Consider the following 57,671-nt stretch of genomic DNA (forward strand, 5'->3'; position numbering starts at 1 on the left):
CTTGTAGGATTTCTAGCACATCATATCCATAATTTTTGGCATCCAGTGGGATAGCATGGATGCTTTGAGGGCAATCGCTAATGATTTGCAAAATCTCTCCTTTTTGCAGTTTTTGCAGGGCTTCCATGGTTTTTATAGCAGGGTAGGGGCAGGGCTCTCCTAATAGATTAATGTGATAGGTGATGGCAGATTCTTTCATGAGGAGATCCTTTTTTTGAGATTTTTGATCATGTTTTTTTCAAGAAATAAAATAAGAAACAAAAACAAAAGCAAGAAGACATAGTTCATGAGCAATCCACCATAATTGCCAAAGCTCTCTAACAGATTGATTCTTGGGAAGCTTTTGGCAAGAGCTTGACTGTAAAGGGGCCAAGTATAGGCGAGCAACACCGATCCAATGAGATTGCCAATGCCCACGATTACATAATGGAGCTGCCCTTCCATCGCGCGATACATCCAGCCACATTCACAACCTCCAGCAATCACAATGCCAAACCCAAATAAGAACCCTCCGATGATGACATTAGGACCTGCCCAGAGGATTTTAGGAGGGACTCCCAGCATGATGAAGCCAAATACTCCAATGGTAGAGAGAAACATTGCTAACACAATCGCCTTGGCGACATATCCCCTACCTGTGAGAAAGAGATCGCGAAATGCAGAGGTGAAGCAGATTTGTGCCCTGGCGATCACAAAGCCAAAAATAAGTCCAAAAAGCGCGGCCATGCCAAGAATCTTTTGGGCGTGATTGCATCCCATCAGCAAGGCAATGCAAACAAGACTTGCAAAAAATAGCAAAATCCCAAAGAAGAAAAAGATTTTGGAATGATCTTTTTTGGCCGTGGTTTTGTATGCTCCTTTTTGTAGCATTGCTTGAGAGCGAAGAAATGAGAAATTTAGGGTTTTTGTGCCGATAAAAACACCCAGGATGCTCATTATCGTAAAAAACCAAGCATGTAGGCTGAATTGGGGGATGCCTGTAAAAAAACTAGCAAGATTGCATCCCATACCCAGTCTTGCCCCAAAACCTGCAATAATCCCTCCAATAAGGGCTTGGAAGATTCGTATTTTATTTTGAGGGAAGCGGAATTTGAAGTTATTGGAGAGGAGTGAGGCAATGAGCGCACCCAAAAACATGCCAAGGATCATCACCCCATCTTTGCGCAAAAATATATTATCTTTAAGGCCGATGATTTGGAAATATTCCCATTTTTTTACTTCTATGCCAAAAAGCCCAAGGATTTCTCCGCCCCATCGTGTAAATTCTCCTGTGAGAGCCCATGCAGAGCCAATGATTCCAAAATAATAGGCAGACAACACTCCAAGAAATAGGATCGAATAGAAGGGATTCCAAAAACGCATGAGGGAATGTTGTTTGAATGTTTGCCACATGGAAAAATTCCTGATAGAGATTTGGAAGCGCTCAAGGCCAAGGCGCTGGAATGCGTAGCTGATCTCGCTAAATCGCTGGATGTCGTAAAATCTAGTTCATCTTGACTGAATCTGACTGACTCGTTGATTCTGCACTGTGAATGTGTCGCTGCATCAAAAGCTCTTATTATACATTTTTTGCTTGAAATTTTTGCTTCAAGATTGCTGCTGGGATGGGCTTTTGCTTAAGCGGATTTAGGCAGAGGGATTTGAAAACGCTTTAGTTGATTTTGTTTAAACGGATTGAAGTGGCTTGGAAATCGCTTAGACTAAGCAAGTGAATTCTTTGGGTTAAAATTCTGATGGAAGCCATAGGGCTTAGGGTCTCACAAAGGAAGCCCCAGCCCAATTTTGGGGTTTATATTCTTTGGATCCACGAGGCCACATTCTCTTGTTCAGAAAATAATTCTGTATCTGCGCCATGCCCTGGATGGATGATTTTGTTTACACTCTTTGGCAATTCACGAAATCTCTGAAGGGATTCTTTCATGTCTTTGGGGCTAGAATAGGGAAAGTCAAAGCGTCCAATGCTGCGTCGAAATACAAAATCCCCACTAAAAATATGATCTTTGTACTCAATAATGGAGCAGCCTGGCGTGTGTCCTGGGAGGTGATGAAAGATAAAATCTAAACCCTGGATGTTGATGGTGATGCTAGATTTGTAATTGAGGATGGGTTTATCGGCCTTGCATGGCGTGATGCCCACATCAAAAAAATCCTCCTCTAGCATAAAGCAATCTTTTTCTGGGCAATAAATAGGGATTTCTGGCAGTGCTTGCTTGATTTTTGCGACATCAAAAATATGATCAAAATGCCCATGGGTGAGGAGAATGGCCTGGGGATTTTTGCATTCTTGCATCACCCACTCAAAAGCTCCCATTCCTGGGTCGATAATCCACTGGGCATCTTTGCCATCGATGTTCTCACATAGGATGTAGCAGTTGGTTCCATAATCTCCAAAGGGATGTTTGAGTATTTTCATTTTTTTGCCCTATATGCGAAATTCAGGAAGTTTGTCAAAATTCAAATAGGTATAAACATTGTCTTTTTTATTTTCTAGTTTTTGTACAACATTATCAAAATATTCCTGCGGGGTTGGGATCTTGCCAAGTAATGCACATACCGCACCAAGCTCTGCGCTTCCAAGATAGACTTGCGCGCCTTTGCCCATGCGATTATCAAAATTTCTCGTAGAGGTGGAAAACACCACAGCATTATCATGCACTCTGGCTTGGTTGCCCATGCACAGGCTGCAGCCAGGGATCTCCATCCTCGCACCCGCTGCCCCAAACAAGGAGAGATAGCCCTCTTGTGTGAGTTTCTTTTCATCCATTTTTGTGGGAGGAGCGATCCATACTTGCGTTGGGCTGGCTCCAGCGCCCTTGACAATCTCACCAAATGCCCTAAAATGTCCAATATTTGTCATACAGCTTCCGATGAAAACCTCATCGATTTTGTGTGGACGCTTGGGATTTGCAAGCACTTCAGAGAGGGTGGCAACATCATCGGGATCATTGGGGCAGGCGAGTATGGGCTCTTTGATATCTGCGAGGTCAATCTCGATAATGGCAGCATATTCTGCATCCTTGTCCGCTTCAAGAAGCGTTGGATTTTTAATCCATTCTTGCATGGCTTTGGAGCGTTTTTGTAGTGTTTCTTTGTTGCCATAGCCCTCTTGGAGCATTTTTTCAATCAATGCGATATTGCTTTGGAGGTATTCGATGATTGGCTCTTTGTCAAGCTTGATGGCACAGGCTGCTGCACTGCGCTCTGCGCTTGCATCACTGAGCTCAAAGGCTTGTTCCACTTTGATATTTTCTAATCCCTCGATCTCTAGAATTTTTCCGTTGAAAATGTTTTTCTTTCCCTTCTTTTCCACGGTGAGCAGTCCTTTTTTGATTGCATAATAGGGGATGGCATTGACAAGATCGCGCAGTGTAATTCCTTTGTTCATCTTGCCCTTGAAGCGCACGAGCACGGATTCTGGCATATTGAGTGGCATCTGCCCTGTTACTGCTGCAAATGCAACAAGTCCACTTCCTGCAGGGAAGCTAATGCCAATGGGGAATCTTGTGTGGCTATCTCCGCCTGTGCCAAGCGTGTCAGGCAAACAGAAGCGATTGAGCCAAGAGTGAATGACTCCATCTTTTGGGCGTAGTGCCACCCCACCGCGAGAAGTGATGAAATCTGGTAGGGTTGCTTGCAGGCTGATATCAGAGGGTTTGGGATAGGCAGCAGTATGACAGAAGCTCTGCATTACAAAATCTGAGCTAAAAGCAAGGCTTGCAAGCTCTTTGATCTCATCCCTGGTCATCGCACCTGTAGTGTCTTGGCTGCCTACAGTGGTGGCCTTGGGTTCACAATATGTGCCTGGTAGTATGCCAGGGACTCCACAAGCCCTTCCTACGATTTTTTGCGCGAGGCTGTATCCCTTGGCTTTTTTCTCTGGGTTTTGGGGTTTGGCAAAGACATCAGATTCTCCAAGTCCTAAAAATGCTCTTGCCCTATTTGTAAGTCCACGCCCGATGATAAGAGGGATTCTCCCTCCTGCACGTACTTCATCAAAGATGGTATTGGGAGTGAGGGTAAAGTGACTAATGACTTGAGAGTCTTTTTTGATTACACCCTCATAAGGATAGACATCAATCACATCTCCTTCCAAGATCTTGGAAACATCTGCGACAATGGGTAGGGATCCGCTATCTTCGCAGGTATTGAAAAAGATAGGAGCGATGACGCTTCCAATGACGATGCCACCAGTTTTTTTGTTGGGGATGTAGGGGATTTCCTCGCCAAAATGCCACATGATGGAATTACAAGCAGACTTTCTAGAGCTTCCTGTGCCTACCACATCGCCTACATAGGCCACAGGGATATTTTTTTGTTTGATGGCATTGAGGCGATTTTCATAATCAGGGATGCGATTTTTTAGCATGGCTTTGGCATGCAGGGGGATGTCGCTTCTAGTAAATGCATCACTTGCAGGAGAGAGATCATCGGTGTTGGTTTCTCCATCGATTTTGAGTGCGCAAAGGGTGATTTTTTCTGGCAAGGGTTTTTTGTTGAGGAACCATTCTGCATTGGCCCAAGATTCTAGGACTTCTTTTGCAAGAGGAAGGGTGGAGGAGAGTTTGGCAATGGTATCAAAAGAATCATATACCAGCAGGGTATTTTTGAGTGCCTGTGCAGCTTCTTTTGCAACAGCGCTATCTTTGCTTTGCAAGGCTTCTATCAAATAAGGGACATTGTACCCCCCAAGCATCGTACCCAGGTACTTTGTGGCTTCGATGGGAGTGATGTTACTGATGTTTTTTTGTTTGAGTGCAATTTTTCCCAAAAATTCTGCTTTGATTTTTGCAGCATCATCCACCCCGGGATTTACGCGATGAATCAATAACTCCTTGGCGAATTCCTTTTCTTTGCCATTCTCTAAAATCTCAAGGATTGAGTGCATTTCTGCTGGGCTTAGTGGGAGCGGAGGAATCCCTTCTTTGGCTCTTTCTTCAACATGTTTTTGGTATTGAGTGAGAAAATTTTGCATGATATGATCCTTTTTTGATGTCTTTTTGATGTCCTAGTATTATATATTCCTAGGGTAAAGTATGGAATTTTTGCAGTGGATTTTTTGGATTGTGGTGGATTTTTGTGAGCTTTAGTGCTGTGGCTTTGTGAGAAAATCTTCAAGCCTGCCAAAGACAAATCCCTTTTTTTTCAGGATCTCAATCACCTTGGAAAGTCCTTCATAGCTGTCTTTTTCTGGATGATTGAAATGATAGATTAGAATCGAGCCATTTTTAACCAATGCGCTTTGTTTGATGATTTGCTCTGTATTGAAAGTAGCACCTGCATCACCCAGCACATCAAAGCCCATTGCCTGATAGCCTAGATCTTTTAGGATTTTTAAAGCCACGTCATCATAATATGCTGTGCCAGAGCGGAAAAATCGCGGAGGCTTTGCGCCAAGAATGATCATTTTTTTGTGATTTTGCATCACTTCTTCATAAACTTCTTTGATGTTTTTTGTGCCCTGGATATGATAGATGCTTTTTCCATCAACGCTCAGAGGCTTGTGCAATGTTCCATGGTTTTGCAAAGAAAAAAGAGGATTTTTGCTAAGACTTTTAAAAAGTGGAATATGCTTATCAATCCAGCGAGCATTTAAAAACAGCATCGCAGGAATATGTTGGGATTCTAAAAGTTTTAAGATCCTCTCATCCACCTTCCCGCTGCAGGCATCTAGAGTGAGGAAGACTATGGGTTTTGTGGTGGGGATATGATTGATGGAGCCAGAGGGATTTTCTGCAAAGATTTTTGGATGTTCCTTTGCATAGCGCAGGGTGAGCTCTTTGAGAGAGGCAGGGGTGGCTTTGAAATCTTGAGTCTTTGTGTCTAGGGTTTTGACATGCAGGGCTTTTATTTCAGAGGAATTGGAGCCTATGGTTTTGTCAGGGGAGGAGCTGAAACCTTGGGATTTGATGGGGCCTGCATAAAGACTCTCCCAAATGCCTAAGCAAAGAAAAAGTAATAAGACTTTTTGGATCTTGTGACTCATCAAAACACCACAGTTTTGTTGCCATAGACAAAGATTCTATCTTGCAAGGCGAGTTCTATTGCTTTTGCAAAAACGATTTTTTCGATATTGCGCCCGGCTTTTTGCATATCCCTCCAGCTATAGGTGTGGTTGATATTAATGACATCTTGAGCGATAATGGGCCCCTCATCAAGATTGTCATTGACAAAATGCGCGGTTGCACCAATGAGCTTCACCCCTCGCTCATAGGCTTGTTTATAGGGATTTGCTCCAATGAATGCGGGCAAAAAACTATGATGAATATTGATGATTTTTTGCTCATATTGTTTGACAAAATGCGGAGAGAGGATCCTCATGTATTTTGCCAACACCAAATAATCCACTTCATATTTGCTGCAGGCTTGCAGTATGCGCGCCTCATGCTCCTGGCGCGTGAGATTTTGGTGAGAAATATGAAGAAATTCTATGCCAAATTTGCCCACCAAATCCCCAAGATGAGGATAATTGCTAATCACTGCTTTGATTTCTACATCCAATTCCCCACTCTCATAGCGCAAGAGCAGATCTCCTAAGCAGTGATTTTCTTTTGTGCAAAAAATCAGCAGGGATTTTTTGCTTTGTGGGATGATTTTGATTTGGGATTCATGGGGCAGTGCATCGCTAAGCTGCTGGCCCAAAAGCTCTTTATCAAGCTCCCCGCTCACCTCCGTGCGCATGAAAAACATATTTTGCTCCTTGTCTACGAACTCATCATTTTTTTCGATATTGAGATTTGCTTTTGAGAGGATGGCAGAAATCTGAAAAATCAGCCCTTGCTGGTCAGGGCATAGAATCAGTATGGTGTGATTGTGTGAATTCAAAAAATATCCTTGTTATTGGAGTTGATAGGCAAAGTTTTTGAATAGAACTTGCGTGCTGGAATTTACAACGCGCTCTAAATAATTGTCAAATTTGCTTTTTTCTAGCCATATGGGATCTTGCACATGGGAGAAATTTTTTAGCGCCTCTATGGCATCATCCATTCCTCCGATCTCATCGATTAGACCCAGTTTTTGCGCATTTTTTGCAGTGAAGATCTTCCCCTCAGCAAAGCTCTTGTAATTGTGTTTATCCAGTTTTCTAGCATCACTTACATCATCAATAAACATCTGATATTCTTCTTGGATGAGATTTTTGATATAGGCATATTCCTCAGGTGTCCATTTGCGCAAAGGGGTGCCTACCTCTTTGTAGGCTCCAGCACTCACGCCTTGCTGACTTACTCCGATTTTTTGCATCAAATTTTGGATATTCATGCTGCTAAAGATCACTCCAATAGAACCAATGAGTGCACCGCGATTTGCAAAGATTTGCTTAGAATACATGCCTCCATAATAGCTTCCACTTGCCATTACTCCTTGCACATAGGCCACTACTGGGATGCGTTGATTGAGCTCCCTTATCATATCACTGATTTCTACGCTAGCGCTGACCGCACCCCCTGGAGAATTAATCAGCAATAAAGCTCCCTTGATATTGGGGTTTGCTTTGATTTTTTTGATCTGTTCATAGATGGAGGTGGAATCGATGATGGGTCCATGCAGATAGATTTTGGCAAGATTGGCATTTTTTTGCCCTCCATCATTGTGCAAAAAAAAGAAAAGCAAAACAATGATGAGTAAGAATATACAGGCTTTGAAATATTTTGTAATGAATGCAAATGGGGCTAATAAAATATTGGCAAGTGTTCTCAAATCTTTCTCCTTGCAAAGAGTTGGGAAAATCTCTGAAATAAAAGGCGTATTTTATCGTATTTTTTGGTATCTTTATCTACATTTTGGTTCCTTCATGAAGGGGTTGGGAGTGTTTATCATTTTTCTATAAGATGGCCAAAGGATGGAATTTTTGCCAAGGAAAACCTAGATTTTTGGGCTTTTGGCGTGATTTCATTTAAGCCGTGATTTTATTTAAGTGAGGAATGATGAACAAACTTACAGAGCAGGAAGCCTATGTGATTTTACAGAAAGGCACCGAACCACCCTTTAGTGGTGAATATGATCAGCATTTTGAGGAGGGGGTTTATGTTTGTAGACAATGTGAGAATCCCCTCTTTACCTCAGAGGCAAAATTCAAGTCTGGATGCGGCTGGCCTAGCTTTGATGATTGTATTTTGGATGGCGTTCGGGAGAGTTTGGATAATGATGGCAGGAGGATTGAGATCACTTGCGCGCGCTGTGGTGGGCATTTGGGGCATGTATTTCGGGGGGAAGGCTTCACGCAAAAAGACACGCGACATTGCGTAAACTCTCTATCCATTCGTTTCAAAAAATCCGATGCAAAATCTCTATAAAGATACAAAAGCGCTGGATTCGCGCTGTTATATGCAGTTTGGGCTAGAGCCTGAGATATTGATGGAAAATGCTGGCAATGCGTTAAAAAATCTCATCATGCGTCTTGTGCAGAGGGGAAGTGTGATTAGCATTGTGTGCGGGGGTGGGGACAATGGGGGAGATGGATATGTGCTAGCAAGGCAGCTGCTGGGGGATTATCGTGTGTGGGTATATAGTGCCAAGCCTCCCAAGAGCAAAAACTGCATCAAGCAGCATGAGCGCGCCACTGCGCTGGGAGTGGAATTTGTCAAAAAGCTTCTACCCTGTGATGTGGTGGTGGATTGCTTTATTGGAAGTGGATTGCAAAGTACCCTGGATGCAGAGGCAAACAAACTTATAGATTCCATGAATCGTGTGGGAAGGATAAAAATTGCCTGCGATATCCCCAGTGGTGTGCGAGCCTATGGAGACATAGCAAAGGCTTTTTTGGCAGATTATACCCTGGCGATGGGAGCGCGTAATGTGGCTTTGTATCGCGATGAGGCCAAGGCCTATGTGGGGGTGGTGGAAGTAGGGGATTTGGGCGTGAGTGCCAGTAAATATGAAGTGGATTCTCATATCAAGCTTTTGGAAGCCAGTGATTTGCAATTGCCTCTGCGCAAAAATCCCAATGTCCACAAAGGAGATTTTGGGCATTTGTGCGTATATGCGGGGGAGAAGAGTGGAGCGGGAAGCCTTTGTGCGCTGGCGGGATTGCGCATAGGTGCTGGTAGCGTGAGTGTCATTGGGGATTTGCATCCTTATTTTGCTGAGGTGATGTATATGAGCATACCAAGTGCTAAAACCAGTGCTTTTTGCATAGGTATGGGCATGGGTACAGAGATCCCAGAGGTATTTTTGGCATTAGATCCTATGCTTCCCTGTGTCTTGGATGCAGATATTTTGCGTCATGAGAGGATTGCAGAACTTCTCTCCTCCCATCAAAATATTGTGATTACACCTCACTGTGGCGAGTTTTTGAACTTATGGGAGCGCTGTGGCATGGGCGAGCTTGCAAAAGAGGATTTTTTGGCAGATAAGATGGAATACTTCATGCGTTTTTGTAGCAAATATCCCCATGTCGTGATGGTGCTCAAGGGTGCGAATGTGATGATTGCTAAAAAAGATAGAGTCTATATCAATGCGCTGGGGAATGCCGCACTAGCCAAGGCTGGTAGTGGAGATGTACTAGCAGGCATCATAGGTGGCTTACTGGCACAGGGATTTTTGCCCCTGGAGGCTGCATTGCATGGCAGTCTCATTCATAGCCTGTGCGCGCAGGATTTTTGTGAGAAAAATTATGCGCTTACCCCGCTAGATATCATTGCAACACTAGGGAGGGTTGTCTTAGAATAAACCCCACAGGGATTCTATCTTTTTTAAACTCCTTTGAGCTTTAGGCCACTAGAAGGTGGACTCTTGCTCTCTTTATTGTTAATATTGGCTTCCTTCCATTGGTTTATCTCGCTCTATTAAAAGGAGTTCTTCTTTTGTGTAGCCTGCTTGCAAGCGAGCTTCTTTATTGAGGATTTTGCTCATTGGAGAAAAGTGCCTGTAATCCCGCAGTAGACTCAAAAAATCCTCCCCTTCTTTTTTGTAGGCGCGCCACCATTTGTCCCCCTTATGTACATGAGAGATTTCATCCCTTAGGATGATGTCTAGCACAGAGAGTGCTTTTTTTGCGATCGCATGCGAGCTTTGGGAGATTTTTTGGGCGACAAAGGGATTGGCATCTAGTCCATTGGCTTCTAGTGCACGATGCACAAGTCCCATCCTATGACTTAGGGAGTGATTGGTGGCCATTTGCGCATCAAAGAGATTTTGATGCACCGGAAAGTCCCCATAATCAAAGCCTAGATCCTGCAGCAAGGATCTAAGCAAGAGAAAATGAGAGATCTCCTCTTGTGCAACCTCTAGCCAATCTGTGTAATATTGAGGGCTAAGATTGCGAAAGCGATAGCTCGCATCTAGGGCTAGATCAATGGCGCTGTATTCGATATGCACGATGGAGTGGATGACTTTTGCCAGTGTATTGGTGCTGGAGAGATCTTTGGGGCGTCGGATCCTTGTGGGGTGGATGATTTGACAAAAGCTATGATAGCTGGGCAGAGGGGAGATTTTGATAGGAGATTGATGGTCAAAATCATATTTTTTTGTGTAGTGGAAGTCTTCATGAAATTCTCTAAAGAGCGCAATTTTTTGATCGGGATCCTCTGCAAAGAGGATCTTTTCTAATGCGGCGAAAAAATTCATTTTTTGAGTCTGCTGCGATAGAGCAAAAGAGCTCCTATGAGAAGCAAAAAAACTATGCTCTCATAAAATAAGCCACTAAAATCCTGCATTATTTGCTCGCAGTGATGTGAATATCCTCAATTACATCTCCCTGCTTTAGAGAATCTAGCACAGCCATGCTTTGGCTGTCCTTTTCATCAATGCGTCCAAATACTGTATGTTCTCCATCAAGATGGGGTAATGCCACAAAGCAGAGAAAAAACTGACTCCCTCCTGTGTCTCTCCCTGCATGAGCCATACTTAGGCTGCCTTTGAGATGTTTGTGGGGATTGTTTTTGAGTTCACAAGTAATGCGCCATCCAGGGCCTCCTGTACCAGTTCCCTTGGGACAACCACCCTGTGCTACAAATCCTGCGATCACGCGGTGAAAGCTTAGACCCTTATAAAATCCCTCTTTGCTGAGTGTGGCAAAATTGCTGACTGCTTGAGGGGCGGATTCTGGGAATAATTTCACTACGATCTCTCCTTTGTTTGTCTTTATGGTGGCATATTGGTAGCCCTGTAATTCTTCTTTTGTGGGGTTGTAGGTTTTTAATTCTTCATACATGAGATGTCCTTTAAGATTTTGTAATATAATTCTACTCAAAAAACGCATGAGAAAGAGTGGGGAATGATAAAAAAAATTGTTTTGGTGATGGGTGTTTTGCTATTTTCTTTTGCTTCAGAAGATGTGGAATTGGATGCGCCAGGATTGGAAAAGAGTCTGCAAAAGGGGGGGCAAAAAAACACAGGCAAACTCCACAAAAATAGATCACAAAAAAGCCCTTATGACACACAGCTAGAAAAAGACGACTCAGATGAATTGGATGCTTCAGATGAGGCTGCTAACTCAGATGATTTGGATACAGAGGGGCAGCAAAATGTAGAAGCATCAAGTCTAGATGGATTGGAGAATTTTTTTATCGAAAATCAAAAAATTCTCAAAGAAAGGCAAGAGGCTAGGGCATCCTTGCAGAAATGGGTGCATTCCATTGGTGTTTTGAATGTGTATTTTGATAATGGCACATTGCAGTATGGCTATGGAGTGTTGTTGAAAAATGGGAGATTTCTCACAAGCTCAGAGATTTTGCATAATTTTGGGAAATATCCTAGAAAAATCCAGTTGCGCATGCAAGATGACAGCGCGCAGGTGCTCATCTGTATCGCGGATTTGCAGATTGAGGCCATCGACAATACTACTGGGCTTGCGCTGCTAAGGACCCAGGGGTTCACAGATGATTATTGCAAGGTGCGCACGGAGAGTTTTTATCATAAGCGCATCTATGATTTGTTTTACCTCACTCCCCAAAAACTTCCTCCCAAAGCCCCTGAGACAATGCTGTATTATCCAAAGGTTTCCAAGCAATATTATTTTGGCGTCTTGCAAAATGAAATTCTATCCACCCAAGAGCTAGAGACTGGTGGGGCTGCTTATCAGATCGATGACAAGAAGATGAATAAGATGATTTTGGGCAGGCCATTTTTTGACAAAGACGGTGCTTTTGTGGGAATTTTCACCATCCATGCAGATAATGCGATGCCCGTGGTCTTGGATTCTACTGCGGTTTTTTTGTTCTTGCAGAATCTAAGAGGCAAAGATTTCTAACCTCCTTCCCTTGCTAATACTCCAGGGTTTCCCAAGGATTTTGAGATTTTGAGAGTGGTGCTCTGTTTTTGGGTTTTTATTTGAGTTTTTGGTGTGGGTTTTTATTTGATTTTTATCCAAGCAAGAGGGATTTTCTTGGTTTCTTTGATTCAAACAGCGTGGGAAGTGTTTGTTTTCTTGTCTCTCAAGGATCTTTTTTCATTCAAAGCCAAAAAACCAAGTTTCTTATGTCTTTAATCAGGTTAAAATTTTATTTTCAGTGATCTTGGAGGTGGGAGGATTTGGCTAAGAGCAAGAAAATGACGGAAAGATTCTAGGGGGTGATGGAGAAATTCTACAAAGATCTAAAGATAAGAAGAAGCCTAGAAGAAGCTTACGAAAATAAAAAATGCTAGGGCAGAGAGGAGAAACTCCTCTCTTTGGTGAAGTTAAATATTGTCTAGTCTTTAGAAGCTATAGGTGAAACTAAACATAAAGTTACTGCGGTCTTGCGTAACATTTTTGGTTGCCTTGAAGGGAGAACCAGGAAGATAGTAGCTCCCAGGATTGTTGGGAATCAAGGCAATCACATAGCCTTTATGCAATGTGGCGGTTTGCCATTCTAGCTTGAACCACATTTTAAAGTACTTGTTAACTGTGTAATAGAGGTTGAATGGTATGGATGCTTCGTTTTCAAAAGGAGAACGAGTGATTCTTCCCAAAATCCTCCATTCAAGTTTCCCACCAAGATGGCTTCCACCTACATAAATATATCCTGACTTTGCATTTTTGGTAAGAGCTGCGGTCATCCCACCCATTTGATAAACGGTGCTTGACCAGTAGTTCCATGGAATCCAGGGGTTACCGTAGGTACCGAGTTGGGCGTTGGCGTTTCCAAAGTTAAAGTATCCTCCTGCCGCGATATAGTAGTTGTTGATATCCACTTGCTCGGTGAAATTAAGAGTCTGTGCGTCATGGCCCGCGATGGCTAGATATCTCCATTGCTTAGCTGCTGCTGGGGTATGATGTACATACATGAAGTTAACTGTAGTTTTAGAGCGCACACCCTGTTTGTTGAAATTAGGATTGCTATCATAAATCAACTTGAGAATGGGGGCAACATAGAAATCCGGTGAAATGTAAACATAGGGTTGAATATGGAATCCAGATTTAAAGGTGTAGGAAAGTTGGAGGATATGGATACCATAGTTGACGTTATTCATTTGTTTTGGGTTATACCATGGATACATCCATGAGCCCTCTGCAAACGCACGGCCAAAGGAGCTGTACCACCAGAGATTCAGCCCTTTGTATTTGTAGTCTAGCTCAAAACCCTGTGTATATGCATACATGAATTCTGCGCTACTTTCGTAACGGCCGCCTTTGATGCTGAAAACATGATCCGCAGTTCCATCTGCATTGGGTTTTCTGATTTCATATCTGCCATAGAGGTTATAGATGTTGGCATTGGCAATGACATACCATGCACCAACAACAGAATCCCCACTTTTTAGGTTGAAGTTTTTGTCAAAGTCGGCGTTTCCCCATCTTCTCGAGTTATCATAGATAAGTCCACCAGCAAAAATACCGATACTGCCCGTGAAGCTTTGTCCAGATTCTTTCTGTTCTTTGGAGAGGAAGTCTGCATCAACTTGCGCCTTTACAATGAAGGTACCCCAACTCTCAGTTGGGTAAAGATTCTCTTTCACATTCATAGGCGCATTATTGAAACCTATTCTGTTGAAGCTCGTGAGGGAGCCAGATGGCTTGAAGTCCATTGCCCCGGCCGAGCCACTCATCGCTACTAAAAGCGTCGTTAGGGAGGAGAGCTTTTTCAATGTTTATTCCTTTTTTTTTGGATCTACTAAAATAAAGTTTCATGATGCCTACCCCATGTGCAATATCTTGACAAAGACTCGACATCTACCGAAATTCTATCGAAAAATTCTAAATTTATTAATTTTTGTATAAAAAAATCTTGAAATATTAATAAAAATGTTATATTTATTACAAAGCTTAAGGTTTTATAAAGGAGGTAATTTATCTTACACCAGGGAAGATTCCCTGGTTTCTAGAAGCCATAAGTCAGTATAATCATAGCTTGACTGCGGTCTTGTGTAATGCTTTTTTTGATTCGAAAGGGTGAAGCATCAATATCTAGTGTCGAGCTTGTGGTAAAGACAAATCCCGCATGTGTTGTTACTCTCTGCCACTCTAGCTTGAACCATATGCGAAAATGTTTGTTAAAGGTGTAGTAGAGATTGAGTGGGATTGCCTTTTCATCCGCGCGAATTGAATAGGTTAATCTCCCCAAAATATCCCATTTGAAATTTCCATGTTGCCCGCCACCATAGATGTAGCCTGTCTTTGCATCTTTGGTAACAGCATTAGACACAGCACTCATGTTATAAACGGTATTTGTCCAAAAATCCCATGGGCCAATCGCCCCATTTCCATAAGTTCCAATCTGCGCATTACCATTGCCAAAGTTCTGATACCATCCAGCCCCGATGTAATAATTATTAATATCCACTTGCTGCAAAATTGCAAGAGTATGCCCCTCTTTTCCTGTTAGGAATTGATAGGCCCACTGTTTGCTTGCTGCAGGGGTGTTAAAGGAGGACATAAAAATGACTCTTGTCACAGATCGCACGCCCTCTCTGTTGAAGCCGGGATTGCTGTCATATTTGGCCTCTATGATGGGGGCAACATAGAAATCTGGCGAAAAATAAACAAATGGCGAAATATAAAACCCTGAATTAAAACTATAGGAAGCCTTGAGAACATGGATGCCATAGTTGGTGTTGTTCATTTTTTTGCGTGCATAAAAATCATAAATCCACTCAGAATACGCAAATCCGCGGCCAAAGGAGCTAAACCACCAAAGTTCTAAGCCTTTGTATCGATAATCTAGCTCAAAGCCTTGGTTAAAACCGCTCATGAACATCGCAGTGCTCTTATAACGTCCTCCCTTTATGGTAAAGATATGTTCTGCAGTTCCATCTGCATTGGGTCTTTGTATTTGGTATTGGAGATAGAGATTATAAAGTACGCCATTTGTGATGATGTAGTTGGTCCCAGCGATGGAGTCTCCGCTTTTGACATGGAAATTCCTTTCAAAGTCCACATTCCCCCATCTTCTAGTGTCATCATAGATTATGCCACCTGCAAGAAATCCAATGCCGCCAGTAAAACTCTGCCCTGATTCTTTTTGCTCTTTTGTAAGGAAATCCCCATCCACCTGCACCCTAGCGATCAAGGTTCCAAAAGTGTCGGTAGGATAACGTCCTTCTTTTACATTCATAGGAGCATTGTTAAACCCGATTTTGTTAAATGTTTCCACAGCACCAGAGATTTTTGCATCCATGCCTTGGAGAGTGTTGCTAGAAATTGCAAGAAATGCCAAGGAAATGTAAACCTTTTTCATATCGTTTCCTGTTTAGTGGGATAAAATCTGCCATGATAGTTTAGCGATTTTGGAATCTAACTACCCTTGTTTTTTACGATTGATGTCTTCTGCAGATTCTCCACGCTTATGCTAGCATATCATTTGTTTTTTGTTATCTCTTTAAGTTTCCAAAATAAAAAATATGTGTAAAAACTATACAGAGAAAAATTTTCCAAAAAGTCAGTTCATAATACACAAGTGTTCCATGGCGATTTCATAGCACCTTAGGGAATTTTCCTGCGATTGTTAGTGGTATTTTTTGGTGATTTTTCCTAGGGGTTTTCCTGGGTGATGCAGTACTCCATCACTGCCATACGGATAAGTACTCCATTGCTTACTTGATCAAGGACTTTGCAGCGAGGATCTTTTAGGACCTCATCCCCTAAATCGATATTATGATGTACCGGCCCTGGATGCAATACAATAAGATCATGATAGCCTAGGATTTCTTTGGTGATGCAAAAATCCCTGGCATAGTCCTGCAAGGAGCCATAGATTTGATAATCATGGCGCTCTGTTTGTGTGCGAAGGCTAATGAGGATATCAAGATTTTTGAGGGATTCTTTGAGATTGTGTGTGGTTTTTAGCGTGGTTTCAGGGAGAAAATGTGGGGGTGCAATCAAAGTAATCTCTAGTCCAAAGCGCGAGAGAAGTTCGATATTGCTATTTGCAACTCGAGAGTTTTTGATATCTCCAACAATCCCCACGCGCTTGCCCTCCACCTTCCCATCAAAGTGATTAAAGATAGTTAGTAGATCTAGGAGGGCCTGGGTAGGATGAGCATGTGCGCCATCTCCTCCATTGATGATGGGACAGTTCACATATCTTGCGAGATGCTCACCCGCACCCGCATTCTTGTGTCGAATGATGATTGCATGCGGGTGCATGGCATTGAGATTTGCAGCGGTATCACCGATGGTTTCTCCCTTGCTCGTGGAGCTTCTTGAGACATCTAGCCTTATCACACTTGCTCCTAGATTTTTTGCTGCAATCTCAAAGCTGCTGAGTGTGCGCGTAGAATTTTCAAAAAATGCAGTGATGATGAGCTTATCCTCTAGGGGTTTTTTTGCCAATTTTTTGGGATAGGAATTTGCCTTTTTTAAAATCTCTAAAATCTCCAAAATCTCAAGGTCGCTTGTTTTGATGAGGTGGCGCATGTTGTCTCCGCTCTGTTAGAATTTTATTATTATTTTATCTCAAAAACATGGTCTCAAAAACATTGGAAGTGGTGAAGTTTTGCAGAGAATCTTAGTTTTAATCATGCTCCTTTTTTTGGAAGGATGTAATACTTTTTTTGGTCAAGAAGATGGAGTAGACATCCTGGCAGAAAAAAAGGTGCAGGCCAGCCGCAAGGCTGAGATCATTGAAAATCACAAGATTCTCATGACCATGGTAGTCACCTATCTCAATGAAGTAAGCGAGCTTGCCTACTATAATCGCAAGTATTTTTTTGTAGAAATCTTCCAGGAAGACAGTAGCAGTGATGCCCCATTGATTGATTATTTTTTGAATGGGCAAAAATCCCTGTGGGTGCGGGAGATTCATGAGGATGAATTTGACAAAATCCTCATCCCCAGAAACAAATGGAGCAAATGCTTTTTGGTGGCTTTTCATGATCTTAATGAATTAGAGAGTAGGGACATGGTCTTAAAAGCAGAGGTCTCATCCATGGGGACCATGACTTTTGATTTTAGTTTCAAGACTCTTCCTATGCAGTTTTGATGCGTCTAGATGTTTTTCTTTCCCAGAGATTTTCTTTGAGTCGAGAGAAATCTGCTGCTTTGATTAAGGGAGGAAAAGTCAAGATGGAGGGCAAAATCCTCAATAAAGCAAGTTTTCAAGTTGATGGGCTAGAGGATTTTATCGAGCTTTGTGAGTTGCCTCGCTTTGTCTCTAGGGCTGGAGAGAAGCTCTATGGCTTTTTGCAGGGATGGGATTTAAGCGGGTGGTGCGTGCTAGATGTGGGTGCGAGCATGGGAGGATTTAGCCAGGTGGCATTGCTACTTGGTGCAAAAGAGGTGCATTGTGTGGATGTGGGCAGGAATCAATTGAGTGAGGTTTTGCGCAAGGATACTCGCATAGAGGTTTATGAGGAATGTGATATTCGAGATTTTCTCCCTAGGGATGGGAGAGAGGGATATGATTTGCTGTTATGTGATTTGAGTTTTATTGGGATTGAGAAGATTTTTTTTGCGCTATCAAAATGGAGTAAAAACATGGTTTTACTCTTTAAGCCACAATTTGAAGTGGGCAGAAATGTCAAGCGCAACAAAAAAGGTGTGGTGTGTGATCAGGATGCCATTATGAAGGCATTGGGGGATTTTCGGACTTATGTGGATTTGCAGGGCTATGAGATTATCAGGGAGCAAAAATCTATCTTGAAGGGAAAGGCAGGGAATGAGGAATTTTTCTTATTTTTGCAACGAAGAGATTGAAGAGCTTGCCATTGGCAAATTTGATGGTGTGCATTTGGGACATCAGAGATTATTGCAAGAGCTAGGTAGCTTTGGTGGGGTTTTGATTATCACACAAAATCCGCAGAAAAAGTCTGATGGGGCTTTGAGTAATCTCTCTTGGCGCCAAACATGGATTAAGCAAAAGGTTTTTTTTCTAGAGTTTGAGGCTATTAAAGAATGGAGCGGGGAGGAATTTCTCTGCTTTTTGAAAGAGCATTTTAAAAAGCTCAAAAAGCTTGTCGTGGGCTATGATTTTTGTTTTGGCAGGGCGCGGCAGTATACCAGCAGGGATTTATGCCATTTGTTTGATGGGGATGTGGTGATTGTGCCTGAGGTTATAGAGAAGGGCATTCCTGTGCACACACAAAAGATTAAAGAATTACTGCTCTTAGGCGAGCTGTCTTTGGCAAATCTTTTGCTAGGTAGAGACTATCAGATTCAGGGTGCTGTGATTAAGGGGCAGGGCCTTGGCAGAAAGAGCCTTTATCCCACCTTCAATCTCAGGGTCCAAAATTATGTCATCCCCAAAGATGGGGTTTATGCAGGATATGTGCAGGATGGAGAGGATAGGATTGCTTGTGCTATCTTTGTGGGAGTGCGCAGTACAGATGGGGCCTTTAGCATAGAGGTGCATTTATTAGAGAAGTTTAGAGAGTTTGGGCATATGACCTTGCAATTTAGGGAGCGTATCCGCGATAATCTTAGCTTTGCAAATTTAAAAGATCTCAAAAAACAAATCACCCAAGATTTGCAAAACATCAAAAATATACTAAAATTGGATTCTTAAAACCCAAAAAATCCATCTATCCATCCTAAAAGCTAAGGAAGTGAAATGCTAGAAAAACAAGATTTGGTGATGCTAGAAAAAATGTCTAATACATTGAAATTTTTATGTGCAGATATGGTGCAGCAGGCAAACAGCGGGCATCCTGGCGTTGCCATGGGGTTGTCTGATGTAATGAGCGTACTAGGGATGCACTTAAAGATAAATCCCAAAAATCCCACCTGGATCAATCGCGATCGGATTGTCTTTAGTGGTGGACATGCATCTGCGCTTATTTATGCACTGCTGCATTTGTGGGGATTTGATGTAAGCTTGCAGGATCTCAAAGCCTTTCGTCAAAAAAATTCTAAAACTCCTGGGCATCCAGAATTTGGACACACAGAGGGTGTAGAAATGACCACAGGTCCCTTAGGTCAGGGTGTGGCCAATGCAGTGGGATTTGCACTTGGAGCAAAGTATGCGCAAAAGCACTTTGGAAGTGCCATCGATCATAAAGTTTATTGTATTTGTGGGGATGGGGATTTGCAAGAGGGCATTAGCTATGAGGCAAGCTCTATTGCAGGACATCATAAGCTTAATAATCTTATTTTGCTCTATGATAGCAATCACATCACTATTGAGGGGGATACAAGCATTGCTATTAGCGAGGATATTTCTCTGCGATTTGTATCTCAGGGATGGGAAGTCTTGGAATGTGATGGACATGATTTCATGGCTATTGATGCGGTGCTTAAACGTGCAAGAGAGGGGGAAGATGCACAGGGGCAAAAGAAACCAACGTTGATTATTATGCATACCAAGATTGGTAAAGGTGCAGTGGGGTTAGAGGGCAGTCACAAAACCCATGGCGCACCCCTGGGAGCAGATGTAATCAAAGCCAGTAAAGAGGCCCTAGGATTTGATGGCACACAAAGCTTCTTCATCCCTGAAGATGTGCTGCTGCGTTTTAGAAATGTCGCAGAGATGGGAGCTAGTGCCAATAAGATCTGGCAGGATCAAAATCAAGATGCACAAAAACACATCCAAGCCTTTGTGCAAAGGGATTTTTCAAAAATTATTTATCCCAGATTTGAAAAAGGTGAGAAAATCGCCACTAGAGTGAGCAATGGCAAGATTCTCAATGCTATCAGTGAGGCAGTGGCAGGATTTATCGGAGGGAGTGCGGATCTCTCTCCATCCAATAACACTAATCTAAACCACAGTCCCTCTTTCCCCGATGGGAAAAATCTGCATTTTGGCATCCGTGAGCATGCCATGGGAGGGATTAGTAATGGTCTGGCAAATTATGGATTATATCTGCCTTTTTGTGCGACATTTTTTGTCTTTAGTGACTATCTCTCTCCCAGCATTCGCATCGCAAGCATCATGCGCTCAAAAGTCTTTTATATTTTTACTCATGATAGCATTGGGGTTGGTGAAGATGGAGCCACGCATCAACCCATCGAGCAATTAAGCCATTTTCGAGCGATGCCAAATCTCATTGTCTACCGCCCTGCAGATGCCAATGAAAACATCTCTTGTTGGAAGCATGCGCTGCATTATCAGGGTCCTTGCATGTTTGTACTTTCGCGCCAAAATCTTGAAGTTTGCACGCCCCAAAATAGTGATATATCCCAAGGTGCATATGTGCTAAAGCAGACTAAAAATGCCAGAATCACTTTGCTTGCCAGTGGTAGTGAAGTCTCTTTGGCGCTTAGAAGTGCGCAGGCTTTAGAGAGCGAGGGAATTACTACGGGGGTGGTGAGTGTGCCAAGCCTTGATCTCTTTCTTGCCCAAGACAAAGCAAGGCAGAGGGATATCCTTGGTGATGGTAGAGTGTTAGCTATTGAAGCAGCGCGCAGTTATGAATGGTATGCCTTGGCAGAGGATGTGGTGATGATGGAGGGTTTTGGCGCCTCTGCAAAGGGTGAGGAATTGTTTGAGAGTTTTGGATTTTGTGTGGCAAACATCCTCAAAAGAGCAAAGGCATTGCTTTGAAAGATCAAAAGCTTTATGTATTTTCTTCTAATCGTGCAGTTGGTGAGTTTTATCTGCGCTATGAGGGGGGCTTTGCTCCAAGAGCTATGGGGGCATATGAATTTTTTGAATTTTTTACAGGGGTAAAAGACAGGAAAAAAGCCCCGCAGTTTGTACTCAAAATCCTGCTTTTGCAAACCCTCTATGCCTACAAAAATACCCATAAACTCTTGCTTTTTGATAAAAGCTTTTTGGCGTATTTGGAGGGAATGAAATTTTTGCAAAAGTTTTTTGATGAATTGCTTTTGCATCAAAAGTCCATCAAAGACATTCAGGATCGAGATATTTATGAGGATTATGCAGAGCATTTGCAGATTTTGGAGGAGATTTATGAGGGCTATGAGGAGCGCCTTGGTGCCAATAAATTCTATAGCAAGTATTATGCGCAGGATTATGAGATTTTTACAGAGATGTTTGTGCCATTTGAGGGCATTGAATTTCATTTAGAGGGCATGCTTTCTAAATCTGAGCAGAGGGTCTTATTTGAGATTGCTAAGCAAAAACAGCTGGTTTTGCATTTTGATTGCGATGTGTTTAATCGAGGGTTTTTTGATTTTTTGGATCTTGCCTTGGAGTCAAACATGCACTATGCCCTAGATTTGGGACAGAAAAAAATCCTGCACTCTCACAGTACCAAGATCCCACAAAACCCGCGCCTCTATGCCTTTCACTCCAGGATTGCACAGGTTTCCTTCGTGCTTGATAAGGCTTTGGAGTGGCTAAAGCAGGGGCGGGAGAATGTGGCGTTAATCACGCCAAGTGAGGATTTTGTCAAATATTTGCGTGTGTTAGATGTGCATCGTAATTTCAATTTTGCCATGGGCATAGACATCAAGCAAACAAGCTATTATCAGGCATTTATCCAAGAAGAGATTGGAGAGAATGTCACTGCTTTGCGCAGTCTTTGTGAGGCTCTGCTCAAAGAGCATCCAGAATTCCAGCAAGAAATCCATCTCTTCCATGAGGAATTTTTTGCTGGACTTGATGAAATCAAAGGATTGATGGAGAGTTTTTGTATAGAGCAGATTTGGGAGTTTTATCAAATGGAGCTTGAATCCCTCAAGCTTAGTGACAAAAAAGGGGGTAAAATCCCTGTATATGGGATGCTAGAGACCAGAGGCATGAGCTTTGATGCGATTATCATCGTGGATTTCAATGAAGAAAAAATTTTTAATTTTGATGATAGCGATATGTTTTTGAATACCAAAATCCGCAAAAGTCTTGGCATCCCCACCTTGATGGATCATAAAAATCTTCAAAAGCATTATTATTATCAACTCATTAAAAACGCTAAAGAAGTGGACATTACCTATGTCAAAGATGACAAACCCCAAGCCCTTCATTTTCTCTCTAGCATCGTAGATGTCCTTCCAGGGGAATTTGACAAAAGCATTTTTTATTTTGACAAAAAGCCTTCCTATGTGGAAGATGATTTTTTTGGCGAGATTCCTCAAGATTTTGTTTTTAGTGCTAGTAGTCTGCGTACTTTTTTTGCATGCAAGAGGAGGTTTTTCCTCCGCTACATCAAGGGATTGCGTGATGTGAGCCAAAGGGATTTTTCTGCACAAAATCTCTTGCATGAAAGCCTGGAGAAGGCATACAACGCCCATCCTAATGATGTAATTGGCGCACAAAAAGAGTTTTATCATCTTGTGCATCAAGCTTCGTTGCAAGATCCCATGCAAAAATTTGCATCAGAATTGATGGTGAAGAATATGGATTCATTTTGGAAGCAGGAGAGGGAGCATTATCAAAAATATCGTTTTTATGCAGCGGAGTATGGCTTTGAGGCAGAAATTTTGAAACATAAATTCAGCGGCAAGATTGATCGGGTGGATTATGATGAAGAGAGTGCTAGTTATGTGGTGGTGGATTATAAATTTGGCAAAAAAATCCATCAGAGCATTAACGAAAACACCAGTGATTTTCAATTGATTCTCTATGCCATGGCTTTAGAGAGTGAGGGGAAGAGTGTGGAGGCTTGCTTGGTGTATGATATCAGGGGTGAGAAAAAAATTTCAGTGAATCTAGAAGAAGGCAGGGAAATTCTGCAAGAGCGCATCAAGGAGTTAGATGGGGAGATGGAATTTACTCAAAATTTCAAAGAATGCCATTATTGTGAATTCAAAATGCTCTGCAATCAAGCATGATCTCATTGGAATTCCTTCATCGCTAAGTAATTTCCCTTCCAATTTCATCATACCAACATGTCGCAGGCTTGTAATATCATGCTCCAATTCCCATCTCCACAACGCCAAAATGTGGGGAATTTTTTATGCGCGAGGACTTTTGTAAGCAAATAATATGTATCTAGCTTTTTATCTCATCGTGCTAGCAGCACTTTGTCAATACAGCAAAACCATGCACAAAACCAATCACACCGATGTGTTTGGGTGAGGCTTGTTATTCTTTTTTGCTGGGGATGGTGAAAATGGGAGTGTCTTTATTTTTGCTGGATTTTTTGATGTCTTCTATCAGCGTGGTGATGGGGGTGAGGGGGTTGCTATCTAGATAGATGTTGGTGAAGCTCATAGATTGGATCAGAGAGAAAAAATCCGCATTGGTCTTGGCGATGATGGTGGCATTGCATTTGCTCTCTGACATGATTTTGATTTTTAGGGCAGATTCGAGCTTTGGGTTATTGATATAGATGAGTGAGGTTTTTTCGTATTTTTGTTTGTAGCGCAGATAGTTGTCATAAGCGCTTTTGTCATTGGCATTGAGCTTTTCTTTGTCAAGATTTTGCAGATACATCCACAAAAAAGTCATCGCACAATAGGATCCTGAGATATTTTTATTGAAAAAGGTATTGTGTACGGGGGTGGATTGCATGGCAAGCTTCCAGATGAAATTATCCAAATCCGTAGCACAGATGTCGAGCATCTTTGTGATTTTTTTAATCAATATGAGACGGGCTTGTTTGAATTCCTTTTGGAAACCTAGCACATAGCGCTGGCGGAATACCTCTGTGATGCTTTGCAGTCTTTTAAGGCATTCATCCAATGGTCTAGCTTCCTCATCGGCCTTGGAGATTTGCTGCTTGAGACTTTTTAATCTATGTTCCAGCGCCTTGAGATTCTTAGTGTTTCGTGCTCCTATTTTGGCATAAATGCTCTTCATCTCTGCGATATGGGCTTTGATGCTGGATTGAAGTTGGGAGATTTTGTCATTGAGTCCCGAGATGGCATGCACGCTTGCCTGATAAAACAGCTGATCCTCCAAAAAATGCTCTTCAAAGAGCTTGCTTAGATCAATTTTGTCATTTTGCATAAAAAGATCATAGAAATGATTGAGTTTATTAAGGGCCTGCATACGCTCCAAAAATACATCCATGGTGATATTTTTATCCGTGAAAATTAGCATATCAATTGCCTTGTGCAAGAAGCGCTTCATTTGGAAGTAATCTAGTAGGGGTTCTTGTGTGTTGGGAAATTCTTTGGCGATGAGGTTGATGGCGTTGTTTTCTTGAAAGAAATATTTCTCAATACATTTTTCTATGCTGACATCAAGGGGAATATCTTGGATGGTAAAAAAATTGGTCTGCTTAAAGATTTTTTCGATAATGTCTGCTTTAAATTCATATTCTTTGTTTGCGAGTTCTTCATCTGTATCTGTCTTCCAAAAATCAATCTCTTGGATATGAAAATCCTCTGAAAATCCTTGATATACAGAGGCCTTGGCATGGGTGACATAACCATTTGTATTATGTCGAAACTCCACTAGCATCCCAGGAACGGGCAGATGCTTGCTATCCCGCCAGCTGTCTTTGCGGAATTCAAAAATTTTTTTGGAATGATTGACAATCAGACCAATCCCACTCGCAGCAGAATATTTTAAGATTTTTCCATGCACGCTGAAATCCCCTTGATTACTTTTGATTTTTGAAGCATTTTGCAATAGATCCCAAGATCGCGATATGACTCTGGGATTGCAGCATAAAGCAACACGACCCAAACAACACCCAAATGGGATCGCGACGCTATCAAAACATGACTGCAATCAACGCATTCTAAAAGCGCTCATTATAGCAAAAAATCCCAATCAAATGCGCCTGCCTGCATGATTTGGCTTGTCTGTGAATGTGTTATAATTTGAGAAAAATTCTCAAGGATTCTGTGATTAAAAAGATATCTATTTGTCTGTTTTTGGCTTTTTTCTGTCTATTTTTGTCTATAGCGACTTTTTTTGGTCCAAGTGGGGCGGTGGGGAATTTTGGCAAGGGATTTAGCAATTTCAATTTTATGGTGTTTGGATTTCTTGCGCCCTTCTATCTGCTTTTTCTCCTCTATCCGCTTTTTCTCTATTACAAAAATAGTGTTTTCTCTTCTAGGGATGTGCGAAAAATCAGTGCAGGAGTTTTGATTTTTGTGGTTTTGTTATGCCTGCAATACTTATGGCTAGGCAGGGGGGAACTAGCTAAGAGCATGGTGGAGGGCGTGCGTCCTTTTATTGGGATTTTTGGAGTGTATGTGTGCTTGCTAATTCTTTGGGTATTTGCTTGGACCTTGCTCTCTCTTGCAAATTTTTTAGCCACGATGTCAAAAATTCTGATTTTTGGCATGAGGGCTTTGGAGGCATTGGGTGCAAGATTGCAAGAAATGGGGGCAATCATCCTTGATAAAAAAACTAAGTGGCAGGAAGAGAGAAGGGCAAAAAAAGAGAGTGAGGCAGAAATTCGCAAATCCATGAAGGATTTCATGCCAAACTCCAAAAAGCAAGTAGATTTGCCAAACCCAGAGTCACAAGCCCTAACCCAAGATTTTATGCCACAAAATCAACAAGAAACAAAGAATAGAGAGGATTTTGATGAGGAAGAGTTTTTGGCATCAGAGGTAAAGACCTTCTATCATGTAGACATTCCCAAGCAAAACAATCCCAAGGGGGTGGTCTTGCGAAGTGCACAGAATCTGCCAGAAACAGATTCTGTGGATGCGCGCACTCTCCTTCATCAAAGGCGTATCAAGGCAGAAAGTGCAGGCTTACTGGATTTTGCTCTGAAGCAAACAAAAAATTCTCTATCGCCTAGGGATTTGGCACAAAATTCGCAGATGCAAACAAGAAATTTGCTTGCAAAAATGCAAAAGATTGAGCAAATCTTGCAAGAAGATACGCCAAGTCCGCAAAATCCCAGTGGGTCGAATTGGGCTGGGGTGGAATTCTCTAGAGCTTCCCCTGCATCAAATCCTGGCAAAAATGCCCACAATGTCGCAACTTCTTCCTCGGGATTGGATTGGGATGGAGTAAATTCCCTTTCTCAATCAGGTCTCGCAGCTAGATTGCAGGATTTGGCCTCAAAAAATCCATCGCAGGATTTTTCTGCAGAGTCTGGCCATGCACTAGAAGAAAATCCAAATTCTTTGCAGGATTACAACCAGCCTCACCAAAATGAACACTCTTTAGAGCAAAATTCTTCTGCCCAGCCATTTGAGTGCTCTGAGATTTTTGGATTGGATGGAAGAGCGGTGCAGGATAAAGGGGGTTTGGCACAAGAGCTCCCCAACCAAGAGATCGTCAAGGAGAGCGAGCAATTCCCCTTAGATAAGAGTGCGCAAACAACACAAGAGCACGCCCAAGAGCAAAACAGCCTAAAGGATTCCTTTAGCAGGGAATTTGCCTACAAAAGCAAGTTTCAGATTCTCACAGAGGTGAGCGAGAATGCCCAGATGCTAGAGGGCTTAGAAAAAGGGGAGAGAGAAAAGCCCAGAGATTATGTTTTGCCAAGCTTGGAGCTGCTCTCCAAGCCTCCATTGCAAGAGGCGAGCATCAATGAGGAGGAGATTGACAAAAAAGCTCAAAATCTCCTAGAAAAGCTCAACACTTTCAAAATTGATGGGGATGTGGTCTCCATTTGCTCAGGGCCGCTCATTAGCACTTTTGAGTTCAAGCCCGCCACACATATCAAGGTCAATCGGATTTGTTCTTTGAGCGATGATTTAGCAATGGCACTCTCTGCGCAGTCCATTCGCATTCAAGCGCCAATTCCTGGAAAAAATGTGGTGGGCATTGAGATCCCAAATTCAAGCTTTCAAACCGTCTATATGCGAGAAATCTTAGAGAGTGAAATTTTTCAAACAAGTGCCTCGCCCCTTGCCCTAGCACTTGGCAAGGATATCGCTGGCAATCCTTTCGTGGCAGATCTTAAAAAGCTCCCCCATTTGCTCGTGGCAGGGACGACGGGAAGTGGCAAATCTGTGGGGGTCAATGCGATGATTCTCTCCATGCTCTATCGAAATTCTCCCGATCACCTGCGACTCATTATGATTGATCCCAAGCAGGTGGAATTTAGCCTCTATGAGGACATTCCCCATCTGCTCACCCCCATCATCACAGATCCAAAAAAGGCCATCACTGCGCTCAATCAAGCCATCAGAGAAATGGAAAGTCGCTTTGGCATGATGCGCCAAATCAAGGTCAAAAACATCGAAAATTACAATCAAAAATGCAAAAGCCTAGGGCTTCCCCCGCTGCCCTATTTGGTGATCATCATCGATGAGCTTGCAGATTTGATGATGACAGGGGGCAAAGAGGCAGAGACGCCCATCATTCGTATTGCACAGATGGGAAGGGCAAGCGGCATGCACCTCATCATTGCCACCCAGCGACCCAGCGCAGATGTGGTGACAGGCCTGATTAAAACCAATCTGCCCTCTCGCATTGCCTTTAAGGTGAGCAACAAGATTGATTCTCGCGTGGTGATTGACACAGAAGGTGCTCAAAGCCTGCTTGGCCGCGGGGACATGCTCTTTTCTTTGGGGGGTGGGATGCTTACAAGGATCCATGCGCCATGGAGTAGCGAAGAGGAGATCGAGGCAATCGTAAGCGAGATCAAGGCGCAGCGGGAAGTGGAATATGATCAGGATTTTGATGTGGAGGGTAGGGAGCTTCTGCCAAGCATTGAGGGGAATGATGATCTTGCCAGGGCCAAAGAGATCATCCTCTCCACAGGCAAGACTTCCATAAGCTTCTTGCAAAGGCAGATGGGGGTGGGATATAACAAGGCTGCAAATTGCATCGAAGAGCTGGAGCGGCAGGGATTTTTGTCTGCAGAGGATGCCAAGGGCAGGCGGAGCATCATTGGCAGATAGCCCCCATACCCTTGAACCCTTGAAGCATTGTGCTTTTACTTGGTTTTTGCGTGTCTATTGGTTTGGGATTTTGTTGGATTTTAGGCGATGTTCGCAAAAACCTGCGCGCTGCATGATTTTATGCCCCTTGTTTGATTTTAGGCCTTTGCTTGGTTGCGCACCCCGTGTAATCTTCTCACCAAAATCTATGCCAAAAATCTCGCTCACAAAATCCCAAGCGCTCTGATTGAATCCGTCCTGAAGTTTCACGCCCTATGCTAAATCGCGCAAAAATTGCTATATGCTCGAAAAAATCGCAATCGCGCCCCACTCTCCATCAGGCATAAAGTCTCACAATTCTTGCAAAGCTTTGCACTACTTGATTCAAATTCTGCTGCCTTCCAATTCAAGCGCTTTGAGCAAAATCCTCGCACGGATTTCCTAACCCCTAGCAATCAATCCCTGTGGCTTATTGATTCATTCCTACGCACCCAAAAAACTCCCACATAAAAAATCTCGTTCAAAAATCTCATACATCACTCAATTCCACGCTGAAATCGCGCAAACTAAAGCCCGCTCTCATCCCTCTAGGAGTTTTTTGGTATGCAGATAGAGGGCTTGTTTTGTGGGATTTTGCTTGATTTGGCGCACGAAATAACTCCCTGCAACAATGATGTCTACAGAGTCTTTGATTTGTTCAATTTGCTCATGAGTCTGTATCCCAAATCCCAGTGCGATTTTTTGGTTGGAGTTTTTGCGAATGCGAGCAATGTAGCGCTCTAGCGCATCATCGATGGTGGTTTTTGAGCCCGTGATCCCAAGCCTAGCCACAGCATAGAGGTAGGGGCAGTTGCTCTGCTGAGTAATTTCTTTCATGCGCGCATCACTCATATTAGGGGTAATGAGTTCTATGACAAAAATACCCATTTTCTTGGCATGGGCGCGGAGACCTTCATCCTGGTGCAGAGGCAAATCAGGGATGATCAATGCCTTGGCTCCAGAGCGTTTGGCCTGCTTGAGAAAACCCTCTATCCCATAGCGAAAAATAATATTTGCATAAGTCATGATAAGGATTTGAGCCTTTTTACTTAGCGCTTCTATGATTTCAAACCCCTGTTGCACTTTGAAGCCATTTTGTAGCGCGAGATTGCATGCGTGCTCAATAATCTCTCCATCAGCGCTGGGGTCAGAAAAGGGGAATTGGACTTCTAGATATTGTGCCCCTCCCTCAATGATGCCAAGAGCAGATTCGATGCTTTGAGCTTGGCTGGGATAGCCCCCTATGATATGTCCCATCAATGCGATGTTCATTAGACCTCCTTATGTGCGTCTTTTATGCGCGCGATTTCTTCTTGCAAAAATTCCGCCCAGATTGCGGGTTGCAAATGTTTGGCCGTGATAAAAATATCCTTATCTCCCCTGCCAGAGATGTTGATGATGATTTTTTTGCCCTGGTGGTTTTTGCAGAGCTTCATGGCTCCAGCAAGCGCATGGCTGGATTCAAGGGCTGCAATGATGCCCTCATGCTTGGCAAAGAATTTCAAGGCCTCTAGTACCTCATTATCTGTGGCAGAATCAAATTTCACGCGCCCAATACTGCCTAGATGTGCGAGCTGGGGCCCAATGCCAGCATAATCTAGCCCGGCGCTGATGGAATGGGTGGGTGAGAGTTGGCCCTCATCATCTTGCAAGAAGATGCTTTTATATCCTTGGGCAATCCCCACATGGGCATCTTCTGTGCCCTGCATCCGCGCTGCATGCTCACCTCTTTGCATTCCTCTGCCTCCAGCCTCAACGCCAATGAGCTGCACTTTTTCTTTGAGGAATGCATGAAAAAATCCAATCGCATTGCTCCCCCCACCTACGCATGCCACCATAAAATCTGGCAAGCCCTTGAAGTAGTACTTCACTTGTTTTTTGACTTCTTTGGAGATGATGCTTTGCAAATCCCTCACGATATCAGGGTAGGGATAGGGTCCCAGCGCGCTGCCTAGCACATAAAAGGTCTGATGCATATCCTTGCTCCATTCCCGCAATGCTTCATTGACTGCATCTTTTAGCGTTTTGCTTCCAGAATCTACGCTTCGCACTTTTGCGCCAAAAAGCTCCATATTTAGCACATTGGGGCGCTGTCTAGCCATATCGATGCTTCCCATGAAAATTTCACATTCCAGCCCTAGTTTTGCGCAAGCACATGCAGTAGCTAGTCCATGCTGTCCTGCGCCAGTTTCTGCGATTACGCGAGTTTTCCCCATTTTTTTGGCAAGCATTGCCTGGCCTAGGGCATTGTTGATTTTGTGCGCGCCTGTGATGGCTTGACCTTCCAATTTCAGATACACATCATTGTGGAGGATTCTGGAGGCATTGCGCGCATACACAAGGGGTGTGGGTCTGCCGATGAAATGTTTACAGAGTTCATCAAATTCCTTTTTAAATTCCTTGGAGGCAAAGATGCTGTGGTAGGCCTCTTCTAGCTCTTTGAGGGCAGGGTAGAGGATCTCAGGGACATATTGTCCGCCAAATTTTTGCTTACCAAAAAAGGTATTTTTGGAATGCGTGTAGAGTTTCATCAAATCTCCTTTGTGGGTGTTGTGGGATGAGATGGGGAATTTTTGGAGTTTTTTGCGCGGTGGGCATGGATTTTTGCAAAGACCTCTTGCATTTTTGTAGGATCTTTTCTGCCAATTTCCCCCTCAATTTTGGAATTGATATCTAGCATTTTGACACCTAGATCTAGCAGGGATTTTACATTGTCTGGGCCAATCCCTCCAGATACAAAGAGATTTTGCCCATTTTGGGCTAATGTCTCTAGAGATGCGAGGTCTATGGCCTTGCCACTTCCTCCTTTTTGTGCGCTTTTGCTATCTAGCAGCACAAAGGGCAGATATTCCTTGCTGGGAAAGTCAGAGGGTTTTTCATAATTGATGCAAATATAATGATTAAAATTTGCCCGCATGAGATCTTCTTTGCCAAAATAGGGCAGCGCGCTTGGTGCATGCAACTGCAGTGCATCAAGTAGATTTTGTGCGCATAATTCCTTTGCCTGGCGCAAGTCCTCATCATCTTCTAATAAAACGCCAATTTTTAGCACATGGGGATAGAGGGTCTTTAGCGCGCGCGAGATTTGTTTGATGGCTTTGATGGAGATGTGGCGCGGGCTAGACTTGGGGAAAATAAAGCCCAGCATGTCTGCACCCATTTTGCAGGCAAGGAGTGCATCATCAAGATTGGTAATGCCACAAATCTTGATTAGGGGAGGGTTTTGTGTGAGTCTTTGGAAAATCTCTGCATAGAATTTACTCTCATTTTTTTGTGCTTTTTGGTAGGAGGAAATGAGGCCAGAGAGTTTGTTTTGTTGGTTTTTTACAAAATAGCTACCACAAAGCATGCCATCAAAGCCACATGCCCCGATCATATAGCCATCAAAATCGCTCTCAATGCCAGATTCAAAGATAGTTTTTATCCCCTTGGGGATTTGCTCTTTGAGCAGGATTCCTTTTTGTTTGTGGATTTCAAAACTGTGCAGGGATCGCATATTGATCCCAAGAATCTGAGGCTCATAGGGGAGGATGAAATCAAGTTCTTCTTGATTGTGGATTTCAAATAAAGGCGTGAGTTTGTAAGAGAGAATCTCTAAGAGTAGGGCTTCAAAAGCTTTTCTATCTTCTAAAAACATTGCAATAATGACTAATACCATGTCTGCACCCATACGGTAGCTGATTTCTGCTTCTTCTTTGAATTGCAAAAAATCTTTGCGCAGGATCGTGGCGTTTTTGTGAGCATTTTTCACGGCCACAAGATCTGTGATGCTACCTTGAAAATGATCCTCTTCTGTAAGCACGGAAATCGCCCCCGCCCCACAATCTAGATAAAATCTTGCGAGTTTTACAGGATCGTTGATTTCTCCAATCTTGCCGCTGGATGGCGAAGCGCGTTTGATCTCTGCGATGAGAAGTGGGGAGGAAAATCGCGGCGGGCAGAGCGGGGTGGTACGCTGCTTTGGAATCTCATGCCCCAATGCAAAGCCTAGTTGCTTGATTTTTGCACTTCTTTTCTCTGCGATCTGGCGTAAAACTTCTATCATAATCCTTCCTTTTGATAAAATTTCTTTGATTTACCCCCCCCCTATATTTACCCCCCCCTATATTTTGTGCGATGTTTGCATGATGGTTGCATCACTCCTTGCATGATGCAAGCTATTCTAATGGATGGCTAGCCAAAGATAATACAGCAAAAAAGCCAAAATGCCACAAAAATACGCGCTTTTTGTGTATGATTCCAAAGAATTTTTGACAAGGAAAAATGATGGAATCACAGCTTATGGGCTTGGCAATTGAGACGTATAAAATTACCCTAATTATTTCTTTGCCTATTTTGTTCGTGGGGCTTGTGGTGGGGCTTGTGGTGAGTATTTTTCAGGCTACCACCCAAATCAATGAAATGACGCTTTCTTTTGTGCCAAAAATCTTGGCTGTCATTGGGGTGATCATTTTCACCATGCCCTGGATGCTCAATATGCTCATGGATTACACCACAAGATTAATCAATCTCATCCCCAGCTTTATTGGCTAGCATGACTAAAGAAATTGATTTTTCTAGGTATTTGAGTCTCAAGATTGGTCCCAAATTGCCTGTGCATGTGATCCAAAGTATGCAGGATTATGATAGAAATTGGAGGATTTTGGGGTTTGGATGCAATCTCTTGGTCTCCCCAGAGGCAAAAAATCTCGCTATTTTGGGCAAAGAATTTGATTATATCAAGGATTTGGGTGAGCAGATTGAGATTGGCGCTAGCACTTCTAGTGCTAAAATTTTCCGCTATTTCAAAGATAATGATCTTTTGGGATTAGAGTTTTTGCGCTCCTTGCCTGGGAGTTTGGGGGGATTGGTAAAGATGAATGCGGGGATGAAGGGCTATGAGATTAAACTTTTGCTAGATTCTGTAAATATCGATGGGGAATGGAAAGAGGCTAGCGAGCTTGGTATAGAGTATCGGAGTACAAAAATTTCTGGAGTAATTTTTGCTGCGAGGTTTTTGAAAAAAAGGGGGTTTCGATCCGAGCTTTTGTGCGCATTTGCTGGTATGCGCAAAAGTCATCCACGCCTGCCAAGCTGTGGAAGTTGTTTCAAAAATCCTGCGGGTGATTTTGCTGGGAGATTGCTTGAGCTTGCAGGCTTGAAGGGGTATTTCATCAATGGAGTTGGTTTTTCAAGACAGCATGCGAATTTTTTGGTAAATGAAAGCAGGGGGAGTGCTACTTTTTGTGCTGCAAAGAAAGTGATTGAGGAGGCACAGCAGAGGGTGGAGAAGGTTTTTGGCATAAAATTACAAAGAGAGGTTATAATCCTAGAATGATATCACTTAAGCAAGGAGATAGCATGAAAACCACAAGGATGTTTTTGGCTTTTGGATTTTTGTTCAGCACCCATCAGCTCTTTGCTCTGCCATTTGGTGGCATGGGGAATGTCTCTGCAAGTATGGGAGGTGCGGGAGTCGCTTTGAAAAATTCTGCATGGGGCCTGTATTATAACCCCGCATTGCTGGGTACTGGCAAAAAAGCTCGTTTTGCCTATAGCTTTGGTGCGAAAATCAGAGAAAATAATCTCCTATCCCTTGGTAATGTGGATGTGAAAAATCTCCAGAGCCTGCCTGATAGTGTCGCAGGACTCTTTGGCACTGCCGGGAAAAACATCAAGGCTGCCAGTGCCATCAGAGGAGCGAGTTTGGTGGGTGCAAATCTCACAGGCGCTGATGTTTTGGTAGCAGCCAATGGTGGAAATCTGAGTCTGCCTGGTGGAGTTTTTGGCGATGTGATACAAAAGCTTTTGGGAACCAAGAATGGGCAAACACCTACAACAGCGGATTTGACAAAATTTCTTGATGGGATTGCGGGGACTGTCGCAAATAATGGTGCGGCAGCAGGTGCAGCAGGTGTGGGAGGAGGCGGGACATTGGATGATGCGATCAAAAAATTTCAACAAGCATTCAAAGACAATCCCCAAAAAGTTTTAGATGAGACCAAGGGAAAGCTTTTGAAGGCCAATGCAGAGGCTGGAAATAATCCGCTGCTTGGTTCTATCATCGCGAATTTCAATGGTAAGAATATTGAAAAAGTCGCAGATTTATTAAAAGAGGCGACAAATGACAATGGTAAGGATCTGGATGTCTCCAAGGTCCTTGCAACTCTTGGTGGCGTTACAGTTTCTCGCTCGGGGAATGCGTCGCTAGACAAGGCGATCAAAGATATTAATTTGATCCAAAAGACATTGCGCCATAATAATTTTTCTCTTTCCACACAAAATGGTCTGGTATTTCAATCTCGGCCAAATGAGGATGTTGGCGGATTTGGAGTAGGGATTTTTGTTAGTGGATTTGCTAGTGGATCGGCGAATTTTGACAAGAATCATGATCGTATTATCGTGGATGCGGGTGGAAAATATATCGATCTTGGGATCAGTGGCAATGGAATCACTCTTAGCTCTACAGATCAAAATGCATATAATAACAACTCGATTTTTAGCAGCTCTGCTAGCCACCATGTTAGTGTTGCTGGGTTATTGCTTGGCGAGATACCTGTTGGCTATGGGCATAGCTTTAGCGTGGGTATCGGGGAGCTGAGTGTTGGGATGACACTCAAATACATCTATGGCATGGGTTACAAAGTCTCAAGAACTGGGGGATTCAATGAGCTAGCTAAGGTCAGTTTTTCCTCCAAGCCGGTTGTGTCACAGAATTTTGGCATTGATGTGGGAGCGCTCTATAGCTTGAAGGGTTTTTCCATCGGGGTTGTGGCTAAAAATGTCAACAATCCTAGGATGAGGATTAGTGAGACGCAAAATATTTATTTGAACCCTCAGGTGAGGGCGGGTGTCTCTTATGAATGGGGGATTATGACATTGGCCTTTGATGCGGATTTACTTCCCAATAACACTCTCTCCTATGCTGCACCAAAGACACAGATGATCGGGGGCGGCGCGATGTTTGATCTTAAATTTGTAGACCTTCGCTTCGGCGCGATGCAGGATCTTAAAAATCTTTCCAATGAGGGGTTGATTCTCACAGGTGGTATTAATCTCTTTGGATTTTTGGATATTGCAGTCCAGAGCAATATGCATCTCACACAAGTTAGAGGATATAGCCTTCCGAGCTATTTCAGTGTAAAAGTTGGCGGTACTTTTAGCTGGTAAGGAGTTTTTATGCCATATGTTGATGTGAAGGTAGCAGGAAAATTGACAATCGAGCAAAAGCGTGAAATTGCAGGCGAAATTGCTGCAACTCTAGAGCGCGTGGCAAACAAGCCTAAGGAAAATGTTTATATCTCTTTTACAGAATTTGATAGAGAGAATTTCGCCAAGGGCGAACATATCTTGAGTGATTTGGACAAAAAAAGCCAATCTTAATATAGGGTGTGTGCCCCTGTCCCTTGCTAAATTTTGATACGATGATTGCCAAGTTTTAGGGTGTGCAGCCTTGCAAAAACCTCAGTGGTAAAAGACGTATAAGGCTTTCAAAACAAGATAAAACCCCCATGGATAGGACTCCAAAAATCATCACAAACCAGTGTGAATGCGATGAGTTGTCATAAAATCTCAAGGCTTTGGGGAGGCTAGGAGTCCTTTTAGATTTCCCAAAATGAGATTTGAAAAAGCAAAATTAGTTTTTTTCTATATAGTTTTGGATTTGCTCTAAAATGATGGGGGAGATTTGGAGTCTGAGCTCTAGGATGCTCATAGGGAGTTTGGAGTCTTGTAGCTTGACCTCATCTTTTTGTGTGACTAGCAAGGAGGTGGCATGGAGTTCTTGCATTTTTTTCTGCAAAAATTTCACATCAAATTCGCTGTGATCCTTTAGGATGATCTTGCCTATAACATCTGGCAAAAAATCATTAAGTCTAGAGGGATTAGCAATAGCAGTGACTAGTAGCATATGTGGTGTTGGGTTTTTGAGACTGACTTCTCGTTTGTAGTCGCGATCTTCTTGCACGAGGATGTCTGCATGTTGATAGAGCTTGGGATTTTCTCGATAAATCCCGCTGGGAATACAAAAGGGAAAATAAGGCTCAAGTTTTGGGCGTAGCAAAATATTGAGTTTTTTGTAATTAAAGCGAAAGCCATCATCCAAAAAAATGATCTTTGCACCCAATTCCTTTGCTTTTTCTATGGCGTGCTCTCGCTTTTCGCATACAATGACACTGGCATTTTTTAGTTTGCTGGCAAAGAGGTAGGCCTCATCCCCAGCCCTCTTTTGGCTTACAAGGATTTTTCCTTGATGACTTACTACAAGCAACCCCTTGCTCTGCCGTTTGTAACCCCTAGAGATGATGGCAACATCAGGAAATTTCTTTGCTATTTCTAGGATAAATGGCGTCTTCCCGCTGCCTCCCGCGATGAGATTGCCAATACTGATGATAGGAATGCCAAAATCTTGGAATTTGCTAGTTTTTCTGCGCAGAGTCGAGATGATAAGATAGAGCAGGCTAAGGGGTAAAAGGCAAAGTGCAAGGAGTTTTTGTGCAAATGTGGGTTTGTAAAAATAGCGATCCAAAAAACCCATAGCCTTAGGCCTGATAGATGATGGGGCTTTTTTGTTTGAAGCAATTTTTGAGGATGCGCGTAGTGATATCTTCTACCATTTTGGCATCAAAGTTTTGCCCAATGAGCGCTTTTTGATCCATGAGGGAGAGATCGGGAAAATTCGTGTGAATTGCCTCAAGCAGAGGATCAATTTGTGCGTAGGTGTATCCCAGCTCCTTGGCATCAGATTGATCGGGGTAAAGGTCAGCACTTGGCTCCTTTGTGAGGATGGAGTCAGGCAGTTCTAGTGCTTTTGCTAGCGCAAAAATCTCAGTTTTAAAAAATCCACCAATGGGATTGATTGCATAGGCTAAATCTCCATAGATCGTTCCATAACCAAGCATTAATTCGCTTTTATTGGAGGTGCCAATGACAAGAGCATTTTTTTGCATGGAATAATCATAGAGGATATTCATGCGTATACGCGCGAGAAAATTTCCCAGTCTCAGCGCTGAAGGTTTAGGTGTGTCAAAATCCTTCTCATTGCGTGTAAAAATCTCTTCATAGGGTGCGATAGAGTGCACGATATGAGGGATTTCAAAATGCTCACAAAGGATTCTTGCATCTTCTAGATGCTGCTTGCTTGAAGAGAGGGTGGGCATGGAGATGGCTAGTGTGGTATTAGGAAAAGCATGCTTACACAGCACTGCCACTACCGCGCTATCAATCCCTCCGCTAAGTCCCAAAACCACAGAATGAAAGGATTTGGCTTGTAGGGTATTTTTGAGAAAAAGAAGGATGTTTTGGATGGATTTTGGAGAGAAATGGGTTTGCATAATCTCTTTCTAGCCCCCTAAATTTTGGGTTTTTGGTATTTTACAAGAAAAAAATCAAAAAAAGCATTAAAGAAAGTCTTTAAACTTACGATTTTGTGTTTGACCAAAGGCAAGGATGCTTTTGGATTTTTTTATTTTAAAGGAGTAACAAATGGCTTTTCAGGTAAATACAAATATCAATGCTTTGACTACACATACTTCAGCGGTTGCAACTCAATTGGGTTTAAAAAACTCTCTTGAAAAGTTGAGCTCAGGTTTGAGAATTAACAAGGCAGCAGATGATGCTTCTGGCATGACCATTTCAGATAGCTTGCGTTCACAAGCAAGTGCTTTGGGACAAGCAATTAGTAATGCTAATGATGGTATTGGAATCATACAAGTTGCTGATAAGGCGATGGATGAGCAGCTCAAGATTCTTGACACTATTAAAGTGAAGGCTACACAGGCAGCACAAGATGGACAGTCTCTAGAATCTAGAAAGGCGATCCAGTCTGATATTATCCGACTGATTCAAGGGCTTGATAACATAGGGAATACGACTTCTTACAATGGTCAGTCATTGCTTTCTGGTCAGTGGACAAATAAAGAATTCCAAATCGGTGCCTATTCCAATCAAAGTATCAAAGTCTCTGTGGGTTCTACAACTTCTGATAAAATTGGACAGGTAAGAATCAATACAGGCGCGATGATCACAGCGGCTTCAGAGGCCACTTTGACATTCAAGCAAATCAATGGTGGAGAAAACATCACTCTTGAGGGTGTAAAAATCTCTCACTCTGTAGGCACAGGTTTGGGAGTTTTGGCCGAAGTCATCAACAAAAACAGCGATAAAACTGGCATCAGAGCAAAGGCGAGTGTCGAAACCACATCAGATAAAGAGATTATGTCAGGAAATTTGAAAAACTTGACAATCAATGATGTAAATATTGGGAATATTGTTGACATTAAAAAAGGAGATGCTGATGGTCGTTTGGTTCAGGCAATCAATGCTCTAACTTCAAGTACAGGAGTTGAGGCTTCCACAGATTCTAAGGGTCGCTTGAATTTGAGAAGTGTGGATGGACGTGGTATTGTGTTAAAAGCAGATGCTTCAAAGGATGATGGTGATGGCAAATCTGCTCCTATGGCAATTGATGCAGTCAATGGTGGTCAAAGCATTACTGATGGTGAGGGCGCTGCTAACTATGGTAGATTATCTCTTGCAAGACTTGATGCCAGAGACATTATATTGACTTCAAGCGATAAGCCTGATGAAAACAAGTTTAGCGCTATTGGTTTTGGTGATAATAATGTCGCTATGGCTACAGTGAATTTGCGTGATGTGTTGGGTAAATTCGATGCTTCTGTGAAATCTGCAGCAGGGGCGAATTATAATGCAGTTGTTGCCAGTGGTAATTCAAATCTTGGTGCTGGTGTTACTACTTTGGTGGGTGCGATGCTTGTTATGGATATTGCAGAGTCTGCGCAAAAAACACTGGATAAAATCCGCTCCGATCTTGGTTCTGTTCAAGGTCAGATGGTAAGCACAGTAAATAATATTTCTGTAACACAGGTGAATGTCAAAGCAGCTGAGAGCCGCATTAGAGAAGTTGACTTTGCTGCTGAATCTGCTGAATTTAACAAGTATAACATCCTTGCACAGTCTGGAAGTTATGCCATGAGTCAAGCAAATGCTGTTCAGCAAAATATTCTAAGACTTCTAAGTTAATTATCATTCCTCTCTTGGAGGGGGAGGAGTGGATCTTCTAATAAAATTATTTTTTGGGATTTTTTTTGTTTCAGAGTAGTTATGAACTTTTCATTGCCTTGGAGAAAATGAATTTATTAGAAGATCTTCCCCCATACTGGTGGCCCAATGCGCATTCTTTTGAGGTGGTGGTCGGAGCAATTCTTACGCAAAATACAAAATGGGAGAATGTAGAGAGGGTGCTTGAGAATCTCAAAAGGGCTAATATCTTACTTGATGATAATGAAAAAAGTTTGAAAAACTTCGCATCAAGCGATGCGCTGCTCATTGCCTCTCATATTATCCCCAGTGGATTTTTTCGACAAAAATCTGTGCGTCTTGTGATGCTGGCAGGGAAGATTTTGGAGTTTTTTGGGAGTTTTGGTAATTTTTGTGAAAATGTAGATAGGGAGTGGCTGCTGGAGCAAAAAGGCATTGGCAAAGAGAGTGCAGATAGTATTTTAAATTATGCTTGTAATCGTCCTGTAATGGTGGTGGATAGGTATACACAGCGCCTAGTAAGTGCGCAGGGCTATGAGTTTGAGGATTATGATTGTCTGCAAGAATGGTTACAAGATGGGATAGAGTCACATTTCTCTAAAATGCAAAAATACCAGGATTTGAGTCAGATTTATTCGCAATTTCATGGAATGATTGTAGAATTTAGCAAGAGAAAATTGGAGCTAAGATGACAAAGACGCAACAAAATCCCGCGCAATATTTTAAATCATTGCTGCAGGAGAATGGGATTGCAAAAGAAGCATTGGAAGTTTTTGCTCAAATTTGTGCCATCCCGCATCCAAGCGGTGATACCAAGGCGCTGCAGGAATGGATCTGTGAGCAGGTGCGCCCTTTTTGTGATATTGTGAAAATTGATGATGTTGGCAATATTTATTGCAGCAAGGGAGTGCCAAAAATTTGCCTGCAGGCCCATTATGACATGGTGTTAGTGGGTAAAAAAGAGCCCATTGCATTACGCTATGTGGACCAAAGTATGGGAGCGGTGGATTCGAGTTTGGGTGCAGATAATGGTGTTAGCGTAGCATTGATGATTGTGCTTTTGCGATATTTTGAGCATTTTGAATGTGTATTCACCAATGATGAAGAGATTGGATTGCTTGGGGCACGTGGCTTGGATCTTCCTATTTGCGCAAAAATCTTATTGAATCTTGATTCTGAATTTTTTGGGAGTGTGGTCGCGGGTTGTGCTGGTGGATTTATCCTGGAAAACATCCTGACTCTCCCCCAAGATGAGGGGAAATATCCCTATGCCTATAGGATTTGTGCTCAAAATTTTTTGGGAGGGCATAGTGGGATAGACATTCACAAATCGCGTAAAAATCCTATTTGCGAATTTTTCCATCAGTTTGCTCCTGTGCGGTATGGTATCTATTCTCTGCGTGCTGGGGAGTTTCACAACTCCATCCCTGTGAAATTTGAAATCGAGCTTGCTGCAGATAGGGAATTGGATGGATTTTTGGATGGATCTTTGGAGAGCTTTGAGATCCAAAAAATCCATCCACCAGCAAAAAAGATGTATGCAAAGTTGGAGCTAGAGAGCTATATTTGTGCACTGCAGCATGGAGTTTGGGAAAGGGATCTCTATGGAGTGAGCAATTCTTTGAATGTGGCAATGATAAGACAGGAAAATGAGAATTTTACCATTGCATTAATGGGCAGGGCAAATACCAATGGGGCTTTGCAGAAGAATCTGCAAGCTCAAATTTTACTTGCAAAAAAATATCATTGCGTGAGCAAAACTACAGAAATCTACACCCCCTGGGAGATCTCACAAGATATCTTGAATTCAGACTTTTTGGCAGTAATCAAAGAGGCCTTTGCTTATCGGGCCATGTGTGTGGAAACCCTGCATGCGGGACTGGAATGTGGTGTTTTGGAAGAGCGATTGGGGGAACTTGGGATTAAGGGCCTAGAGATTCTCTCCATAGGGCCTACGATTTTTTATCCTCATTCCCGGCGCGAGGTCCTTGATGTGCCAAGTTTCTGTGAATTTAGCGATGTGGTGGAGAGGGTGATGGCACATTATGCAAAAGCTTGAGTATGGCGTAATTCTCACAGGTGGCATCGCCAGTGGAAAGAGCACGGCCATACAGATTATCAAAAGTCATGGCTATGACGTAATCGATGCAGATAGCATCGCGCATGACATTCTTGATGACCAAAGTGAGGTTGTGTGCCAAATCTTTGGGGAGGATGTGATGGTCCAAAATAGAGTCGATCGCAAAAAGCTTGGTGCCATTGTATTTGGCGATGCGAGCAAGCGGGTGGTTTTGGAAAGTTTCTTGCATCCCAAGATTTTTGAAAAGATCAAAGAAGAAGCGCTGGGACTGGAAAAAGAAAAAAAGATTTATTTTCTAGACATTCCGCTGTATTTTGAAACACAAAGGCGCTATGAGGGAATGGGTGTGGTGTGTATCTATGTGGATGAGAAGACCCAGCTTGCTAGATTAATGCAGCGTAATGTCTTGAGTGTGCAAGAAGCAATGCAGAGAATCTCTGCGCAGATGTCTCTAGAGAAAAAACGAGAATGCAGTGACTTTGTTATTGATAATTCTGGGAGTCTTGAATGGCTGCGTTTGCAGGTTTTGGAGCTTATCGCAAAGCTAGAGTTGTTGAACAAAAATACCAAAGCAACAAAGTGAGCGCAGATCCTTGGCGAGGTTTTTAACTTTCTTAATTGGTGAGTCTTTTGAATTTCTACAGCTTTGCAATTTTAGCGGACTGAGATGCGAGGAAATCCCTGGTAAAATAAGCGAGCGTCACCGCAGAATTTCACAAACTTTGCAATTTTAGCAATCTTATTGCTTGCTCGCGATTTTAATCTCTTCTTTAGCTTTCTTTGCAGTGTGGCTCATGGCTCTTCTTGTATCCTCCAGCTGCGTAAACTTCTTGATCTCTCTTTTTGGGGGTAACCCCCCCCCTTTTTTTTATATGGATCCTTAGTCTTTTTGGTTTCTCATCCAAGTGGGAGCATCCAGATCATCCATATTGAAATCTTCACCTCCAACAATCTTAATCATCTGTTTGTTGAGATTGATGGGTTGGGAGATGCCGGCCTGATCCTTCACTGAGTTGGCAGGAGCTGTGGTGTTGTTGATGATTTCTTTTTCAAATCCCGTTGCAATAATGGTGACTTTTACTTGATCTTGCTGCATGTTTTCTGTTGTGCAGGTGCCAAATATGATGTCCGCATCCTCATTTGCCGCTTCATGGATGTAGGACATTGCTTGATTAATTTCGATCAAAGGATAATCACGATGCATTTCAAAAGAAACCAATGCACCCCTAGCACCCTTGATGGAAAGATTGTCAAATAATGGAGATTCGATGGCTTTTTTGACCGCTTCTAATGCTGCATCCTCTCCTATGGATTCTCCGATTCCCATGAGAGCGAGACCTTTATGCTGCATGATAGTTCGAAGGTCGGCAAAGTCTGTATTAATGTCATTTTCTCCCTGATTGAGGATAATGTTAGAGATCCCATTTACAGCGCGTGCCAAAACCGCATCGACCTCTTTGAAACTTTCTTTTATCCCGGTGTTTCTGCTGATGATGGAGAGGAGTTTGTCATTGGGGATTACGACAATCCCATCGCTGTGCTTTCTCAATTCTTTCAATCCCTCTTCTGCAATCCTAGTGCGCTTATTTCCTTCCATTAAAAAAGGTTTGGTGACTACGGCAATCGTCAATGCCCCTACCTCCTGGGCAGCTTGTGCGATGATTGGCGCAGCTCCTGTGCCAGTGCCACCGCCAAGTCCTGCAGAAACAAATACAATATTGGCGCCATTGAGATGTTCTTTGATTGTGTCATAGCTCTCTTGAGCAGAATCTCTCCCCACTTCAGGCTTGGCTCCAGCTCCAAGGCCTTTTGTGAGTTTTTCCCCGAGTTTAATCTTTTGTTTGGCAGGGGAATTATTGAGATGTTGAATATCTGTGTTAGCAGCAATTAGCGTAATTGCATCATTGATGCCAGAATGAAAGAGATGAGCAATCGCATTGGAACCACCTCCCCCAACTCCAACTGCAATGATTTTTGCTCCTGTTGAGCTTGTAACCTCTGTGAGATTGAATTGCGCTTGATTGTGTGCCATTGATTTTCCTTTTAAAAGAGTTTTTCCATCATTTTTCTAAATGAGCTTTTGAGAGACTTGTCACCGCTATCTTGTTGCGCTATTATAACAGCTTTTTTAGTGTTTTTTTCTTCTTTTGGGAAATTATTTGTAAGATTGCTTAAATCCGTGTGTATATAATTTACATTCTCATTATGGGCAATTTCACTGTAGGTTTTATTGCTTTTATAGCGGATTGTATCTTTAGAATCTTTCTCGTAATTTGTGTGTTTTCCTATGCCATAAAGCAATAATCCAATGATGGTGGCATTGGTTTCATCCTTTGCGTCATCAGATAGTCCTTTGATTTCTATGGGCCTAGCAATGCGAATGGTTTTGTCATGAAAATATGCCTTGGCAATCATGATGATATTTTTGAGTTTACTCATTCCACCGGTTAGGACCAAGGTGGTGACCTGGTCTTTTAACTCACTTTTGTGCAAAAGATTAGAAAGGATGCTAAAAGTTTCCATTACTCTGAGATTCACAACTTCATAGATTTTCTCTTTGGTGACTCCAAAAGTCTCATCTTTTCCAATACATGGCACCTCTAGGATTTGATCTTCTTCTTTTTTGGGATATTGTGCTAGATCGATATGATGGAGTTTGATCTCCTCTGCAGCCAATTTTGTAGTATTGATGGTGAGAGATATATCAAGATTGATATTTTCTGCCCCCACGCTTAGATGGCTGTTGTGACGCATAGAATTATCCAGAGAAATCATCATATCACAGGTCTCTCCGCCCATGTCAATGCAGATGGCACCGAGATCTTTTTCATCATCTAGTAGAGTGGCGATGGAGGAAGCGTAAGAAGAAAGAACGATATTCTCGATTTCTACCCCTGCGGAATTGATGGTTTTTTTGAAGTTTTCTAGACTTGTTTTTTGCACTGCGACGATGTGCACAAAGATCTCTAGTCTCCTTCCAGACATACCCACAGGATCTTCTACATCATCCTGATCATCAAGTTTGAAGCGATAGGGGAGGATGTGGATGGCACTATATTCTCTGGTGATTGAGGAATTGTAGCTGGCTGCTTTTATGGCTCGATCCACTTCTTTTATGGTGATTTCATCATTCACGGAATTAATGATGGCTGAGCTACTGAAGCTTTTTGTATAGGCGCCAGAAATGGAGACAATGGCCTTGGGGAACTCCTCTATGCCAGTGATTCTCTTGATTTCATCTAGTGCATTTTTGATGGATTGAGCAGCCAGCTCTATATTGGTGATCTTTCCCTTCCTGATACCCTGAGATTTTTGCTTGCTATACCCGATGATATAGGGTTCATTGTTTTTGATTTCTGCGATTGCTACACAAATTTTTGTTGATCCAATATCGATGGCTAAAATTCTGTTGTTCAATGGATTCTCCTGTTTTCAAGTTGATGATTGTTATAGATTTTGGCGGGATATTTTTTGGAAACATAATTTAATAATTCCTGAGAAATATATTGATTTTTGATGTTTTGTACTATGGGAACCACATTCTCTGGGATTTGGTTGGGCAATTCTTGCTTGGTGATGCGATAAAGAAAGGCTTGAGAATCAAGCAGGACTACCCCGCTTTTTTCTGAGGACAAGAAGATATTGCGAATGACAAGGGGCGCATGTTTTTTGTCAAGATTTGAGAAATCTATTTCTCCTAGATTATTGATTTTGATGGTTTTTCCCTTAAAATTTGGGAGCTGTTTTTGCGCCAGTGCTTTAAGCTCTTCAAGCATGATTTGCTTTTGCAGATCTTTTCTGGCCTGTTCTTTTGCGCTTGCAAAATCTTTGGTATTTTTTTCTTGTTTGGTAATGACATTGCCAATGACGTAATCGCCCTGATAGAGAATAGGGTTGATGGTATCTCCTATCCTTGCATCTTTGAGTTGTGTGATTGTGTCTGCAGAAAGCTTCTCATCTAGAGCGATGGTGAGCTTTTGGGTTTTGAGATCTTTGAGCTCATTTTTTCGAAACTTCGGCTTGAGACGTAGAGCGCTTTCCTTGGCTTTTTGATCTTGATAGTCCGCTTGGACTTTTTTCTCTACTTTTGAAAAATCCTGTAGTTGTCCGTTGGAATCCAAATAAAGAGTCTTGTTTTCGTTATAAAAATTCTGCAGCGAGGAGTTGTCAAATTCCTGCTTGGAAGGGGAGATTTTGGCTATTTCTAGTGTAACGGTGGCTGGGTTGGTGTAATTGGCCTTGTTTTTCTCCCAAAAATCTTTTAATTTTTGCTCCGTGATTTGCTGCTTAATCGGGCTTGTGGATAGCACTTCATACTCGATGGTATCCGTCAGAGCAATGGATCCACCGATGCTTCTTCGCTCTAGTTGGGTGGTGGATGCAGGGAAAAATTCTAGGAGTTTTTGGATGAGCAGAGAATCTCGCACGGATTGCTCGAAAAATTTTACATTGAGATTGTTGTTTTTTAAGACCTCTCGATAGAGCTTTTTGTCAAAGGTGCCATCGCGCTGGAAACTTTCATTTTTTTCAATTACTTCGATAATTTCGCGATCCTGCACCCGCAGCCCCAAATCCAGGGCGAAATTTTGCAACTGGGCTTTTTGGATGAGTTGTTGCAGGGTAATGTTATCAAGCTGGAAATTTTTAGCTTGATCCATATCAAGATCCCCTCCCACCATTTGATTGTACTCATTAAAAACTCTTTGAAAGGTGTATTGAAATTCTTGGTCAGAGATTTTGATCTTACCCACTTTTGCGACATTATTGCCAGCGAAAGAGATGTCGCTGGGATTCCAGCCTACCATCCCCGCAAAAACAAGGGCAATGACGCTGACCCAGATAGTAACTACAAGATATTTTTTGTGGCGCTGCATCCATTCTAGCATCTTCGTCCTTTTTGCATTTCATCTTTAGATTTGGATTCTCAAAGATTCTTTACTCTACTACATGTTATTAAGGATTCAAATTATAGCATTAAAGATTTAAAAATCCCTAGAGTTGAAGAAAAGATAGAATAGCGCATTTCGTGCAGGGAAATTTTTTGGATTTTAGCGAATTCTTAGAACCAAAAGTAGCCAAAAAATGAAGCAAAATAGTGGGCAAAAATTTAGTCAAAAAAGAGGGGGAAATTGTGGATTTTTTAATTTTTCATTAGTGTAATTCTGTGGAATTTGTTGTATAATTCTGGCTCAAAAAAAGTGAAAGCACTTTGTCTAGACGAAGCTAGGTTACTCTATCAGGGATATGCAAACTTTCTCTATTCTGGTTGCAGGGGTTTGTATTGAAAATTCTTCATTAGGATTCATCGTTGTTTATGGAAAGAAGAGATCATATGGAAAAAACAAAAAAAAATCGCGTGCTGGTAAAGTTTTCGGGTGAAGCAATGGCGGGTGCCAATGGATTTGGCATAGATACAGAGATTTTGCGCTATATCGCAAGAGAGATCAAATTGCTCGCAGATCATGATATCGAGATAGGAATTGTCATTGGTGGGGGGAATATTATCCGTGGTGTGACGGCTTCTGCTGGGGGGATCATCCGCCGTACAAGTGGGGATTATATGGGGATGCTAGCCACAGTCATCAATGCCGTGGCGATGCAGGAAGCATTGGAATACATAGGTCTTGATGTGCGGGTGCAAAGTGGATTGGAAATCAAAGAAATCTGTGAGACTTATATCTATCGCAAGGCGATTCGACATTTGGAAAAGGGTAGGGTGGTGATTTTTGGTGCAGGCACAGGGAATCCTTTCTTTACTACTGATACTGCTGCTACTTTGCGGGCAGTAGAAATCGGGGCAGATATGATTATCAAAGCCACGAAAGTAGATGGCGTCTACACCAAAGATCCTCAAAAATTTGAAGATGCTAAGAAGATTGATGTTTTGAGTTATGATGAGGCTATGCGAGAGGATATCCGCGTGATGGATGATACTGCCATCGCGCTTGCCAAAGATAATAAATTACCAATTGTGGTTTGTAATATGTTTAAAGAGCGGAATCTGTTAGAGATTGTGAGAGACAATGCTGGTATCTGCTCGATTGTGCGATGAATGCGTGATATTGATAAAAATACAAGGAGTTAAAGAATGAGAACAGAAGAGATTATTGCCAAGGCTTTGGAGCAAACGTCCAATGATCGATATGTGCTTGCAAATATGGTATTTGTGCGCGTGAAGCAATTAGAAAATGGCGCCCGTCCTTTAGTGACACCTGCTGATGTAAAGGTAGATAAACTCTCTGATATTGCAATGAGGGAAATTGCTGAGGGCAAAATTCATATCGAAAAAATCAGTTAATTCTGTTTTTTCAAGGCATCCCGTTGAATTTTTTGAATTTTCAGGAACTAGCAGCTATCAGGAATCCTGAGGAAGGTATCCAGCGACTCTTTAGCATCCTCACTCCCACAGATCGCATTAAGCAAGCCCTAGAGGTTGCGACAAAATATCATCAAGGTCAAAAACGCAAGAGTGGCGAACCCTACATCGTGCATCCTATTTGTGTGGCTTGCATCGTGGCATCTTATGGCAAAAATGAAGCTATGGTATGTGCGGCATTGCTGCATGATGTCGTTGAGGACACGGATTATCGCATTGAAGATGTGGAGCAGAATTTTGGCTTGGATGTGGCCATCCTTGTGGATGCATTAACCAAGATCTCTGAGGTGCGAAAAGAAGAGCTTCGGACTCAAACTCCAGAAAAGGTGATTATTGCCGCGCTTTCTTTTCGTAAGATGCTCGTGGCTGCTGTCAAAGATCCCCGTGCATTGGTCATAAAGATTAGCGATCGATTGCACAATATGCTCACATTGGATGCTCTGCCAGAAAAAAAGCAAAAAAGCATCTCTGAGGAAACACTTGTGGTATATGCCCCGATTGCTCATAGACTTGGGATCTCTTCGATAAAAAATGAGCTTGAGGATCGAGCGTTTTATTATCTCTTTCCTCAGGAGTATCAAAAGATCCAAAATTTTTTGGAACAGAATAATCACTCCTTTGCATCGAAATTGCAAACAGTCTCTGAGAACATCCAGAGTCTCCTGCTTAAAAATGGTTTTACCCAGAATGAACTCAAGCTAGAAAAACGTCTTAAGCGTCCCTATTCCATCTATCTCAAAATGCAGCGCAAGGGTGTGGACATCGATGAGATCTTGGATTTGTTGGCAATTCGCATTATTGTCAATGATGTGACTTCTTGCTATAAGGTTCTTGGGATGATTCACTCTAATTTCAAGCCCATTATGTCACGCTTCAAGGATTATATCGCCCTGCCAAAAGAAAATGGCTATCAAACCATCCACACCACTGTGTTTCATCAATCCATGGTGTATGAGATACAGATCCGAACCTTTGATATGCATGCCAGTGCGCAATATGGAGTTGCAGCGCATTGGAAATACAAAAGTGGTGCTCTGGCTCCAAATATGGATTGGTTGTATAATTTTGAATACCAAAATAATTCCATTGAAGAGTTTTATGAGCTGGCAAAAAATGATCTTTATCAAGAAGATATTGTGGTATTTTCTCCCGCAGGGGATACCTATACTCTTCCTGTGGGAGCGGTGGCTTTGGATTTTGCCTATGCGGTGCACTCTGAGGTGGGAGATAGCGCATTTCAGGCATATATCAACAACCAAAAAACTTCGCTTTTGCAGGTGCTAAAGAGTGGAGATATTGTGCGCATCATCACTAGCAAAAATGCTCTGCCAAAATATACGTGGATAGAAGAAGTTAAGACTTCGCGCGCTAAAAGTTGCCTCAAAACCCAGCGCCAAAATCGAATTCGCGACATTGAAAATCGTGGCGCCATTGGGATTTTGGCCAATATTTTTGGCAAAAAATCTGGCATATTCAAACGTTTTCTTTCGATGAAGGGTTTGGTCACGCAAAATCTCTGGAAGATCACTCGGGATAAAAATGCGCTTTATGAAACCGTGGATTTTGTCAAAGAAAAACTCATTGCAGATCATGGGTTTTTTGTCAATTTTCGCTTAAAGATGATCAAAATCAAACCCTATAAACTCGATCGCTTCATCGTGCATAGCCCCAAAAATATCAAAGAAGTGCTATTTGATTGCTGCTGTCATCCCAAGTACGGAGATGAGATTTTGGGCATCTATGTCAATCAATGTGCCATCGTGCATCATAAGCTTTGTGATAAACTCTATGAAGAACTCAATAACGGAGAGTCTTTGATTTTGTTTGTAGAATGGGTGCAGCATGCCCTGCCTTCTTTTAAGGCAATCATCGCCCTGGGAGATCGAAAGACAAGCATTACAAAATTAGTCAATATTTTGTCGCAAAATGGTAGCAATGTGATTGGATTAAATTATGCGGCCTACAAGGATCAATTTTCTGTGCGCTGCGAAGTAATTTTTGAAAATGACAAAAAAAATGCCAAGAGAATCAAAGAACTCTTACAGCATCACTACAAGATCATAGAATTCAAAAATATGCAGGACGCGTATCAAAAATAAGGAGATGGAGATGGCAATAGGGTTGCAGGAAGCAATGCAGGAGCTTAAGCGTGGCAGTGTAGAATTTATAGGCGAGGAATACATTAAAGAGCTTGTGCAAAAATACCTAACAAATGGGGATCGCTTCATCGTAAAAGCAGGTTTTGATCCCACAGCTCCTGATTTGCATTTGGGTCATACGGTGCTGCTTCAAAAACTTGCAACCTTTCAGAAATTTGGTGGCAGTGTAAAATTTTTGATTGGCGATTTTACTGCGCGCATTGGTGATCCCAGTGGCAAGAGTGAGACAAGAAAGCCGCTGAGTCCTGAGGAAGTATTGCAAAATGCAAGGACCTATCAAGAGCAAGTTTTTAAGGTATTAGATCCTTGTTTTACAGAAGTTTGCTTTAATTCCAAATGGCTTGCAGAATTGGGAGCAGAGGGGATGATCACCCTCACTTCTCATTTTTCTGTGGCTAGAATGCTAGAGCGCGATGATTTTGAAAAACGCTATAAAAGTAATCAGCCCATTAGCATGGTGGAGTTCATGTATCCACTTTTGCAGGGCTATGATTCTGTGGCGCTAGAGAGTGACATTGAGCTTGGCGGGAATGATCAAAAATTCAATCTTTTGATGGGTAGAAGTTTGCAGCGTGCATATGGGCTTAAAAAAGAACAATCTATCATGACAGTCCCCCTGCTTGAAGGGCTTGATGGCGTGCAAAAAATGAGCAAGAGTTTGAAAAATTATATTGGCGTTACCGAAGATTCCCAAACAATGTATGCTAAAATTATGAGTATTTCTGATGAATTAATGTGGAAATATTATGAATTGTTAAGCGCAAAATCTCTGCAAGAAATTTCTCAAATGCAAAAAAATGTAGAGAGTGAGGTGCTGCATCCCAAGCTTGCAAAAGAGCTTTTGGCGCTAGAAATCACTACAAGGTATCACAATCAGGAATTGGCCCAAGATGCAAAAGAGGTTTTTGATAATGTTTTTTCTAAAAATCATCTCCCTAAGGATATGGATACCATGGAGTTTGGCGTAGGTGAGTGGATCTGCAAGGTCTTGGTAGATGCCAAAATCTGCCCCTCTACCTCTCAGGCCCGCAGAGAAATCAGGGCGGGTGCAATCAAAATCAATCAGCAAAAGCTTGCTGATGAAAATCATAAATTTGCTCAAGGAGACTATATTGTGCAAATGGGAAAAAGAAAATTTATACGCATTGTTATCAGATAAAGGAAGAAAATGACAACAACATTAAAGCCACTAAAAATTGGAAAATACACAATTAAATATCCTATTTTTCAGGGAGGCATGGGAGTAGGGATTAGCTGGGATGAATTAGCGGGAAATGTCTCAAAACAAGGTGCATTGGGAATTATCAGTGCAGTGGGCACGGGATATTACAAAAAAATGAGTTTTGTTGAGAAGATTGTAGCCTCTAAGCCATTTGAAGCAATTAATTTTTATTCCAAAGTCGCACTCAATGAAATCTTTAAAAACGCAAGAAAGATTTGCGGAGACAGCCCTCTTGGTGCAAACATCCTCTATGCCATCAGTGAATATGGACGCGTGGTGCGAGATGCGTGCGAAGCAGGGGCAAATCTCATTGTCACAGGAGCGGGATTGCCTACCAATATGCCAGAATTTGTAAAAAACTTTCCTGATGTTGCGCTCATCCCCATCGTCTCCTCTGCCAAGGCTCTCAAGATCCTATGCCGCAGGTGGCAGGATCGTTATGGACGCGTGCCTGATGCAGTGATTGTGGAGGGTCCTCTAAGTGGCGGGCATCAGGGTTTCAAGTATGAAGATTGTTTTAAAGAAGAGTTTCAATTAGAAAATATTTTGCCAAAGGTGGCTAGTGAGGCTAAATTGTGGGGCAATATTCCCGTGATTGCTGCAGGAGGGGTTTGGGATCGTGCAGATATCAATAGAATGATGGATCTTGGAGCAAGTGGCGTGCAGATGGCCACTCGATTTTTGGGGACTTATGAATGTGATGCCAAGGCGTATCAGCAAATCCTCCCCTCCATAAAAAAAGAAGATATCATACTCATCAAATCCCCCGTGGGCTATCCTGCAAGAGCTTTGAATATTGGAGTGATTGAGCGCTTGAGAGAGGGAAATGCGCCACTTGTGCGCTGTGTTAGCAATTGTGTTTCTCCATGTCAAAGAGGAAAGGAGGCCAAGATCGTTGGCTATTGTATCGCTGATAGCCTGGGAAGAGGGCATTTGGGAAATCTCCGAGATGGACTGTATTTTAGCGGGGCAAATGGATATCGCATCGATAAAATTGTGAGTGTAAGGGAATTGATAGAGGAACTCGTAAGGGGATAGATGCGTGGGCTATGTTGTTTGTTTATTTTATTTTGCGGTTTCTTGAGTGCCAATCTCAAGATTCTCAGCGTTGTGCCTTTTGACACACATTATCTCAAAGTCACATTTAACCAACCCCTATCCCAAAAAGATCTAAGAATCAGAAAAGTCAAAAATAATCGCACGCTTATTGAGCTCAATGCCATCCTCATCCCCTATACATACAAAAGATTTGATTTCCCTCAGAAAAATCAAATCATCATCTCCCAAAATACCCCCAGGGTTGTGCGCATATTCCTCATTGATGATGGTAAGAAAAATTTTTCCATGAATCTAGAGAGGCAGTATCTCATCTTTAGGCTCCAGGATGCTAAAATCCCGCTGCTCCAAGAAAAATCCAAAAACTCAAAAAAGCATCAATTCTCCCACAAAAAAGATCATATCCAACCCTCTCTCCCCACCACCAAAACCCATCAAAAATCCCAAAAAGATCCTTCAAAGCAAAATCCCATAAAACCTCTGCCTGCCAAAGCCCTCCTACCAGAGTCAACTAACAGTCTAAAAGAAGATGCAAGATCTAGGAGAAAATATCGCATTGTCATTGATGCGGGTCATGGGGGCAAGGATTGTGGCAGCACGGCAGTTATTCATATTTGTGAGAAAGTCATTGTTTTGAATGTGGCAAAGAAGCTGGCAAAGGAGCTAAGAGCGCGAAATTATCAGGTCTTCATGACTAGGGATAGGGATATTTACATCGATCTCAAGGCTCGTACAGAGATGGCAAATGCCAGGAACGCAGATTTATTCATCTCCATCCATGCTAATTCTGTTCCAAAAACAGGGAATAAGCATGCCCAGGGGGTGGAGACATATTTCCTATCCACAGCAAGGAGTGAGCGTGCTAGGGATGTCGCAGAACATGAAAATAAAGGAGATGTGGAGATTATGAGTTATTTTACAAAACTTTCTTTTTTAAATACCCTCAATTCCCATCGCCTTATTGCCAGTAATAAGCTTGCAATTGATATTCAAATTGGTATTTTGCGGGAATTGCAAAAGGATTTTACAGGAGTGGTGGATGGAGGGGTTAGGGAGGGACCCTTTTGGGTGCTCGTGGGTGCATTGATGCCATCTGTCTTGATTGAGATTGGATACCTTTCTAATGAAGTGGAGGCTAGGAATCTTGCCACAAAAGAATACCAACAATCCTTGGCAATAGGAATTGCCAATGGAATTGATGGCTTTATTGTCAAAAATTTTTAGGGTGTTGTATGGTAAGGGCTCTGGGTTCTTATATGTTATTTTTCTTTTTGGTTTTCACAGCACTTGGCATCATCGTCTCAGAATCCACCATCACCTTTGCGCAATTGTTTTTTTTATTTTCTAAAAATGGCATGGTGTATAGCCTGGTTATTCAGATTTTATGCTTTCTTATCAGCGCAATCAGTGGATTTTATTTATTTTTGGCGTATTATAAAAAGCAAGAGGATTTCCTAAAAAGCTTGATGGCATCCTGCATTTGCGTGATTTTTTTGTTTATCTGGGTATTTTTGATGAGCAGCAAGCCAGGAGAAGATTATATCAATGCTCTGCATTTTAATTATTATGAAGTTATGTATTTGGATTTTGCCTCACTCATTCATCGCAATTTTTTAGAGATTCTTGTCAGTGGGTTTTTTTATGGTTTTTCCCTGCTTTTTCCCTGCTTGTTTTTGCTTTTTGGTGGCTGCTTTGATTTGCAAATTCCATTGCATCGATTTGCAATGAGATTTTTCCCCTCAGTGCATGTGTGCATCATGGTCTTGATTGCCAGTGCATTCCAGCCCTATTACAATAAACCAAACGTCTATTTCTATGTAGATTTTTTATTTTTTATCCTTGTATTTTTTTGCATCATCATGCTTTTTTTGCGCAAAAGATTTTTGTTTGGTTTTTATGAATGTGCCAACTTGATCTTGCTTATTGGGTTGGTTTTTTTGGTCCTAGCTTGTTCGAATATCTTGGTGCAGAGTAATTATTATAATGCACGTTATTGCCTCTATCTTATTGCATTTCTTTGCTGGTGCTCTGAGTGGATGTTTGGAGATTTTGAGAAAAGTTAAAGCGCATGGGTCCTTTGATGTTTTTTAGAAGCAATTGCCGATAAAATCTCTTGAGTCCTAGAAATTCCTTCGTGCCAATTTTGTAATAAATATGTGTGAGATATTCTAGAATATATTTTTTGTCAATCCCTAGACGCTTGGCATATTGCTCTAGGATATATTGGGGGATTTTGATGCGTTTTTGATTGAAGATCTTGGAGATCTTGGTATAAAATTCCTCATTTTTATGAAAGCAAAGTAGCCCAAAGACAAAGGGCAGATGTTCTTTTTGGTACCAGATTTCTCCCATATCTACATGCATGCCTTTTTGGTAGCGGTATTGCAATGCCCTATCTCCAATGAGTACTTCGCCTTGTAGTCCCAGTATCTTGCACAGAGCATTGGAAGTGGCGGATTGAGCATCTGATTTTTGCTGATTTGGGATGGTGATCACACTCCACACAGATCCCTTTGCAATGATTCCACTAAGCGCATTTTTTTTCTTCAAAAAAAAATCTCTTCCTGCGATTGAGGAGATGAAGCCTGCATCAATGCGTTGGAAGAAAAATTCTTGATTGAGTTTTGCGGGATAGCTTTTGTGCAGTTGCAAAAATTTTTTAAATCCTGAAGAAGTGGGGTAGGATTTGATGAAGACATCAAAGGGAGCGAGATTGAGATAATCAATTTTTCCAAAGCGCATGGGGGTTTTTCCAGAATTTTGCTAGCATTCTAGGAATTTTTTTTAAATAAATTGAGGTTTATAAATGGCGGTGATTAGTTTGATTGGTGTGGGGAAGCAGTTTGATCACAAGGTGATTTTAAGCCAAGTTAATTTTGTGGTAAACGAAAATGAGAGGGTGGCAGTAATTGGAAAAAATGGTAGTGGAAAATCCACGCTCATCAAGATTTTGCTAGGAGAGATTGAGCAGGATGAGGGGAAAAGAGCGATCAAAAATGATTTGGTGTTTTTTGATCTGGCCCAAAAAAATGTATTTGCCCCGCTCAAAAAGGTTTATGAAATTTGCGAGGAGAGTTTGCAGGATTTGCGCGATGCCCACAGACGTTTGAAGGAACTTGAACTCTTGGAAAATCTGGATAAAAAGCTCCTAGAAGAACAGGCAGAATGCATAGATTTCATTACCGCTCAAAATGCTTGGAATCTAGAGGCTAAGATCAAAGAAATGCTTTTGCGCTTTGGTCTTTATGATTTGCGAGATCGCTATGCAAATACCTTGAGTGGAGGTGAGCAAAAAAAGCTCCTATTAGCAACAATCTTGGTAAAAAAGGCAGATCTTTTCATTTTTGATGAGCCCACCAATCACCTAGATGTAGAAAGTGTGGAGTTTTTAGAAGAGCAGATTTTAGCACTCAAATCCAGTGTGGTATTCATCAGTCACGATCGCTATTTTATCGATACATTGGCCCATAGGATTGTTGAGGTGGATGGGGGAGGGGTGCAGAATTTTCAAGGTGGGTATCAGAGATATCTAGAGAGCAAAAGGCAGATGTTGCAAAATCTTGCCAAGGAGCATGAGAATTTATTGCGTTTTTTGCGCACAGAGGAGGAGTGGCTAAGGCGTGGTGTGCAGGCAAGGCGCAAGCGTAATGAGGGCAGGAAGGCAAGGGTGCTAGAATTGCGCCAGATTGCCAAAAGCAATCCCTCTCTCATCCGAAAAATGTCCCTAGAACTTCAAAGAGAGCAGGGTGCACTCAAGCAAAACCGGCCCAAAAATCAGCAAAAACTACTCTTTGAATTGGAAAATCTCTGCAAGAGTGTGGAGGGAAAGACCCTAATTAAAGATTTTACCTATCGGATTTTGCAGCAAGATAGAATCGCTATTGTGGGCAAAAATGGCAGCGGAAAAAGCACATTGCTTAAAATTTTGCTGGGAAAAATAAAGAGTGATGCTGGGATGATTAAAAGGGGGGAATTTCGCATCGGGTATTTTGATCAGGAAAAAAGCTTTTTGGATGATGAAAAAAGCTTGCTAGAGACTTTTTGTCCCAATGGAGGGGATCATATCGAGGTGTATGGCAAGCAGATCCATGTTTATGGATATCTCAAAAATTTCCTCTTTCCCAAGGAATTGCTAGAGCAAAAGATCGGCAGTTTGAGCGGTGGAGAAAAGAGTCGCGTGGGCTTGGCCCTGCTTTTTACAAAGAATTATGATTGCTTATTGCTAGATGAACCTACTAATGATTTGGATATTCAAACCATCAATATTTTAGAGGAATATTTAGGCGCATTTCAAGGCAGCATTCTTTTTATTAGTCATGATCGCTATTTTGTGGACAAGATCGCAGAGAAGCTGCTCATCTTCCATGGGGATGGAAAGATTGAGGAGAGTTATTTGGATTATAGTGAGTATTTGGATCGCCAAAAAGAGCTCCTAGAATATGAAAAAATCATTAGCAAATCTCATCAAGAAAATGAGAGTAGGGTATCAAGGCCTCCAGAAAAAAAGCCAAATAAGCTAAGCTATAGAGAGCAGCGCGAGCTAGATTCTCTACCTCAAATCATAGATACTCTAGAGCAGGAGATAAAAATGCTAGAAAATGTCCTCTGTACTCCTGAATTGTACGAAAAAAGAGGTATCACAGAGATTGCCAAAGAGCTGGAGGCAACAAAACAAAATCTGGATCAAAAAATAGAGCGCTATTTTTCCCTGGAAGAAAAAAAACAAAATTTCCTAGGGGGAACATAGTAATTTGGAAATTTTTCGATAGAATAGCCCCATATTTTTTGCTTAGGAGAGAAGATGTTTGGAAATAAAGAAAGAGAAGATATATCAGCGCTAAAGGGGCGTAATTTTTATTTGGAAAATGCGATTGCTGCAATCCGAGAAGCGACGCCTGGCGTGATTCTGCAGCCCAATGGTGCAATCATTGATGTCACAAAGGATTTTGTGGTGATGCTTAACACTTCAGAGGAGCAGATTAGGGGGAGGAGATTTGAGGATCTGATGTATCCGGGATTTGCGAATAGTTCAGAGTTTTTGAATGTATGGAATGAGGCACAATCTGGCAAAATTAGCAAATTCCTGATGCGTTGCGTAGGAAGGGGAAATAGGGATTTGTGGTTAGAAACTATTCTTTTGCCCATCAAGGGGGCTAATAATCAAATCGAGCGCATCATTGTGCTTACCAATAATATCACTCCACTCAAAGAAAGGGAGCTTGGGCTCAAAGGCGTAGTGGATGCGGTACAAAGATCCATGGCGGGCATTGAATTCAAGCCAGATGGGACCATCATCGCTGCAAATGACAATTTTTTAAGAACCATGGGATATAGCCTAGATGAGGTAGTGGGTAAGCATCATAGCATGTTCTGTGATCCTAAATTTGCAAAATCTCAGGACTACATCAAATTCTGGGATAATCTCAGAAATGGAAATTTCCAATCTGGCATGTTTGAGCGCATCGCAAAAAATGGCAAGGTTATCTACCTAGAAGCTAGCTATAATCCTATCTATGACATCGATGGGAAGGTGTGTAAAGTGATTAAATTTGCATCGGATGTTACAGCCCAGGTAGAAAAAGATAAGCAAAAAAATGATCTTGCACTCGAACTCGCACAGAAAAATGATCAATTGACTCGTGATGGCAAGGAAGTAATTGAGAAGACCGCACAAAATGTCAGAAGCATCGCGCAAACCATGCAGACAAGCTCTGATCTTGTAGCATCTTTAAATTCTCAATCCGATGAAATCAAATCCATCATTCAGA

At 42.1% G+C, this 57,671-nt stretch carries 49 protein-coding genes (2 of these 49 only partly in view); 27 read left to right on the forward strand and 22 right to left on the reverse strand.

Annotation, left to right across the window (positions count from 1 at the left end):
• From yedF to sppA, 7 genes are all read right to left on the reverse strand, one after another.
• Positions 1-199, reverse strand: partial view of a sulfurtransferase-like selenium metabolism protein YedF gene (gene yedF, locus DQN48_RS03010; RefSeq protein WP_013022897.1) — the 5' portion only. It extends 41 nt beyond the left edge of the window; 199 of the gene's 240 nt are visible here — the first part of the coding sequence; its start codon is at positions 197-199; its stop codon lies beyond the left edge, outside the window.
• Positions 196-1,392 (reverse strand): selenium metabolism membrane protein YedE/FdhT, encoded by a 1,197-nt coding sequence (gene yedE, locus DQN48_RS03015; protein WP_013022898.1) that lies wholly within the window; start codon positions 1,390-1,392, stop codon positions 196-198. Before yedE ends, yedF begins: the two co-directional genes overlap by 4 nt.
• 397 nt (positions 1,393-1,789) lie before the next feature.
• Positions 1,790-2,413, reverse strand: coding sequence for an MBL fold metallo-hydrolase (locus DQN48_RS03020; RefSeq protein WP_013022899.1), 624 nt, complete (start codon positions 2,411-2,413; stop codon positions 1,790-1,792).
• Positions 2,414-2,422: 9 nt separating this feature from the next.
• Positions 2,423-4,972, reverse strand: a complete 2,550-nt coding sequence (acnB, locus tag DQN48_RS03025; protein WP_013022900.1) for a bifunctional aconitate hydratase 2/2-methylisocitrate dehydratase — start codon at positions 4,970-4,972, stop codon at positions 2,423-2,425.
• Between the two features lie 111 nt (positions 4,973-5,083).
• Positions 5,084-5,983 (reverse strand): polysaccharide deacetylase family protein, encoded by a 900-nt coding sequence (locus DQN48_RS03030; RefSeq protein WP_013022901.1) that lies wholly within the window; start codon positions 5,981-5,983, stop codon positions 5,084-5,086.
• The gene (gene purU, locus DQN48_RS03035) at positions 5,983-6,822 is read right to left on the reverse strand and encodes a formyltetrahydrofolate deformylase (protein WP_013022902.1); all 840 of its coding nucleotides are present in this window, start codon (positions 6,820-6,822) and stop codon (positions 5,983-5,985) included. The genes DQN48_RS03030 and purU overlap by 1 nt, the downstream gene beginning before the upstream one ends.
• Positions 6,823-6,834: 12 nt before the next feature.
• Positions 6,835-7,695, reverse strand: a complete 861-nt coding sequence (gene sppA, locus DQN48_RS03040) for a signal peptide peptidase SppA (protein ID WP_013022903.1) — start codon at positions 7,693-7,695, stop codon at positions 6,835-6,837.
• A 227-nt stretch (positions 7,696-7,922) separates the two neighbouring features.
• Between sppA and DQN48_RS03045 the strand changes: the two genes are divergently transcribed.
• Together DQN48_RS03045 and DQN48_RS03050 are read left to right on the forward strand one after the other, a co-directional pair.
• Positions 7,923-8,291 carry a methionine-R-sulfoxide reductase gene (locus tag DQN48_RS03045; RefSeq protein ID WP_013022904.1) on the forward strand — a complete coding sequence of 123 codons (369 nt, stop codon included), beginning with the start codon at positions 7,923-7,925 and terminating at the stop codon, positions 8,289-8,291.
• A complete protein-coding gene (locus DQN48_RS03050; RefSeq protein ID WP_041913094.1) occupies positions 8,275-9,666 on the forward strand; it encodes an NAD(P)H-hydrate epimerase in 1,392 nt (463 codons plus the stop codon). The genes DQN48_RS03045 and DQN48_RS03050 overlap by 17 nt, the downstream gene beginning before the upstream one ends.
• 78 nt (positions 9,667-9,744) lie before the next feature.
• Here DQN48_RS03050 and DQN48_RS03055 read toward each other — a convergent pair whose 3' ends face one another.
• The gene (locus tag DQN48_RS03055) at positions 9,745-10,563 is read right to left on the reverse strand and encodes a ferritin-like domain-containing protein (RefSeq protein ID WP_013022906.1); all 819 of its coding nucleotides are present in this window, start codon (positions 10,561-10,563) and stop codon (positions 9,745-9,747) included.
• 88 nt (positions 10,564-10,651) lie between these two features.
• Positions 10,652-11,149, reverse strand: coding sequence for a peptidylprolyl isomerase (locus DQN48_RS03060; RefSeq protein ID WP_013022907.1), 498 nt, complete (start codon positions 11,147-11,149; stop codon positions 10,652-10,654).
• Positions 11,150-11,212: 63 nt separating this feature from the next.
• Between DQN48_RS03060 and DQN48_RS03065 the strand changes: the two genes are divergently transcribed.
• Entirely contained in the window at positions 11,213-12,187 is a 975-nt protein-coding gene (locus tag DQN48_RS03065; RefSeq protein WP_013022908.1) for a hypothetical protein, read from the forward strand.
• 446 nt (positions 12,188-12,633) lie between these two features.
• Here the strand turns inward: DQN48_RS03065 and DQN48_RS03070 are convergent, their stop codons facing one another.
• The 3 genes from DQN48_RS03070 to DQN48_RS03080 all read right to left on the reverse strand — a co-directional run bounded on the left by DQN48_RS03070 (position 12,634) and on the right by DQN48_RS03080 (position 16,771).
• Positions 12,634-14,004, reverse strand: a complete 1,371-nt coding sequence (locus DQN48_RS03070; RefSeq protein ID WP_013022909.1) for an outer membrane family protein — start codon at positions 14,002-14,004, stop codon at positions 12,634-12,636.
• Positions 14,005-14,237: 233 nt separating this feature from the next.
• Positions 14,238-15,593 carry an outer membrane family protein gene (locus DQN48_RS03075; RefSeq protein WP_013022910.1) on the reverse strand — a complete coding sequence of 452 codons (1,356 nt, stop codon included), beginning with the start codon at positions 15,591-15,593 and terminating at the stop codon, positions 14,238-14,240.
• 293 nt (positions 15,594-15,886) lie between these two features.
• Positions 15,887-16,771: an aspartate carbamoyltransferase catalytic subunit gene (locus DQN48_RS03080; RefSeq protein WP_013022911.1), complete on the reverse strand. Its 885-nt coding sequence runs from the start codon at positions 16,769-16,771 to the stop codon at positions 15,887-15,889.
• Positions 16,772-16,874: 103 nt separating this feature from the next.
• Here DQN48_RS03080 and DQN48_RS03085 point away from each other — a divergent pair, with 103 nt between their 5' ends.
• The 5 genes from DQN48_RS03085 to DQN48_RS03105 are packed head-to-tail and all read left to right on the forward strand — an operon-like array spanning position 16,875 to position 23,020.
• Positions 16,875-17,336: a hypothetical protein gene (locus DQN48_RS03085; RefSeq protein ID WP_013022912.1), complete on the forward strand. Its 462-nt coding sequence runs from the start codon at positions 16,875-16,877 to the stop codon at positions 17,334-17,336.
• Complete coding sequence (gene tlyA, locus DQN48_RS03090) at positions 17,336-18,049, forward strand: 23S rRNA (cytidine-2'-O)-methyltransferase TlyA (RefSeq protein ID WP_013022913.1); 714 nt, start codon at positions 17,336-17,338, stop codon at positions 18,047-18,049. The genes DQN48_RS03085 and tlyA overlap by 1 nt, the downstream gene beginning before the upstream one ends.
• On the forward strand, positions 18,012-18,857 hold the full coding sequence (locus DQN48_RS03095) for a bifunctional riboflavin kinase/FAD synthetase (protein ID WP_013022914.1): 846 nt from the start codon (positions 18,012-18,014) through the stop codon (positions 18,855-18,857). The genes tlyA and DQN48_RS03095 overlap by 38 nt, the downstream gene beginning before the upstream one ends.
• Before the next feature lie 45 nt (positions 18,858-18,902).
• Positions 18,903-20,831 carry a transketolase gene (gene tkt, locus DQN48_RS03100; RefSeq protein ID WP_013022915.1) on the forward strand — a complete coding sequence of 643 codons (1,929 nt, stop codon included), beginning with the start codon at positions 18,903-18,905 and terminating at the stop codon, positions 20,829-20,831.
• Complete coding sequence (locus tag DQN48_RS03105; protein ID WP_013022916.1) at positions 20,828-23,020, forward strand: RecB family exonuclease; 2,193 nt, start codon at positions 20,828-20,830, stop codon at positions 23,018-23,020. The genes tkt and DQN48_RS03105 overlap by 4 nt, the downstream gene beginning before the upstream one ends.
• A 253-nt stretch (positions 23,021-23,273) precedes the next feature.
• Here the strand turns inward: DQN48_RS03105 and DQN48_RS03110 are convergent, their stop codons facing one another.
• A complete protein-coding gene (locus DQN48_RS03110) occupies positions 23,274-24,767 on the reverse strand; it encodes a hypothetical protein (protein WP_013022917.1) in 1,494 nt (497 codons plus the stop codon).
• A 269-nt stretch (positions 24,768-25,036) separates the two neighbouring features.
• Here DQN48_RS03110 and DQN48_RS03120 point away from each other — a divergent pair, with 269 nt between their 5' ends.
• Positions 25,037-27,955, forward strand: coding sequence for a DNA translocase FtsK (locus DQN48_RS03120; protein ID WP_231902624.1), 2,919 nt, complete (start codon positions 25,037-25,039; stop codon positions 27,953-27,955).
• A 273-nt stretch (positions 27,956-28,228) separates the two neighbouring features.
• Entirely contained in the window at positions 28,229-28,444 is a 216-nt protein-coding gene (locus DQN48_RS03130; RefSeq protein ID WP_041913098.1) for a hypothetical protein, read from the forward strand.
• A gap of 69 nt (positions 28,445-28,513) precedes the next feature.
• Here DQN48_RS03130 and trpA read toward each other — a convergent pair whose 3' ends face one another.
• From trpA to trpF, 3 genes are read right to left on the reverse strand one after another with little or no spacing between them, the layout of a single operon-like run.
• On the reverse strand, positions 28,514-29,245 hold the full coding sequence (trpA, locus tag DQN48_RS03135) for a tryptophan synthase subunit alpha (protein ID WP_013022920.1): 732 nt from the start codon (positions 29,243-29,245) through the stop codon (positions 28,514-28,516).
• Entirely contained in the window at positions 29,245-30,504 is a 1,260-nt protein-coding gene (trpB, locus tag DQN48_RS03140; protein ID WP_013022921.1) for a tryptophan synthase subunit beta, read from the reverse strand. The genes trpA and trpB overlap by 1 nt, the downstream gene beginning before the upstream one ends.
• Positions 30,504-32,018, reverse strand: coding sequence for a bifunctional indole-3-glycerol phosphate synthase/phosphoribosylanthranilate isomerase (gene trpF / locus DQN48_RS03145; protein ID WP_013022922.1), 1,515 nt, complete (start codon positions 32,016-32,018; stop codon positions 30,504-30,506). Before trpF ends, trpB begins: the two co-directional genes overlap by 1 nt.
• A gap of 221 nt (positions 32,019-32,239) precedes the next feature.
• Between trpF and fliQ the strand changes: the two genes are divergently transcribed.
• From fliQ to DQN48_RS03165, 4 genes are read left to right on the forward strand one after another with little or no spacing between them, the layout of a single operon-like run.
• Complete coding sequence (gene fliQ / locus DQN48_RS03150; protein ID WP_041913100.1) at positions 32,240-32,506, forward strand: flagellar biosynthesis protein FliQ; 267 nt, start codon at positions 32,240-32,242, stop codon at positions 32,504-32,506.
• Position 32,507: 1 nt separating this feature from the next.
• Positions 32,508-33,290 carry a UDP-N-acetylmuramate dehydrogenase gene (locus tag DQN48_RS03155; RefSeq protein WP_013022924.1) on the forward strand — a complete coding sequence of 261 codons (783 nt, stop codon included), beginning with the start codon at positions 32,508-32,510 and terminating at the stop codon, positions 33,288-33,290.
• Positions 33,291-33,313: 23 nt separating this feature from the next.
• Complete coding sequence (gene traF, locus DQN48_RS03160; RefSeq protein WP_013022925.1) at positions 33,314-35,122, forward strand: conjugal transfer protein TraF; 1,809 nt, start codon at positions 33,314-33,316, stop codon at positions 35,120-35,122.
• Positions 35,123-35,131: 9 nt separating this feature from the next.
• On the forward strand, positions 35,132-35,335 hold the full coding sequence (locus DQN48_RS03165) for a tautomerase family protein (protein WP_013022926.1): 204 nt from the start codon (positions 35,132-35,134) through the stop codon (positions 35,333-35,335).
• Between the two features lie 253 nt (positions 35,336-35,588).
• On the opposite strand, the gene DQN48_RS03170 is transcribed toward DQN48_RS03165, so the two are convergent.
• The gene (locus tag DQN48_RS03170) at positions 35,589-36,488 is read right to left on the reverse strand and encodes a tetraacyldisaccharide 4'-kinase (RefSeq protein ID WP_013022927.1); all 900 of its coding nucleotides are present in this window, start codon (positions 36,486-36,488) and stop codon (positions 35,589-35,591) included.
• Between the two features lie 4 nt (positions 36,489-36,492).
• Positions 36,493-37,284, reverse strand: coding sequence for an NAD+ synthase (locus tag DQN48_RS03175; RefSeq protein ID WP_013022928.1), 792 nt, complete (start codon positions 37,282-37,284; stop codon positions 36,493-36,495).
• Between the two features lie 151 nt (positions 37,285-37,435).
• Here DQN48_RS03175 and DQN48_RS03180 point away from each other — a divergent pair, with 151 nt between their 5' ends.
• Genes DQN48_RS03180 through coaE form a run of 4 tightly spaced genes read left to right on the forward strand, consistent with a single transcriptional unit; the run spans position 37,436 to position 41,673 of the window.
• A complete protein-coding gene (locus DQN48_RS03180) occupies positions 37,436-38,992 on the forward strand; it encodes a flagellin A (protein ID WP_013022929.1) in 1,557 nt (518 codons plus the stop codon).
• Positions 38,993-39,045: 53 nt separating this feature from the next.
• Entirely contained in the window at positions 39,046-39,702 is a 657-nt protein-coding gene (locus tag DQN48_RS03185; protein ID WP_013022930.1) for a 3-methyladenine DNA glycosylase, read from the forward strand.
• Entirely contained in the window at positions 39,699-41,069 is a 1,371-nt protein-coding gene (locus DQN48_RS03190) for a zinc-binding metallopeptidase family protein (RefSeq protein ID WP_013022931.1), read from the forward strand. The genes DQN48_RS03185 and DQN48_RS03190 overlap by 4 nt, the downstream gene beginning before the upstream one ends.
• Positions 41,056-41,673, forward strand: coding sequence for a dephospho-CoA kinase (gene coaE, locus DQN48_RS03195; protein WP_013022932.1), 618 nt, complete (start codon positions 41,056-41,058; stop codon positions 41,671-41,673). The genes DQN48_RS03190 and coaE overlap by 14 nt, the downstream gene beginning before the upstream one ends.
• A 297-nt stretch (positions 41,674-41,970) precedes the next feature.
• Here coaE and ftsZ read toward each other — a convergent pair whose 3' ends face one another.
• The 3 genes from ftsZ to DQN48_RS03210 are packed head-to-tail and all read right to left on the reverse strand — an operon-like array spanning position 41,971 to position 45,976.
• Positions 41,971-43,122, reverse strand: coding sequence for a cell division protein FtsZ (ftsZ, locus tag DQN48_RS03200; RefSeq protein ID WP_013022933.1), 1,152 nt, complete (start codon positions 43,120-43,122; stop codon positions 41,971-41,973).
• Between the two features lie 11 nt (positions 43,123-43,133).
• The gene (gene ftsA / locus DQN48_RS03205; RefSeq protein WP_013022934.1) at positions 43,134-44,507 is read right to left on the reverse strand and encodes a cell division protein FtsA; all 1,374 of its coding nucleotides are present in this window, start codon (positions 44,505-44,507) and stop codon (positions 43,134-43,136) included.
• Complete coding sequence (locus DQN48_RS03210; protein WP_013022935.1) at positions 44,504-45,976, reverse strand: peptidylprolyl isomerase; 1,473 nt, start codon at positions 45,974-45,976, stop codon at positions 44,504-44,506. Before DQN48_RS03210 ends, ftsA begins: the two co-directional genes overlap by 4 nt.
• 446 nt (positions 45,977-46,422) lie before the next feature.
• On the opposite strand from DQN48_RS03210, the gene pyrH reads away from it, so the two are divergent.
• Genes pyrH through DQN48_RS03245 form a run of 7 tightly spaced genes read left to right on the forward strand, consistent with a single transcriptional unit; the run spans position 46,423 to position 53,966 of the window.
• Complete coding sequence (gene pyrH, locus DQN48_RS03215) at positions 46,423-47,142, forward strand: UMP kinase (RefSeq protein ID WP_013022936.1); 720 nt, start codon at positions 46,423-46,425, stop codon at positions 47,140-47,142.
• A 36-nt stretch (positions 47,143-47,178) separates the two neighbouring features.
• The gene (locus tag DQN48_RS03220) at positions 47,179-47,388 is read left to right on the forward strand and encodes a DNA-directed RNA polymerase subunit omega (RefSeq protein WP_013022937.1); all 210 of its coding nucleotides are present in this window, start codon (positions 47,179-47,181) and stop codon (positions 47,386-47,388) included.
• Positions 47,389-47,411: 23 nt separating this feature from the next.
• On the forward strand, positions 47,412-49,565 hold the full coding sequence (locus DQN48_RS03225; RefSeq protein WP_013022938.1) for a RelA/SpoT family protein: 2,154 nt from the start codon (positions 47,412-47,414) through the stop codon (positions 49,563-49,565).
• Positions 49,566-49,575: 10 nt separating this feature from the next.
• Positions 49,576-50,784, forward strand: a complete 1,209-nt coding sequence (gene tyrS / locus DQN48_RS03230) for a tyrosine--tRNA ligase (protein WP_013022939.1) — start codon at positions 49,576-49,578, stop codon at positions 50,782-50,784.
• Positions 50,785-50,793: 9 nt separating this feature from the next.
• Entirely contained in the window at positions 50,794-51,885 is a 1,092-nt protein-coding gene (locus tag DQN48_RS03235) for a nitronate monooxygenase (RefSeq protein WP_013022940.1), read from the forward strand.
• Complete coding sequence (locus DQN48_RS03240; protein WP_013022941.1) at positions 51,886-53,127, forward strand: N-acetylmuramoyl-L-alanine amidase family protein; 1,242 nt, start codon at positions 51,886-51,888, stop codon at positions 53,125-53,127.
• 8 nt (positions 53,128-53,135) lie between these two features.
• Positions 53,136-53,966 carry a hypothetical protein gene (locus DQN48_RS03245; RefSeq protein ID WP_041913101.1) on the forward strand — a complete coding sequence of 277 codons (831 nt, stop codon included), beginning with the start codon at positions 53,136-53,138 and terminating at the stop codon, positions 53,964-53,966.
• Here DQN48_RS03245 and DQN48_RS03250 read toward each other — a convergent pair.
• On the reverse strand, positions 53,908-54,645 hold the full coding sequence (locus DQN48_RS03250) for an MqnA/MqnD/SBP family protein (RefSeq protein WP_013022942.1): 738 nt from the start codon (positions 54,643-54,645) through the stop codon (positions 53,908-53,910). The genes DQN48_RS03245 and DQN48_RS03250 overlap by 59 nt on opposite strands.
• 64 nt (positions 54,646-54,709) lie before the next feature.
• Here DQN48_RS03250 and abc-f point away from each other — a divergent pair, with 64 nt between their 5' ends.
• Positions 54,710-56,650, forward strand: coding sequence for a ribosomal protection-like ABC-F family protein (gene abc-f, locus DQN48_RS03255; protein ID WP_013022943.1), 1,941 nt, complete (start codon positions 54,710-54,712; stop codon positions 56,648-56,650).
• 54 nt (positions 56,651-56,704) lie between these two features.
• Positions 56,705-57,671: the 5' portion of a methyl-accepting chemotaxis protein gene (locus DQN48_RS03260; protein ID WP_013022944.1), read on the forward strand. It continues 323 nt past the right edge of the window; 967 of the gene's 1,290 nt are visible here — the first part of the coding sequence; it begins with the start codon at positions 56,705-56,707; its stop codon lies off the right edge, out of view.

It is taken from the genome of Helicobacter mustelae, assembly GCF_900476215.1.
GTDB classification, from domain to species: Bacteria; Campylobacterota; Campylobacteria; order Campylobacterales; family Helicobacteraceae; genus Helicobacter_H; species Helicobacter_H mustelae.

Bases quoted from the DNA above. Each gene is read 5' to 3' on its own strand.
- DQN48_RS03045 (WP_013022904.1), top strand. From the start codon at position 7,923: ATGAACAAACTTACAGAGCAGGAAGCCTATGTGATTTTACAGAAAGGC.
- acnB (WP_013022900.1), bottom strand. From the start codon at position 4,972: ATGCAAAATTTTCTCACTCAATACCAAAAACATGTTGAAGAAAGAGCC.
- tyrS (WP_013022939.1), top strand. From the start codon at position 49,576: ATGGCAATAGGGTTGCAGGAAGCAATGCAGGAGCTTAAGCGTGGCAGT.
- DQN48_RS03165 (WP_013022926.1), top strand. From the start codon at position 35,132: ATGCCATATGTTGATGTGAAGGTAGCAGGAAAATTGACAATCGAGCAA.
- abc-f (WP_013022943.1), top strand. From the start codon at position 54,710: ATGGCGGTGATTAGTTTGATTGGTGTGGGGAAGCAGTTTGATCACAAG.
- DQN48_RS03245 (WP_041913101.1), top strand. From the start codon at position 53,136: ATGGTAAGGGCTCTGGGTTCTTATATGTTATTTTTCTTTTTGGTTTTC.
- trpB (WP_013022921.1), bottom strand. From the start codon at position 30,504: ATGAAACTCTACACGCATTCCAAAAATACCTTTTTTGGTAAGCAAAAA.
- ftsZ (WP_013022933.1), bottom strand. From the start codon at position 43,122: ATGGCACACAATCAAGCGCAATTCAATCTCACAGAGGTTACAAGCTCA.
- DQN48_RS03235 (WP_013022940.1), top strand. From the start codon at position 50,794: ATGACAACAACATTAAAGCCACTAAAAATTGGAAAATACACAATTAAA.
- DQN48_RS03020 (WP_013022899.1), bottom strand. From the start codon at position 2,413: ATGAAAATACTCAAACATCCCTTTGGAGATTATGGAACCAACTGCTAC.
- DQN48_RS03055 (WP_013022906.1), bottom strand. From the start codon at position 10,563: ATGAATTTTTTCGCCGCATTAGAAAAGATCCTCTTTGCAGAGGATCCC.
- fliQ (WP_041913100.1), top strand. From the start codon at position 32,240: ATGGAATCACAGCTTATGGGCTTGGCAATTGAGACGTATAAAATTACC.
- DQN48_RS03220 (WP_013022937.1), top strand. From the start codon at position 47,179: ATGAGAACAGAAGAGATTATTGCCAAGGCTTTGGAGCAAACGTCCAAT.
- trpA (WP_013022920.1), bottom strand. From the start codon at position 29,245: ATGAACATCGCATTGATGGGACATATCATAGGGGGCTATCCCAGCCAA.
- DQN48_RS03030 (WP_013022901.1), bottom strand. From the start codon at position 5,983: ATGAGTCACAAGATCCAAAAAGTCTTATTACTTTTTCTTTGCTTAGGC.
- trpF (WP_013022922.1), bottom strand. From the start codon at position 32,018: ATGATAGAAGTTTTACGCCAGATCGCAGAGAAAAGAAGTGCAAAAATC.
- yedE (WP_013022898.1), bottom strand. From the start codon at position 1,392: ATGTGGCAAACATTCAAACAACATTCCCTCATGCGTTTTTGGAATCCC.
- DQN48_RS03060 (WP_013022907.1), bottom strand. From the start codon at position 11,149: ATGTATGAAGAATTAAAAACCTACAACCCCACAAAAGAAGAATTACAG.
- tkt (WP_013022915.1), top strand. From the start codon at position 18,903: ATGCTAGAAAAACAAGATTTGGTGATGCTAGAAAAAATGTCTAATACA.
- DQN48_RS03175 (WP_013022928.1), bottom strand. From the start codon at position 37,284: ATGCAAACCCATTTCTCTCCAAAATCCATCCAAAACATCCTTCTTTTT.
- tlyA (WP_013022913.1), top strand. From the start codon at position 17,336: ATGCGTCTAGATGTTTTTCTTTCCCAGAGATTTTCTTTGAGTCGAGAG.
- DQN48_RS03080 (WP_013022911.1), bottom strand. From the start codon at position 16,771: ATGCGCCACCTCATCAAAACAAGCGACCTTGAGATTTTGGAGATTTTA.
- coaE (WP_013022932.1), top strand. From the start codon at position 41,056: ATGCAAAAGCTTGAGTATGGCGTAATTCTCACAGGTGGCATCGCCAGT.
- DQN48_RS03170 (WP_013022927.1), bottom strand. From the start codon at position 36,488: ATGGGTTTTTTGGATCGCTATTTTTACAAACCCACATTTGCACAAAAA.
- DQN48_RS03075 (WP_013022910.1), bottom strand. From the start codon at position 15,593: ATGAAAAAGGTTTACATTTCCTTGGCATTTCTTGCAATTTCTAGCAAC.
- DQN48_RS03155 (WP_013022924.1), top strand. From the start codon at position 32,508: ATGACTAAAGAAATTGATTTTTCTAGGTATTTGAGTCTCAAGATTGGT.
- DQN48_RS03085 (WP_013022912.1), top strand. From the start codon at position 16,875: ATGCTCCTTTTTTTGGAAGGATGTAATACTTTTTTTGGTCAAGAAGAT.
- DQN48_RS03050 (WP_041913094.1), top strand. From the start codon at position 8,275: ATGCAAAATCTCTATAAAGATACAAAAGCGCTGGATTCGCGCTGTTAT.
- DQN48_RS03190 (WP_013022931.1), top strand. From the start codon at position 39,699: ATGACAAAGACGCAACAAAATCCCGCGCAATATTTTAAATCATTGCTG.
- DQN48_RS03095 (WP_013022914.1), top strand. From the start codon at position 18,012: ATGAGGAATTTTTCTTATTTTTGCAACGAAGAGATTGAAGAGCTTGCC.
- DQN48_RS03065 (WP_013022908.1), top strand. From the start codon at position 11,213: ATGATAAAAAAAATTGTTTTGGTGATGGGTGTTTTGCTATTTTCTTTT.
- DQN48_RS03250 (WP_013022942.1), bottom strand. From the start codon at position 54,645: ATGCGCTTTGGAAAAATTGATTATCTCAATCTCGCTCCCTTTGATGTC.
- DQN48_RS03210 (WP_013022935.1), bottom strand. From the start codon at position 45,976: ATGCTAGAATGGATGCAGCGCCACAAAAAATATCTTGTAGTTACTATC.
- DQN48_RS03240 (WP_013022941.1), top strand. From the start codon at position 51,886: ATGCGTGGGCTATGTTGTTTGTTTATTTTATTTTGCGGTTTCTTGAGT.
- traF (WP_013022925.1), top strand. From the start codon at position 33,314: ATGAAAACCACAAGGATGTTTTTGGCTTTTGGATTTTTGTTCAGCACC.
- DQN48_RS03180 (WP_013022929.1), top strand. From the start codon at position 37,436: ATGGCTTTTCAGGTAAATACAAATATCAATGCTTTGACTACACATACT.
- pyrH (WP_013022936.1), top strand. From the start codon at position 46,423: ATGGAAAAAACAAAAAAAAATCGCGTGCTGGTAAAGTTTTCGGGTGAA.